The sequence below is a fragment of the Streptomyces sp. NPDC034049 genome (assembly GCF_055575575.1).
Genome location: NZ_JBVISJ010000002.1, coordinates 1 through 57132, shown reverse-complemented (window position 1 = coordinate 57132; position 57132 = coordinate 1). Strand labels below are relative to the sequence as shown.

The window sequence follows — 57132 nt, the reverse complement described above, 5'->3', positions numbered from 1 at the left end:
CCTCCTCGCGGGCGTGCGCCATGAGCCGGTCGGCCTCCGCCTCCGCCTCGGCCCGCGCGCGCTCGGCGTCGGCCCGGACCCGCTCGGCGTGCTGCTGCGCGGACCCCACCGTCTCGGCGGCCTCGGCCCGCAGCCGCTCGGCCTCGTCGGTGGCCTCGCCGATCAGCCGGTCGGCCTTGGCGACGGACTCGGCCCGGACCCGCTCGGCCTCCTCGTTGGTCTCCCGGGTCAGCCGCTCCGCCTCGGCCGTCACCTCGGTGATCAGGGTGTCGGCCTGGGTCGCCGCGTCCGAACGCATGCGGTTGGCGTCCTCGCGGGCCTCCGCACGGGTGCGCGAGGCGTCCTGGTCGGCCCGCGCGACGGTGTCCGAGGCCTCCGTACGGACCCGCTGGGCGTGCTCGGAGGCGTCGGAACGCACCCGCTCCGCCTCGGCGATGGCCTCGGCGACCGTGCGCTCGGCGAGCGACTTGGCGGCCTCGGACTCCTCCCGGGCCTCGCGGCGCACCCGGCTGGCGTCCTCGGCGGCCCGCTCCCGCTCCGCGTAGGCGTCGGCGCGGACCCGGTCCGACTCCTCCTCGGCCTCCCGGCGCATCCGGTCCGCCACGTGCTCGGCCGTGTTGCGCAGCCCGGCGATCTCCTCCTGGGCCTGCTCGTGCAGCCCGGCGACGGAGTCCCGCACCTGCTGGGCGTGCTGTTCGGCGGCCGACACCATCTCCATGGCGCGCCGCTCGGCCTCCTCGACCAGCCGTACGGCCTCGGCCTGGGCCTCCTCCACGCGCTTGCGCGCCGAGGCCAGCAGTTCCTCGCTCTGCTCGCGGGCCCGCAGCCGCTCCTGGTCGGCCTCCTGCCGGGCCGCGCCGAGGAGCTCCTCGGCCTCGCGGCGGCGCCGGGCGGCCTCCTCCTGCGCGGCGGCCAGCGCCTGAGAGGCCTCTGTGGCGAGCCGCTCGGCCGCGGCCTGTGCCTCCGCCCGTACCCGGTCGGCGGTCTCCTGGGCCTCCGACTTCAGCCGCTCGGCCTCGGACGCGGCCTCCGACCGCAGGCGTACGGCGATGGCCTCGCCCTCGGCGCGGGACGCGGACGCGTCGGACGCGGCCTCGTCGCGCAGCCGCTCGGCCTCGGCCTCGGCCTGCGCCTGGAGCGTGCGGATGCGCTCGGCGGCCTCGGAGCGCAGCCGGTCGCTCTCCTCGCCGGCCTCGCGGCGGATCCGCTCGGCCTCGGCGCGGGCGTCGGCGAGCGCCTCCTCGGCGGAGGCCAGCCGGGCCTCGGCCTCGCCCTGCAGCCGGGTCAGCTCCTCGGCCGCCTCCGCCTTGCGGGCCTCGACGCCGCGCTCGGTCTCCTCGCGCAGCTCACGGGCGGCGCGCTCGGCCTCGGCCTTCAGCTCCTCGGACTGCTCCTCGGCCTCGGCGCGGTGCCGCTCGGCCTCCTTGCGGGTGCGCTCCAGCGTCTCCTCGGCCTGGCGGCGCAGCGTGGACGCGCGTTCGATGGCCTCCGTGCGGACCTTCTCGCTGTCCGCGGTGGCCGTCTGCCGCAGCTCGTCGGCGTCCGTCCGGGCCTTGGCGAGCAGCTCCTCGGCGGTCTTGGCCGCCTCCTCGATCTGCTGGACGGCCTCGCGCCGGGCCTCGGAGCGGATCCGCTCGCCCTCGGCGACCGCGTCGGAGCGCAGCTGCTCGGCCTCGCCGCGCAGCCGGCGCGCCTCCTCCTGCAGCTCGACGGTCTTGGCGCGGTACTCCTTGGTGTCGTCCTTCGCCGTGCCCTTGAGCTGTTCGGCGAGGTCGTGGGCCTCGGCCCGCAGCCGGTCCGCCTCGGCCTCGGCCTCGGCGCGGATGCGCTCGGCCTCCTCGGCGGCGGCCTTGGTGGTCTTCCGGGCCTCCTCGGACGCCTTGTTCAGCACGTCCTCGGCGGTCTTGGCCGTCTTGGCGAGCTGGGAGGCGGACTCCTCCGCGGTGATCGAGCGGGCCTTCTCGGAGGCCTCGGCGACGATCTTCTCGGCCGCGGCCTTGGCGTCGGCGACGACCTCCTCGGCGGACGCCTTGGTCGCCTCGGCCTCCTTGGTGGCCTCCTCGACCAGCCGGGCGACCTGCTCCTTCGCCGTACGCGTGCGCTGTTCGTTGGTCGACTCGGCGCCGGCGATCGACTTGGCCGCGTTCTCCTTGGCCTCGGCGACCAGCTTCTCGGCCTCGGCGCGCGCCTCGCGCAGCGCCGCCTCCGCCTCCGCCATGCGCTGCTCGGCGGCCCGGCTCAGCTCGGATGCCTGGCGGCGGGCGGAGTCCGACTCGGTGGCGGTGGAGGTGCGCAGCTGCTCGGCGTGCTCGGTAGCCTCCTGGGCCTGGGTGGACGCCGCGTTCAGCAGCCGCTCGGCCTCGGCGCGGGCCCGGCGCAGGATCTGGTCGGCCTCGCTGCGGGCGGCCTCCGAGTCGCTCTGGAGCCGCTGGCGGGCCTCGGTGGCGAGCCGCTCGGCCTCGGCGCGGGCGGCGGCCAGCGCCTGCTCGGCCTCCGCGCGCGACTCGTCCACGAGCCGGCGGGCCTGGGACTCGCTGCGGGCGCGCAGCTGCTCGGCCCACGCCACGTTCTCGTTGACGTGCGACTCGACCGTCTGACGGCGCTCGGAGAGCTCCTGGTCGAGCTGCTGGCGGCGGGTGACCGCCTCCTGGTGCAGCTCCGCCTGGAGCCGCGCGGCCTGCTCGGCGTGCTCCTGGAGGATCCGCTGCGTCTGCGCCCGGGCCTGGCTCAGCTCGCGCTCGGCGTCCGCGCGCAGCTGGTCGGCCTGCATCTGGGCCTGGCGGAGCATCTGCTCGGCCTGGTAGCCGAGGTCGCCGCCGCTGTCGTAGGCGGGCCGGGACATGAGGGTGCGGCGCGCCTCGTGCAGCTTGGCGCGCAGCACCTCGACCTGGTAGCCGAGGTCCTCGGCGTGCTGGATCGCCTTTTCCCGCTCGGTCTTCAGCCGCTCCATCTCGGCCTCGAACCGAGAGAGGTGGTCGACGTCAGCCGCCGGCTCTCGCTCCTGGCGTTCGTAGCCCCGCACTGCGCGGTCCCATCCGTCCCCTGGTCGCAACCTCTGGCAAACGAGCTCCGTCCAACCGCCGAACGGGGCCCCCGGGGCATGGTGTCAGATCAACGGCGGAGCACGGGCTGCCGCCCTCACCCTCGTCCCCCGAAACCTGGACCCCGGCCCTAGGACAACCGCTGATGGATCTCCGCGGTGCCCTTGGATCCCGCTCCTCGGAAGGCGGCAGGACCCGGGCCGTCCCCCTCGAAGGCGACGGCCGACCCCAACCCTACCGGCCCATATGTACGGGGGTCAGTGCTCAGGTGACTCAACTGGCGCCGAAGTGACCAGTTCTGTCAGTACGCCATGACAATCCTTGGGGTGCAGGAACGTGATCCGTGACCCCATGGAACCGACTCGCGGCTCCTCGTACAGGACGCGTACGCCCTTGTCCTTGATCGCGGCCGCCTCGCCGTCGACATCCGCCGTACCGAAGGCGATGTGGTGGACCCCCTCACCGTTCTTGGCCAGCCACTTCGCGACCGTGGAGTCCTCGCGGGTCGGCTCCAGGAGCTGCAGGTAGGAGGCGCCGCCGTCGTCCGTGCTGTTGATCTTGAGCATGGCCTCGCGCACGCCCTGCTCCTCGTTGACCTCGGAGTGGAACACCTCGAAGCCGTACGTGGCCCGGTAGAACTCGACGGTGGTGTCGAGGTCGAAACAGGCGATTCCGATGTGGTCGATTCGCGTCAGCATGGTGTCAGTGCAGCGCTCCTCGGACGGTTACGCAACGTGCCAGCGATCACACCGACAGCCCGATGACGGCACGGAGTGCCACTCAGTACATTCGAAGTAAACCCTCGTTCACTCCTCGGCTGTGCAAGCTGGAAGGGGATCGCACCTCATGTCTGGTTCGAACGGCAACACATCGGTGATCGTCGCGGGCGCCCGTACGCCCATGGGACGGTTGCTCGGTTCGCTGAAGTCCTTCTCCGGAGCCGACCTCGGCGGCTTCGCGATCAAGGCCGCCCTCGACCGTGCGGGGATCGGCGGCGACCAGGTGCAGTACGTGATCATGGGCCAGGTGCTCCAGGCCGGGGCGGGGCAGATCCCGGCGCGCCAGGCCGCGGTCAAGGCGGGCATCCCCATGAACGTCCCCGCGCTCACGATCAACAAGGTCTGTCTGTCGGGCCTCGACGCCATCGCGCTCGCCGACCAGCTGATCCGCGCCGGCGAGTTCGACGTGATCGTCGCCGGCGGCCAGGAGTCCATGACCAACGCGCCCCATCTGCTCCCGAAGTCCCGTGAGGGCTACAAGTACGGGGCGATCCAGATGCTCGACGCGATGGCGCACGACGGGCTCACGGACTCCTTCGAGAACATCGCCATGGGCGAGTCCACCGAGAAGCACAACACCCGCCTCGGCATCCTGCGTCCCGAGCAGGACGAGATCGCCGCGCAGTCCCACCAGCGCGCCGCCGCCGCCCAGAAGAACGGCCTTTTCGACGCCGAGATCACGCCCGTGGAGATCCCGCAGCGCAAGGGCGAGCCGGTCGTCTTCAGCCAGGACGAGGGCATCCGGGGTGAGACGACCACCGAGTCGCTGGGCAAGCTGCGCCCGGCCTTCGCCAAGGACGGCACGATCACGGCCGGGTCCGCCTCGCAGATCTCCGACGGCGCCGCCGCCGTGGTCGTCATGAGCAAGGCCAAGGCGCAGGAGCTGGGCCTCACCTGGCTCGCCGAGATCGGCGCCCACGGCAACGTCGCCGGTCCGGACAACTCGCTCCAGTCCCAGCCGTCGAACGCGATCCGGCACGCCCTGAAGAAGGACGGCCTGGAGGTGGCGGACCTGGACCTCATCGAGATCAACGAGGCCTTCGCCGCGGTCTCCGTGCAGTCAATGAAGGACCTCGGCGTGTCCCCGGAAAAGGTGAACGTCAACGGTGGTGCGATCGCTCTCGGGCACCCCATCGGCATGTCCGGCGCCCGGCTCGTCCTCCACCTCGCCCTGGAGCTGAAGCGGCGTGGCGGCGGTGTCGGCGCGGCCGCCCTGTGCGGTGGCGGTGGTCAGGGTGACGCGCTGATCGTGCGGGTACCCAAGGCCTGAGGCCCGTCGGTTCCGGGCGTACGTGGCCCTCGTCTTCTTGGATCGGAGCTGTGATGCAGGACGTCCCCACGCTGGTGGCACAGGCCAGGGAAGGGCGGCCCCGGGCCGTCGCCCGGCTGATCTCCCTGGTGGAGGGGGCGTCCCCGCAGCTGCGTGAGGTCATGGCGTCACTGGCCCCGCTCACGGGCGGGGCGTACGTCGTGGGCCTCACCGGCTCGCCCGGCGTGGGCAAGTCCACGTCCACGTCGGCGCTGGTGACCGCGTACCGCAGGGCCGGCAGGCGGGTCGGGGTGCTGGCGGTGGATCCGTCCTCGCCGTTCAGCGGTGGCGCGCTGCTCGGTGACCGGGTGCGGATGTCGGACCACGCCTCCGACCCCGGTGTGTACATCCGTTCGATGGCGACCCGGGGTCATCTGGGCGGCCTCGCCTGGGCCGCCCCGCAGGCGATCCGGGTCCTGGACGCGGCGGGCTGCGACGTGGTCCTCGTCGAGACGGTCGGGGTCGGCCAGTCCGAGGTGGAGATCGCCTCCCAGGCGGACACGTCCGTGGTGCTGCTCGCCCCCGGCATGGGCGACGGCATCCAGGCGGCCAAGGCCGGGATCCTGGAGATCGGTGACGTCTACGTCGTCAACAAGGCCGACCGGGACGGCGCGGACGCGACCGCGCGCGAGCTGAACCACATGCTGGGGCTCGGCGAGTCCCGGGGGCCCGGCGACTGGCGGCCGCCGATCGTCAAGACGGTCGCGGCGCGGGCCGAGGGGATCGACGAGGTCGTGGAGGCGCTGGAGAAGCACCGGGCGTGGATGGAGGAACGGGGGGTCCTCGCGGAGCGGCGCCGGGCGCGGGCGGCGCGGGAGGTGGAGACCATCGCGGTGACCGCGCTGCGGGAGCGGATCGGGGACCTGCACGGCGACCGTCGCCTGGAGTCTCTGGCCGAACGGATCGTGGCGGGGGAACTGGATCCCTACCGGGCCGCCGACGAGTTGGTGGCGGGCCTGACGGAGGCCTGACCTCGGATCTTTCTCGCCCCCGCCGCCCCCACCCGTCCCATCTGAAGGGGCTGCGCGCCGCCTTCGACCCCCGCTCGAAGACTCGGGGCTCCGCCCCGGACCCCGTTCGCGCGGTTCCCCGCGCCCCTATGGAAAGGCCGCAGGCCTTTCCATAGGGGCGCGGGGAACTGCGCGAGAAGCCCCATTCACCCGCGGACGCCCACGCACCCGAACCCCCGCCCCCTGTCGCGAGCTGCTAGCTTGGCCGCGTGTTCACTCACCTTGCGTAGAGACGCCCCTCCCGCAGACGACGTGTCGACGTCGCGCGGGGCATCGGTGTCCCTTTCACGCCTCCCGGTGAGGAACCTTTCGCATGTCCGCGACCTCCCCGCGGCCGTCGTACACGGCGGTGCTCCGCCTCCCGTACGCCCGCCGCACCTTCGCCGCCGCACTCGTCGGCCGCCTCTCCTACGGCATGGTGCCGGTCGCCGTGCTGCTCGCCGTGACCCGGGCGACGGGCTCGTACGCCGTCGCCGGCACGGTCATGGCCCTGTTCGGTGCCACCAGTGTCCTCCTGTCGCCCGCGAGGGCGGCGCTCGTCGACCGGTACGGCCCGCGCCGGGCACTGCCGCCGATGGCCTCGCTGTACGCCGTGCTGCTCGGGCTGCTCGCGGTGGCGAGCCGGCTGCCGGACGCCTCGGCCCCGGTGCTGGGCGCGATCGCGGTCGCGGCGGGCGCCTGCACGCCGCCGCTAGGACCGACGATGCGCACGGTGTGGAGCGAACTCGCCGCCGACCGGGGGCTGTTGCCGCGCGCGTACAGCCTCGACGGGGTCGCGGAGGAACTGCTGTTCGTGTCGGGGCCGTTGGTGGTGGGCGCGGTGGTGCAGATCGCGCCTCCGGCCGCCGCCGTGGCCCTGGGCGCCGTGCTGGTGGCGGCGGGGACCTTCGCGTTCGCCGCCTCCCCGGCCGTCGCGCGCCTCCCGGGGCGGAGCGCGGTCCCGAAGGAGCCCGCGGGCCGACGGGGTTCGTGGGTCGTCTCCGGGATCGTGCCGCCCGTCGTCGCGGCCGGCGGCGTCGGACTGTCGCTCGGCGCGCTCGACCTGCTGGTGCTGGCCTTCGCCGAACAACGGGGCCACGGGGACGACGTGGTGGCCTGGATCTTCGCCGCGCTGTCCGCCGGCAGCGCCGTCGGCGGGCTGCTGTACGGCGCGGTCGGGTGGCGCTCCGGCGCGCGCGTACGGCTGTCGCTGCCGGCGGCCGGGCTGGGCCTCGCCCTCGCGGGTGCCGGGCTCGCCCCGAACCTGGCGGTCCTCACCGGCGCGGTCGTCTGTGCCGGGCTCTTCGTCGCCCCGGCCCTCACCACCGCGTACCTCGTCGCGGACGCCTCCGCCCCGCCCGGCGCCCGCACCCGGTCCGGGGCCTGGGTCAACACGGCCGTCAACGCGGGCGTCTCGGCGGGGGCGGCCGGCTCCGGGCTGCTGGTGGACCGGGTCTCGCCCGCCCTCGGCTTCGCCCTCGCGGGCGGCGCGGCCCTGCTCGCGGCGGCGGCCGTGGGCGTGGGGAGCCGGGGAGGCCGTGGAGCCTTGCCGGAGGCGGAGGCGGAAGCGGAGGGGCGCAGGACCGAGCGGGTCGGGAGCGCGGAGGCGGGGGTGACGGAATCGCCGTGAGATGAGCCGACCGCGCGAACGGCGGTAGGGGCACCCGGTGTCGGGTGCCCCTACCTGGGGTGAGGAAGGCCGCTCACCTCTGGGGGGCGAGGTGGCGAACTTCCCGGTGTGGAAGGAGGCACCGGGCTCCCGGAGTGTGGGGGAGAGCGCCGGTCCTCCTGGAGGGCGACGCCCGGCCGAGGGGGGTCGGCGGGGTCGGTCCTCCCGGTGGTTCGACGGGACCGCGTGGGTCAGTCCTCCGTGCGGTCGGCGGTCAGCTTGCCGGAGTCGAGGTTCACCCTCCAGTCGCTGCCGGTGCCGTCGGCGGCGGTGGTGTCGACCTCCCAGGCCTGGTCCGTGCTCTCCTCGTCGAGGTCCACGGAGGTCACGGTGCCCTTGTCCGCGGCGGCCTCGGCGGCCTCGGCGGCGGTCACGGAGCTGCCCTTCAGGGCGGCCCGGATCTGCGCGGTCTCGGCGGCGTCGTCACCGTCGTCGTCGCGGTCGGCGTGCGTGCCGAGGACCTTGCCGGTGCTCGGGTCGATCTGGACGCTGAACCACTTGTCACCGGCGGTCAGGACGTCGACGTCCCACACCAGGTTCGTGCCCTCGTCGTCGAGGTCGGCGGAGACGGCCGTACCGGCCTTGGACTTCAGCGCGGTGGCGATCGCGTCGGCGGCCGTGACCTGACCGGCCTTTGCCTCGGCCGCGTTCTCGGCCTTGTCGTCGGCGTCCTGGTCCGTGTCACGGGCGGCCCGGTCCTCGGCCTTGTCGTCCGCCCTGTCCTGGGCGGTGTCGTCGGAGTCGTCGTTCACGTCGTTGGCGTCGTCGCGGTCGTTGTCGTCGTTCGACACCGACACGGTCTTCTTCGCCGGCGCCTCGTCGTCACCCGAGACCGCGATGGCGGTCGCGGTGCCGCCGCCGATCAGGGCGACGGCCGTGACGGTGGCGATGACGATGTTGCGCTTCATGGGGTTCCTCCAGGATGCGACTGGCTGCGACCAGTTACGGATGATGTCGCGGTCGCAGCGGGGCTTTTCCGGGCTTGTCCGCCTCGTCTGCTTTCGACGTGGACCAATCTGGCCGACCGACGCTGAAGCGGACCTGAAGCCCCCTGAAGACCGCTTCAGGTTCGGTTTGCCAAGCTGAACGCATGCGCCTGTTGATCGTGGAAGATGAGAAGCGGCTCGCGGTGTCGCTGGCCAAGGGCCTGACGGCAGAGGGGTACGCCGTGGACGTCGTCCACGACGGGATCGACGGACTGCACCGGGCGAGCGAGGGGTCGTACGACCTCGTGATCCTCGACATCATGCTGCCCGGCATGAACGGCTACCGCGTCTGCGCCGCCCTGCGCGCCGCCGGCCACGACGTGCCGATCCTGATGCTCACGGCCAAGGACGGCGAGTACGACGAGGCCGAGGGCCTCGACACGGGCGCCGACGACTATCTGACCAAGCCGTTCTCGTACGTCGTCCTGGTCGCCCGGGTGAAGGCGCTGCTGCGGCGGCGCGGCCCCTCGGGCGGTGCCTCGCCCGTGCACGAGGTCGGCGATCTGAAGGTCGACACCGCCGCCCGGCGCGTGTTCCTCGCCGACGACGAGATCACCCTCACCACCAAGGAGTTCTCCGTCCTGGAGCAACTCGTCCTGAGAGCCGGTGAGGTCGTCTCCAAGGCCGACATCCTGGAGCACGTCTGGGACTTCGCCTACGACGGCGACCCGAACATCGTCGAGGTCTACATCAGCGCGCTGCGCCGCAAGCTCGGTTCCCCGCTCATCAAGACCGTGCGCGGGGCCGGATACAGACTGGAGGGCCGCTCGTGAAACGCCGTCTCGGCTCGGTACGGGCCCGTGCGACCCTCGCCGCGACCGTCGTCGTCGCGGTTGCCCTGGTCGCCGCCGGCGCCGCCGTCCTGCTCTCGCTGCGGTTCACCCTCACCGACAAGGCGGACGCGGAGGCCGACTCCGTGGCCCGCAACGCGGCCTCCGCGCTGGCGAACGGGTTCGCCTACGCCGAGTTGCGGCTGCCGGACGGCGACGAGAACCCGGTCGAGGTCCTGGACCGGGACGAGAAGCCCGTCGCCGTCGGCGAGGACGTCGAGAGCATGGACGTGACCGCCATCGACTCGGACCGCCTGAACTCCGAGACCAACGACGACGCCGACGACCGGGCGGAGGGCGACCGGGACGCCGAGGACGAGGGCAGCCTCAAGGCGGGTCAGGTCGCCGACGAGACCTGGTACGGCGAGGGCACCGCGACCGTCGAAGGGGCCACGGCGGACTACCGGTTCGCCGGGGTCGACGTGGTCACGCCGGCGGGGGTGCCGCTGACCGTCTACGCGGGTGCCCCGCTCTCCATCGAGGAGGAGGCCGTCGGCACCGCGCTCACCACGATGCTCATCGGGCTGCCGCTGCTGCTGCTGACCGTGAGCGGGGTGACGTACGTCGTCACCGGGCGGGCGCTGCGGCCCGTCGAGGGCATCCGTGCGGAGATGGCGGCGATCACGGCGTCCGAGGACCTCACCCGACGCGTCCCCGAGCCCGGCACGCACGACGAGGTCGCCCGGCTGGCGCGCACCACCAACGAGACGCTGGCCGCGCTGGAGGCCTCGGTGGAGCGGCAGCGCGCGTTCGTCGCGGACGCCTCGCACGAACTGCGCAGCCCCATCGCCTCGCTGCGCACGCAGCTGGAGGTGGGCGCCGCGCACCCGGAGCTGCTGGACCTGGACGGGGCGGTCGAGGACACCGTGCGGTTGCAGAGCCTCGCCGCCGACCTGCTGCTGCTCGCCCGTCTGGACGCGGGGGAGCGGCCGCCGCCGGACGCGCGGTTCGACCTGGCGCGGGTCGTACGGGAAGAGGTGGAGTCCCGTAAGGGCGTGTCGCTGGACGGCGTGGACGCGGTGGAACTGCGCGGCTCGCGCAACCAGATCTGCCGGGTCCTCGGCAACCTCCTGGACAACGCGGCCCGCCACGCCCGCAGCCGCGTCGCCGTCACCCTGCGCACCACGCCCGACCTGGCGGTCCTCCAGGTCACCGACGACGGCGCGGGTGTTCCGCCGGCCGACCGGGAGCGCATCTTCGAACGCTTCGTCCGCCTGGACGAGTCCCGGGCGAGGGACGACGGCGGCGCGGGCCTGGGGCTCGCGATCGCCAGGGACATCGCCACCCGCCACGGAGGCACCCTGACGATCGACGACGCCCCCGGCGGAGGCGCACTGTTCGAGCTACGGCTCCCGCGGTAGGCCCAGGGGCGCGGGGAACTGCGCGACCGGCCACGACGGACCCGCGGCCGACACTCGACCCGCAGTCCCCCCGGCGCTCAACCGGCCCCCGAGCGGAGCGCTACGGCTTACCCCGATGGCTCCGGAGGTGCTCCGCGATCGGCACCAGCGACTTGTGCAGCTCCTCCATCGCCTCCTCCGACAGCAGATCGATGAAGTGCCGCCGCACGGAGGCGACATGGTGCGGAGCCACCCGCTGCATCGTCGCCATGCCGTGCTCCGTGAGCACGGCGAACAGCCCGCGCCGGTCGGACTCGCAGTTCTCCCGGCGCACCAGGTCGGCGTTCTCCATCCGGGTGATCTGGTGCGAGAGGCGGCTCTTGGACTGGAGCGTGGCGGCGGCGAGGTCGCTCATCCGCATCCGCCGCCCCTCGGACTCGGACAGGTTCACCAGGATCTCGTAGTCGTTCATTGTCAGGCCGAACGGCTGCAGATCCCTTTCGAGCTGATGCGTCAGCAGCCTGTTGACGTCCAGATGGGTGCGCCAGGCGCACTGCTCCGCATCGGTCAGCCAGCGCGTGGCCGTTTCGGTCTCCATGAATGAAGTCTACCTAAAATGTTGAAATGCGAACTAGTGAGGGTCGGGTGTGTCTCTCGTGCGGACAGGTCGGGTCTTACGGGTTGGAGCATGACAACGCGCACACGTTCGATGTCACACTCCGCAGACTACCGCTCACAGCCCGAAGCGACGCTGGAGGTCCCCCAGCTGTCCGGGAAGGCGCGGTGCCCCCGCCGGCTGTCCGTGATGCCCGGGTACCCCACCGCCGCCGGGCACGCCCGGCTCGTGCGGGACCACGCCCGTGGCCTGCTCGGCCATGAGCGTCTCGGACGACTGGAGCAGCACCGTGCCCGCCCCGACGAACTCGAACTGGTGCTCCTCGCCGGACGCCCCGCCGATCCCCGTCATCGCACGTAGACCGCCCATGACCCCGGACATGTAGGTGTGGTCGTAGTGGTGGCACGGCGAGGGGCAGTCGGCCCACCCGACCAGGGCCTGCGGATCCACCCGGATGGGGGGTTCCATGAACACCACCGGGCCGTTGGAGGCGGCCACGAACTTGCCCGTGCCGATGAGGGTCAGGAAGCCCGGGACGATCGACTGCTTCAGCGCGAGACTTGGCTGAAAAGCGAGGAGGTTGCCCGAGCGAATGGTGAGATTGCCGTCCTCCAAGTCATACGAATTGACGTCGAAGGCCCGGTCGGCGAGGAGCATCTTGCCCGACCCCTCCGCCACGACCCAGTCGCTCGCGTGCAGAGGCGAATGGAACGACGTACGGACGAGACCGCCGAGACGGCCGTGTCCGATGCCGTTGAACTCCATCTGGCCGTAGTAGGCGATCATCTTGCCCTTCTGCAGGAACCACTGGCTCCCCTTGAGCTCCACGCAGAAGGTGTAGTTGTTGACGTTGTCGTCGGACGGCAGCGTCATCGGGTCGTGGACGGTCGGACCGGCGACCGGGGCCCCGTACATGCTCACAGCTTCTCCTCCGAGGCCTGGACGTACACCGCACCACTGCCGCTCAGCTCCAGCTGGAACGCCTCGCCGGAGCCCCGGCCCACCATGTCGCGCCAGCCGAGCGCGGTGGAGAGCTTGTTGCGTACGTCGCCGTGGTGCGCCACGTACGCCTGCGGGTCGACATGGACCGGGCGCTGGGGGGTGATCGGGACCTCGATCACCCCGCCGTGCGCCATGACCGCGACGGCGCCGTGCCCCTTCAGGGTCGTGGTGAACAGGCCCTGGCCCGTCACCTGGCCCCGGACCATGCCCATGACGCCGCCCTGCGAGCCCATGAACATCGTGCCCTGCTGGAGGGTGCCGTCGAAGGCCAGCAGCCGGTCGGCCTCGACGTAGAGGGTCTCGCCCGTCAGGTTGATCACCTGGATGTGGTGGCCGCCGTGACCGAACAGCACCGTGCCGCTGCCCTCGACGGTCATCAGCGGCGTCGCCTCGCCCGCCACCCGGCGGCCGATCATCGACGCGATACCGCCCTGCCCGCCCTGGATGTTGGGGGTGAAGGACACCTCGCCCTTGTAGGCGAGCATCGCGCCGCGCTGGCTGAACAGCCGCTGGCCCGGCAGCACGGTCGCCTCGATCATCTTCGAGTTGATCTCACGGAAGGCCATGTCAGACGTCCCCCGCCACCGTGTTGCGCTCGCTGGGCTGGACGTAGACGAGTCCGTCGCCCTCGAAGCGGATCTGGAAGGCCTCGCCGCCGCCCTCGCCCATGAACGTGCGGAACGTCACACCGGACTGGAAGGACTGCTGGAGGTTGCCCTGGTGGGCGATGTACGCCCCGGGATCCACCGTCAGCGGGTACTGATGGCTCACCCGGAGCACCACCGCCGGGCCGTCGGACATGATCGCCGCCTGGCCGTGGCCCTCGACGGTCGTGGTGAACAGGCCGTTGCCCTGCGAGGCGCCGCGCAGCCCCGTGAAGCTCGTGCCCGTACGCAGCCCGGAGTCCGTCGCGAGCAGATTGCTCGACTCCACGTACAGCTTGTCCCCCTGAAGATTCACGAGGTTGATCTCGGACGCCCGGTCCGCGAACCAGCAGGTCCCTTGCCCGGTCACCTCCATCAACGTCATCTGCTCACCTGTGAGTCGCCGCGTCACCATCCCGCGCAGGCCCTCACCGCCGCCGCTCAGTTTCTTGAACGACATCTGACCGTCGTAGGCGACCATCGAGCCGTTCTTCGCCTTCACGGCGTCCCCGGTCATGTCGACGGCCAGCACTTTGCTGCCTTGAAGTCGGAACATTGCCACGGGGTGACGTTAACCGGCCGATGGCCGGACAGGACAGGGCCCAGGGGTGGATCTCGACCCCGAAGGGACCCTAGGGACGCCGGGCGATCGGCGGATGCCAGAATGGGCCGAGCTTGTGCTTCCGTTCACAAACCGACCCCACCGAAGGTGACCCGTGGACACAAAGACCGTCTCCGCCCTCCGCCGCCTGCGCCTCGTCTCCGCCCCCGAGGCCGTCTCCTTCCTGCTCCTGCTCGTCTGCTCGGTGCTGAAGCGGACCACGGAGTTCAACGCGGTGCCCGTGATGGGCTGGGTCCACGCCGGCCTCTTCGTCCTGTACCTGATCTTCTGGGCCGACGCCTGGAACCGTACGAAGTGGTCGCTGAAGACCGCCGCGCTCTACTTCGTCCTCTCCGTCCTGCCCACCGGCGGCTTCTTCGCCGACCGCAGGCTGCGCCGCGAGACCGAGGACGCCGTGATCGCCACCCGCGCCCGCAAGGAAGGGATCGTGAACGCGTGATCGTCGCCTTCTCCGTGACCCCCCTCGGTGTCGGCGAGGACGTGGGGGACTACGTCGCCGACGCCGTCCGGGTCGTCCGCGCATCGGGTCTGCCGAACCGCACCGACGCCATGTTCACCTCGATCGAAGGTGACTGGGACGAGGTCATGGACGTCGTACGCCGCGCCGTCGCCGCCGTCGAGAAGCGCGCGCCCCGCGTCTCCCTCGTCCTCAAGGCCGACATCCGCCCCGGCGTCACGGACGGCCTCACGTCCAAGGTGGAGACGGTGGAGCGCCACCTGTCCGAGCCGTCGTAGCCCGCCGCGGGCGCTGCCGCGGCCGCCGGAACCCCGGTCCCCGAGGACCGGGGTTTTCCATGCCCTGCTGTTTGAGCGATCGCTCAAATCGGAGTACGGTCGTCCCCGACAGGTTGAGCAGTCGCTCAAAAAAGTCGTCGGCCTGGGGGAACGCGGATGGGGCTCTACATCGAGGCACGAGTACGGGCGGACCTGGAGGAGGTGTGGGCCCGCACCCAGGAGCCCGCCCTCCACCAGCGGTGGGACCTCCGGTTCACGGAGATCGGCCACCTCCCGCGGGCGGAGGGCGAGCCGCAGCGCTTCCGGTACGCCACCCGCGTGCTCCCCGGCCTGACGGTCGCCGGGACCGGCGTCTCGGCCGGGGAGAGGGAGCGGCCGGACGGCACCCGCACCTCAGCGCTGCGGTTCGCCTCGCCGCACCTGCTCTCCCTGATCGCCGAGGGCAGCGGCTACTGGCGCTACGTCCCGGACGGCGACGGCGTGCGCTTCCTCACCGGCTACGACTACCGCCCCCGCTGGGGCCGGCCGGGCGCCCTCGTCGACCGGATGCTGTTCCGCCCGCTCATGGGCTGGGCCACCGCCTGGTCCTTCGACCGACTCCGCCTGTGGCTGGAGCGGGACATCACCCCCGAGCGGGCCTTGCGGCACTGGCTCGCCGAGGCGGCCGTCCGCGTGCTGGCGGTCCTGGCCGCCTGCGCCGGCCTCGCGTACGGGGCGCTGGGGAACCCGGCGGGCGCCCTGGCGCCGCTCGCGCTGTTCGCGACCCCGGTCCTGGCCGTGTCGGCGGTCCTGGCCGCCCTGTTGGCGCCGCCCCTGCCCGGTACCCCGTCCGCCCGCCGCTGTGTGCGGACCGCACCCGCACGTGCGCGTGCGCCCCGACTGCTCGCGACCCTGAAGGGATGACCGGCGTGGACGCCACGACTCCGGGGACCACCCCGTCTCCCTCCGCCCCGCCGGCCTCCCCCGCTTCTCCGGTCTCCCCGGCCTCTCCGGCCTCGATCTTCCGTACGGTCATGGGCGCCGACTTCGAGCGGCTGCACCCCGAGCTGCGTCGCCGCTTCTCGGTCGGACTGGCGAGCGGACAGGCGTGCACGGGCCGGGGGGTGATGGACCGCGTCTGGCACGGGCGGGGCCTGGTGAAACCCTTCCTCGCGCTCGGAGGCACCCGGAACATCCTCGTCCCGCGCGAGGGGCGGCACGTTCCCTTCACCATCGAGAACGTGCCGTACACCGACGGTTTCGGCCGTGAGACGGTGACCTTCGTGCGTACCTTCGACCTGCCCGGCCGGTCCCGCCGGTTCGACGCCCAGATGGTGCTGAGCCCCAAGGGCGACCGCGTCCTCGACTACCTCGGCACCCACCAGCACCTCGCCAGCGACCTGTACTTCCGCGCGGAGCCCGACGGGTCGCTGCTGATCCGCTCCGGCGAGCACCGCTTCCGCGAGGGGCCCCTCGACGTCCGGGTCCCCGGGCTCATCGGCGCGGACGCCGAGGTGCGGGAGCGGTTCGACGAGCGGACGGGACGCTTCCGGATCCAGGTACGGGTGGTGAACCGGCACTTCGGGCCGCTCTTCGGCTACGAGGGCTCCTTCACCGCGACCTACCAGGACGTCCGGGTGTGCGGGGTCCGGGCCGGGCTGCGGCCGGTCCGTGAGGAGGCGCGGGCGTGAGCGGGGCGACCCGGACGAAGCTGCTGGAGGGCGCGCTGCGGACGCTCGTCGAGCAGGGGATCGCCAAGACGTCCGCCCGTACGATCGCCGCGACCGCCGGGGTGAACCAGGCGCTCGTCTTCTACCACTTCGGGTCGGTCGACGAACTCCTGGCGGCGGCCTGCCGGTACGGGGCGGAGCAGCGGGTCGCCCGCCACCGGGAGCGGATGGCGGCGATCGGCTCGCTCTCCGAACTGCTGGCCTTCGGGCGGGAGATGCACGTGGAGGAGCGGGCGGCGGGGCATGTGGCCGTGCTGGGGCAACTCCTCGCGGGGGCGCAGACCCACCCTCGGCTCGCACCGGCGACGGCCGCCGGGCTGGACCTGTGGATCGCGGAGGTCGAGGGGGTGCTGCGCAGGGTCCTCGCCGCCTCGCCGCTCGGGGAGTTCGCCGACGCGGGTGGGCTGGCGCGGGCCGTGGCGGCGTCGTTCGTGGGGCTGGAGCTGTACGAGGGGGTCGATCCGGAGGGGGCGGGGGAGGCGCTCGGGGCGCTGGAGCAGCTCGCGGGGCTTGTTGCCGCGCTCGATGGGCTCGGGCCGGTGGCGCAGCGGGCGGTGCGGCATCAGTTGCGGAGGGCCGCGGGGCGTTGAGGTGTGGGGTGCGGGGGCTGCCGGCCGTTGACGCGGGATTTTCTCGCCCCCGCCGCCCCTACCCGTCCCATCCTCCAGGGGCTGCGCGCCGCCTTCGACCCCCGTCAACGATTCGGGGCTCCGCCCCGGACCCCGTTCGCGCAGTTCCCCGCGCCCCTGGGGGCGGGCCCCGTTCGTGCAGTTCCCCGCGCCCCTGTGGGGCGACCGAAAGGCGAGACGGGGCTGACCGGCATGTGACCGGCCGGTAAGGTCGGTGCCGTGCCGAAGCCGCTCAGCCTCTCCTTCGACCCCATCTCGCGCGCCGACGAGCACTGGAAGCAGCGCTGGGGAAACGTCCCGTCCATGGCCGCGATCACGTCGATCATGCGTGCCCAGCAGATCCTGCTGGCGGAGGTCGACGCGGTGGTCAAACCGTACGGGCTGACGTTCGCGCGCTATGAGGCCCTCGTGCTGCTGACCTTCTCGCAGAAGGGCGAGCTGCCGATGTCCAAGATCGGTGAGCGGCTCATGGTGCACCCCACGTCCGTGACGAACACCGTCGACCGCCTGGTGAAGTCCGGTCTGGTCGACAAGCGCCCCAACCCCAACGACGGCCGCGGCACCCTCGCCTCCATCACCGACAAGGGCCGCGAGGTCTGCGACGCGGCCACCCGCGAGCTCATGGCCATGGACTTCGGCCTCGGCGCCTACGACGCCGAGGAGTGCGCGGAGATCTTCGCGATGCTCAGGCCGCTGCGGGTGGCGGCGGGGGACTTCGAGGAGGACTGACCGGAGGCGGTCAGGAGGCGGTCAGGCGGCGGCCGGGTTCGGGGCCGCCTCCTTGATGATCAGCGGCTCGACCTCGCGGCTGACCTTGCGCTCCACGAAGAAGGCGGCCGTCGGCACGGTCCCGGCGAGCAGCACCCAGGCGAGGCGGCCCAGCGGCATCTTGGCCTTGCTGCCGAGGTCGAAGGCGAAGACCAGGTAGAGCACGTACAGCCAGCCGTGGGCGAAGCCGACCACCGTGACGAAGCCGTCGAAGCCGTCCATGCCCAGCAGGCGCTTCCCGATCACGCCCACTGTCAGCAGGATCAGCAGGACGGCGGTGACGTAGGCCATCACCCGGTAGCGGGTCAAGACGCTCTTCTTCATGGCACCGAGCGTAACGGGTGCTGTTTCGCACCCCGCGCGCGCGTCCTGAGCTGCGTTGCTGTCGTTTAGTAGGACGTCCTAGTAAATTGGTTCCATGGACGCTGACGCCATCGAAGAGGGCCGCCGCCGCTGGCAGGACCGTTACGACTCCGCGCGGAAGCGGGAGGCCGACTTCACGACGCTCTCCGGGGACCCCGTGGAGCCCGTGTACGGGCCCCGGCCGGGCGATGTGTACGAGGGGTTCGAGCGGATCGGCTGGCCGGGGGAGTTCCCCTTCACGCGCGGGCTGTATCCGACCGGCTATCGGGGGCGGACCTGGACGATCCGCCAGTTCGCGGGGTTCGGGAACGCGGAGCAGACGAACGAGCGCTACAAGATGATCCTCGCCAACGGAGGCGGAGGGCTGTCCGTCGCGTTCGACATGCCGACCCTGATGGGCCGGGACTCGGACGATCCGCGCTCGCTCGGCGAGGTGGGCCACTGCGGCGTCGCCATCGACTCCGCCGCCGACATGGAGGTGCTGTTCGAGGGCATCCCGCTGGGCGACGTCACCACCTCCATGACGATCAGCGGGCCCGCCGTCCCCGTCTTCTGCATGTACCTCGTCGCCGCCGAGCGGCAGGGCGTCGACCCGGGCGTGCTCAACGGCACCCTCCAGACCGACATCTTCAAGGAGTACATCGCGCAGAAGGAGTGGCTCTTCCAGCCCGAGCCGCATCTGCGCCTCATCGGCGACCTCATGGAGCACTGCGCGGCGAAGATCCCCGCGTACAAGCCGCTCTCCGTCTCCGGCTACCACATCCGCGAGGCCGGGGCCACGGCCGCGCAGGAACTGGCGTACACCCTCGCGGACGGCTTCGGATACGTGGAACTGGGGCTCAGCCGGGGGCTGGACGTCGACGTGTTCGCGCCCGGGCTGTCCTTCTTCTTCGACGCGCACGTCGACTTCTTCGAGGAGATCGCCAAGTTCCGCGCGGCGCGCCGGATCTGGGCGCGGTGGATGCGGGACGTGTACGGGGCGCGCACGGAGAAGGCCCAGTGGCTGCGCTTCCACACGCAGACGGCCGGGGTCTCGCTGACCGCGCAGCAGCCGTACAACAACGTGGTGCGTACGGCGGTGGAGGCGCTGTCGGCGGTGCTCGGCGGGACCAACTCGCTGCACACCAACGCGCTGGACGAGACGCTGGCGCTGCCGTCCGAGCAGGCCGCGGAGATCGCGTTGCGGACGCAGCAGGTGCTGATGGAGGAGACCGGCGTGGCAGGCGTCGCCGATCCGCTGGGTGGTTCGTGGTACGTCGAGCAACTGACGGACCGTATCGAGGCCGACGCCGAGAAGATCTTCGACCAGATCAAGGAGCGGGGGCTGCGGGCGCGTCCGGACGGGGTGCATCCGATCGGGCCGATCACGTCCGGGATCCTGCGGGGGATCGAGGACGGGTGGTTCACCGGGGAGATCGCGGAGTCCGCCTTCCGGTACCAACAGGCGCTGGAGAAGGGGGAGAAGCGGGTCGTCGGCGTCAATGTCCACCATGGGTCCGTGACCGGGGACCTGGAGATCCTGCGGGTCAGCCACGAGGTGGAGCGGGAGCAGGTGCGGGTGCTCGCGGGGCGGAAGGCCGCGCGGGACGACGGGGCGGTGCGGTCCGCGCTCGACGCGATGCTCGCGGCGGCGCGCAGCGGGGCCAACATGATCGGGCCGATGCTCGACGCGGTGCGGGCCGAGGCGACGCTGGGGGAGATCTGCGGGGTGCTGCGGGAGGAGTGGGGGGTGTACACGGAGCCGGCGGGGTTCTAGGGCGCGGTCGCTCTGGCGGGGCGGGTTGGGGCCGTTGTCGAGTGCGGGGGCGTGGGGGCTTCTCGCGCAGTTCCCCTCGCGCCCCCTACGGGGTGCTTCCGCTCAGGCCGTGCAGCAGGAGGGTCGTGAAGCCCCTGGCCCAGTCCTCGTCCGCCGGTTCCGCGCTGACCAGGGTGCGGTGGACGACCGCGCCCGCGACCACGTCGAAGATGAGGTCGACGGTGCGGGAGGCGGTGGTGGGGTCGGATTCCGGGGGGAGTTCGCCGCGGGTCTGGGCACGGGTGCGGCCCTCCAGGACGAGGCGTTTCTGGCGGTCGACGATGGAGGCGCGGATGCGTTCGCGCAGGGCGTCGTCGTGGGTCGACTCGGCGACGACGGCCATGAGGCCGCTCTTGGCCTCCGGGCGGGCCAGGATCGCCGCGAACTGGAGCACGACGCCCTCGATGTCGGCGGCCAGGCTGCCCCGGTCGGGCAGGCGCAGTTCGTCGAAGAGTTCCGCCACCGCGTCCACGACGAGTTCGTTCTTGCCGGCCCAGCGGCGGTAGAGGGTCGTCTTCGCGACACCGGCCCGGGTCGCCACGTCGCCCAGGGTCAGCTTCGACCAGCCCAGGTCGACCAGCGCCGCACGGGTCGCGGCCAGGATCGCGGCGTCCGCGGCGGCACTGCGCGGACGGCCGCCCGTGGCACGTGAGGCGGGGGTGCGGCTCTGCATCCGCCGACCATATCCGGCCGTTGTCGAAATCCTCCCCGTCGTCGTGAGGCAGATCACTGCGGAGTGGGTAGTGAGGGGTGCAGGAGGGTCGGCGGGGCGGTTACGCTACGAGTCGTAGCGAAAGCCGGGTGGGCGCTCGGCTCCAGGACGCTTTTCACCTGCGTGCTCGGAAGGGGGAGGATGTACTCATGCAGCCACGGAACATGTCCATGAGCGGAGTCGTCGACCTCGCCGCGGTGAAGGCGGCCCAGGAGGCCAAGGCGAAGGCGGAGCAGGCGCGCGCCGAAGCGGCCCGGCAGGGCGGGGGAGGGGCGGTCTCCCCGGCCGACCTGGTCATCGACGTCGATGAGGCCGGGTTCGAGAGCGAGGTCCTTCAGCGGTCCACCGAAGTCCCCGTCGTCATCGACTTCTGGGCCGAGTGGTGCCAGCCCTGCAAGCAGCTCAGCCCGGTGCTGGAGCGCCTCGCCGTCGAGTACAACGGCAAGTTCGTCCTCGCGAAGATCGATGTCGACGCCAACCAGATGTTGATGCAGCAGTTCGGGATCCAGGGGATCCCGGCCGTGTTCGCCGTCGTCGCCGGTCAGGCCCTCCCCCTCTTCCAGGGCGCCGCCCCCGAGCAGCAGATCCGCGCGACCCTCGACCAGCTCGTGCAGGTCGCCGAGGAGCGCTTCGGGCTCACCGGCCTGGTGGTGGACCCGGACGCCGAGTCCGGCGCCCCCGTCGAGGCGGCCCCGCAGATCCCGGCCGGCCCGTACGACCACCTGCTCGAAGCCGCCGTACGAGCCCTGGACGCGGGCGACTTCGGTGGCGCGGTGCAGGCGTACAAGAACGTGCTGAGCGACGACCCGGGTAACACGGAGGCCAAACTGGGCCTCGCCCAGGCCGAGTTGCTCCAGCGTGTGCAGGGCGTCGACCCGCAGGACGTGCGCAAGGCGGCCGCCGAGAACCCGGGCGACGCGCAGGCGCAGATCGCGGCGGCGGACCTCGACCTCGTCGGCGGACATGTGGAGGACGCGTTCGGACGACTCATCGACACAGTGCGGCGCACGGCCGGTGACGACCGGGACGCCGTACGGCTGCGGCTGCTGGAGCTCTTCGAGGTGGTCGGCGGTGACGATCCGCGGGTGGCCGCGGCGCGTCGCTCGCTGGCGCGGGCCCTGTTCTGACCTGTCCGTGGGCCTGTTCCCCGGCCGTGTGCCGACGGTGACGGGCCGAGGCGCGGGGGCTCTCGACCGTCCGGTCCCGGAGTACCGGGGCGCGTGATGCGTGAGTGAGAGATTTGGCGACACAGCGACACAGCGGCCGCGTTTTACCAAATCTTGGTAATCGCGGCCGCTGTTACTGGCAGTAAGAGAATCCCGTCGATCTGTCGGACTCTGTCCGACTGTCCACCCATGTGTCGCCTCACTGGGCGCCACCCAGGGTCGCTGGCCGATGCCGATGGGTCGTTGTTCGGTTATCCGTCCGTTACTAGCCAGTAACGACCCCCCTTGCGGGGGCGGCGAGAATGCACCACGATCGGCGACGCTCGGTCCTGTCCCGTACCCCGCCAGCCAGTCGGGTCAACGGGTTTTCTGGGTCCCCACCGAGTAGAGCGGGCGACAGTGGCGCCGGCTCTTGGGCAGGGGGGTCTCCGCTCAACCGCGGAGCCTGTCCAGCAGGTTGTGCGTGATGCGTGTCAGGCGCGACCAGTGGTTGTCGCTCGGGGGTGATCGCCGGTGATTCGGGCGCTTTTCGCGCCACCGAGCGCAGGCGCTCTCCTTCCCGAGGACGTAGCACTTCTCCCATCCCTGTCCGGCCGAGCCGCCGCCAAGGGGCGAGCCGGTGTCAGGAGATGTACGTCCGAGAAGGAGGAAATATGGAGTCCCAGGTGCGTGGCGGGACCAGATGGAAGCGGTTCGCTGTGGTCATGGTGCCCAGCGTCGCCGCCACGGCAGCGATAGGTGTCGCCCTCGCGCAGGGTGCTCTCGCCGCGTCGTTCAGTGTGTCGGGCCAGTCGTTCAAGGTGACGGCGGGCCAGCTCGACGGCACGGGCTTCTCGCAGTACGGAGCGCTCGACGAGGGTTACACCCTCAAGGGCGAGAAGACGGTTCACCCCGTCGCCGTCTCGGGGTTCAAGTCCGCGACCATCACCAACATGTGTCAGTCGGTCGTCACCCCCGGTGTCCCGATCCTCGGTAGCGTCAGCCTCAAGCTGACCGCCGGCACCGGTGGCAAGAAGGTCGAGGCCGAGAACCTCTACATCGACGTCGAGGAGCTCTCCGGAGACGCCACCTTCCGTGGCATCGACATCGGTGTGGCGGCCAAGGACGCCAACAAGGGTCCGGGCATGAAGGGCGGCTCGGAGCAGGCCAACCCCTACGGGTTCGCCCAGCAGGCCGACTCGGCCTCGCTGAGCGACGTGAAGCAGACGGCGTGGGCGACCACTGCAGGAACCTTCAAGCTGAGCAACTTGAAGATGTCGCTCCACAAGGGCGTCGTGGAGTGCTACTAGGCACTCCCTGGGCGGGTGAGGGGGCGTCCGCTTCTTCGCCCGCCCGTCCCTCCCGTCGTGCGCTCCACCGCGCACGCGACCTCCGTACCTGAATTCCGTACGCCCGCTTCGTACGTGTCGTACGTGAATTTCTCACAGCAACACTGTTCCAGGGAGCTGTTGTCCATGAGCGCCGAGTCAACGGGGCAGAACGAAGACTATCTCCGCGCCTTTCGGCGGCGCTTTAGTGACTGGAGGGGCTCTCGTCCCTTCTGGGCGGGGCTGTTGGTCCTGCTCGGCGGTTTCCCGATCATGTATCTGCCGTACGCGAACCTGCAGATCGGTCACCTGACGCTCGCCATGTCGACGACGGGCGGCGCGGGATCCCTCATCATCGGCGTGCTGCTGGTGGTGCTCGGGGTCAGCCTCTGGTTCCAGCGGCACGTACGCACCTTCGCCGGTACGGCGGCGATCCTCCTGGCGCTCGTGTCCATCCCGGTCTCCAACCTCGGTGGCTTCGGTGTCGGCTTCCTGCTCTCCCTGATCGGCGGTGCGCTGGCCATCGCCTGGGCCCCCGGTCACGAGGAGGAGGCGGTGCCGTCCACCTACAGGACCCCTTCGCGGACGCCGGTTCCGCAGGACACGGCTCCCGAGAACACGGCACAGCAAGGTGCGGTCCCCCTGCACAAGGGCGACGCCCCGGAGCCCGCGGGAGCGGGCTCGGTGAGCGGGGCGGCGAACGGCGAGGGCGACGACCTCACAGGTACCACCCCCACGAACGGGACGAACGGGAGGCACAGTGCCGGCTGACGAGGTGACCCACGGGACTTCGGTGGGAGAGTCCCGTGCGAGATCCGGACCGCGGCACGCGGCGCCCAAGAAGCCCCTTCTCACCCGGCTGAACATGCCGGCGGGCAAGGCGATAGCCCTGGCGGCGATGCCGACGGCGGTCCTCATGGGCATGGGCTTCACGCCCACACTGACGCTCGCCCGTGCCGACGACCCGACGAAGCTGTCTCTGACCGCCGACGAGTACAAGGACTGCGTGGAGGCCCTGGAGGCCGCCGAGGAGGGCACCGACGCCTCCGCCTCGCCGACCCCGACCCCGTCTGCCGAGGAGAGCACCGACTCCAAGGACGAGGACACGTCCACGGACGAGGACAAGGACACGTCCGCGGGCGACGACTCCGCCGACGACAGCAACTCCTCCGGAGACTCGGCCTCCGACGACACGACCACGGACGACTCCGCGTCGTCGGATTCAGGTTCCGACGACAAGGACGGCTCGGCCTCGGACGCGTCGTCGACGACCGGCTCCGACAAGGCCGCGACCGGCACGTCCGACTCCGGCGACACCTCGTCGGCGGACACCTCGGGCACCTCAGGCACCGACAGCGGCGGCAACGTGCTGGAGGACATCGGCACCGCCATCGAGGACCTGTTCACGCCGGACGACAAGGAGACGGAGACCGCTCCCTCCACGTCGACCAGCCCGTCCCCGTCGCCCTCCCCTTCGGAGGACGCCTCCGGCTCGAAGGAGGACGACGACGCGGGCTCGGACGCCGGCAAGGACGCGAAGGACACCGCGGGCGACGCCTCCGACAAGGTCGAGGACGCCGCCAAGGACGTCACCGACACCGCCGGGGACACCGAGGACCTCGAGAAGGCGGCCGAGGACGCCACCGACGACGCCACGGACGACGCCACCGCCACGCCGAGTCCCTCGCCGAGCGAGAGCGCGGACACCGAGGGCTGCCCGGTCGCCACGGACGACGAGAGCGGCGTCGAGAAGGGCATTCCGCCGCTGCCGAACGACCCCTGGTACCTGGACGCCAGCTCGCTGCTGCTGAAGGGCGCCGACTACAAGGGCGTCGTCAAGGTGAAGACCGCCGACGGCTCGGTCAAGGAGGTGCTGAAGTACGTCATCTCCGACGGCACCGACATCGGCGACCTCCACCAGACGGTCGAGGACAAGCAGGCCGGCGTGACCTACCACGTGCAGGCCGGCAAGGGCACCACGTCCACGATCCGCGAGGGCAAGACGGTCATGTACACCGAGAGCATCTCCGGCAACCTGCTCGGTCTGATCCCGGTGACCTTCGACCCGAAGCACCCGCCGCCGCTGAACATCCCGCTGATCTACTTCACCAAGGTGCAGGTCGTCCAGGCGGGCCAGTTCGGCGGAACGCTCACCGTTCCGGGCATGCACCAGTTCACGACCGACTGAGCAGCCGGTCACCCTGCGGCCCGGGAGACCGGGCCGCCCAGGACCCTTCCGGGAGCCGCACAGACCGAGGGCGCCCCCTGTTCCCAGGGGGCGCCCTCGGTGTCTCGTACGGCGATGACGGCCGCGTCAGTCGCGGGCGCCGCCGCCCAGGTGGTGCACCCGGACCATGTTGGTGGTGCCCGGGACACCGGGGGGCGAGCCGGCGGTGATGACCGCGATGTCGCCCTCATTGAAGCGGTTGAGCTTGACCATCTCGTGGTCGACCAGGTCGACCATCTCGTCGGTGCTGTTCACGAACGGCACGACGTGCGACTCGACACCCCAGCTGAGCGCCAGCTGGTTCCGGGTGGACTCGTCGGTGGTGTACGCGATGATCGGCTGCGACGCGCGATAGCGCGAGAGCCGGCGGGCGGTGTCACCGGACTGCGTGAACGCCACCAGGGCCCGGCCGCCGAGGAAGTCGGCGATCTCGCAGGCGGCACGGGCGATCGAACCACCCTGCGTGCGCGGCTTCTTGCCCGGCACCAGCGGCTGGAGGCCCTTGGAGAGCAGCTCCTCCTCGGCCGCCGTGACGATCTTCGACATCGTCCGGACGGTCTCCAGCGGGTACGCGCCCACGCTGGACTCCGCCGACAGCATGACCGCGTCCGCGCCGTCCAGGATCGCGTTGGCCACGTCGGAGGCCTCGGCGCGGGTGGGGCGGGAGTTGGTGATCATCGACTCCATCATCTGGGTCGCCACGATCACCGGCTTGGCGTTGCGGCGGCACAGCTCGATGAGGCGCTTCTGCACCATGGGGACCTTCTCGAGCGGGTACTCGACGGCCAGGTCGCCACGGGCGACCATCACACCGTCGAACGCCATCACGACGTCCTCCATGTTCTCCACCGCCTGCGGCTTCTCCACCTTGGCGATGACGGGGACCCGGCGGCCCACCTCGTCCATCACCTTGTGGACGTCCCGCACGTCGCTCGCGTCCCGCACGAAGGACAGCGCCACCAGGTCGCAGCCCATCCGCAGCGCGAACCGCAGGTCCTCGACGTCCTTCTCGGACAGCGCGGGCACGTTGACGGCCGCGCCGGGCAGGTTGATGCCCTTGTGGTCGGAGATGACACCGCCCTCGACGACCTCGGTCCGCACGCGCGGCCCGTCGACCTCGATGACCCTCAGCTCGACGTTGCCGTCGTTGATGAGGACCTGGTCACCGGGGGAGACGTCACCGGGCAGGCCCTTGTACGTCGTACCGCAGATCTGCTTGTCGCCCGGCACGTCCTCGGCGGTGATGGTGAACTCGTCACCGCGCACCAGCTCGACGGGACCCTCGGCGAAGGTCTCCAGGCGGATCTTGGGGCCCTGGAGGTCGGCGAGGACACCGATGGCCTTGCCGGTCTCGGCGGCGGCGGCCCGGACCCGGTCGTAGCGGCCCTGGTGCTCGGCGTGACTGCCGTGGCTGAAATTGAAACGGGCCACGTTCATGCCGGCCTCGATGAGGGCGACCAGTTGCTCGTGGGAGTCGACCGCGGGGCCGAGAGTACAGACGATTTTCGAACGGCGCATGGGACGATCCTATCGGTTTGTTTCGCTCCGGAATATTCCGTCTGGCGGAATGCTGCAATTCATATGGGCGGCTATGCGCTCAGGCGTGTTACCGGCGTGTATTGCCCGATGGTGCTCAGTTGTTCTTTTCGAAGCTCAGATGTTCTTTCCGACCAGGGTGTACGTCTGTGCCGCGATCTCCAGTTCCTCGTCCGTCGGGACCACCGCCACGGCGACCCGCGCACCGGCCGGCGAGATCAGCCGCGGCTCGTCGCCCCGTACGGCGTTGAGATCGCCGTCCACGGCGAGGCCCAGCCCGTCCAGGCCCGCGAGGGCGGCCTCCCGCACCGGCGCCGCGTTCTCGCCGACACCCGCCGTGAACGCGACCGCGTCCACCCGGCCGAGCACCGCGTAGTAAGCACCGATGTACTTCTTCAACCGGTGAATGTAGATGTCGAAGGCCAGCTTCGCCCGTTCGTCGCCCTCGTCGATTCGCCGGCGGATTTCCCGCATGTCGTTGTCGCCGCACAGCCCGATCAGACCGCTCTTCTTGTTGAGGAGAGTGTCGATCTCGTCCGTGGACATTCCGCCAACGCGCATCAAATGAAAGATGACGGCCGGGTCCATGTCTCCGGACCGGGTACCCATCACGAGCCCCTCCAAGGGCGTCAGCCCCATGGAGGTGTCCACGCACCGCCCGCCGCGGACCGCCGACGCGGACGCCCCGTTGCCGAGGTGCAGCACGATGACGTTCACCTCGGACGGGTCCTTGCCCAGCAGTTCGGCCGTCGCCCGGGACACGTACGCGTGCGAGGTGCCGTGGAAGCCGTAGCGGCGGATGCGGTGCGCGTCGGCTGTCTCGACGTCGATGGCGTAGCGGGCCGCCGACTCCGGCATGGTGGTGTGGAACGCCGTGTCGAACACCGCCACCTGCGGCAGGTCCGGGCGCAGCGCCCGCGCCGTGCGGATCCCGGTGAGGTTGGCCGGGTTGTGCAGCGGTGCCACCGGGATCAGCCGCTCGATCTCGGCGAGCACGGTGTCGTCGATCACGGTCGGCCGGGTGAAGCTCTGTCCGCCGTGCACCACGCGGTGACCGATGGCCGCCAGCTCGGGGGAGTCCAGGCCGAGGCTGTCCTTGGCCAGCTCCTCCGCCACAGCCTGGAGGGCGGCTTCGTGGTCGGCGATCGGCTCGGTGCGCTCGCGGGAGGCGCCCCCGTTCGTGAGCGGGGTGTGCTTCAGCCGGGAGGTCTCCTCGCCGATGCGCTCCACCAGGCCCATGGCCAGGCGGCTGCGGTCGCGCATGTCGAGGAGCTGGTACTTCACCGACGAGGAGCCGGAGTTGAGGACGAGGACGCGGGTGGCGGTCACGGGGGTGGGCTTTCTGTCGTCGGTGGGGGTCACTGGGCCGCGGGCGTGGGCGTCTGGGCCTGGATCGCCGTGATGGCGACCGTGGTCACGATGTCCTGGACCAGCGCGCCCCGGGACAGGTCGTTGACCGGCTTGCGCAGCCCCTGGAGGACCGGCCCGACCGCGAGCGCGCCCGCCGACCGCTGCACGGCCTTGTAGGTGTTGTTGCCGGTGTTGAGGTCCGGGAAGATCAACACCGTGGCCTGGCCCGCCACTTCGGAGTCCGGCAGCTTGGTCGCCGCAACACTCGGCTCCACGGCGGCGTCGTACTGGATCGGCCCCTCGATCAGCAGGTCGGGCCGCCGGGAGCGCACGATGTCGGTGGCCTCGCGCACCTTGTCGACATCGGCGCCCGACCCGGACGTCCCCGTGGAGTACGACAGCATCGCGATCCTCGGCTCGACCCCGAACTGCCGCGCGGTGGCGGCGGACTGGATCGCGATGTCGGCGAGCTGCTCGGCGTTCGGGTCCGGGTTCACCGCGCAGTCCCCGTACACCAGCACCTTGTCCGCGAGACACATGAAGAAGACCGACGAGACGATGCCGGCGTCCGGCCGGGTCTTGATGATCTCGAAGGCGGGCCGGATGGTGGCGGCGGTGGAGTGCACCGAACCCGAGACCATCCCGTCGGCCATCCCCTCCTGGACCATCAGCGTGCCGAAGTAGTTCACATCGGACACCACGTCGTACGCCAGCTCCATGCTGACGTTCTTGTGGGCGCGGAACTGGGCGTACTTCTCCGCGAAGGGGTCGCGCCACTCGGAGGTCGCCGGGTCCACCAGCATGCTGTCGCCGAGGTCGATGCCCAGGTCGGCGGCCTTCTTGCGGATCTGCTCGACGGGGCCGAGGAGGGTGAGGTCGCAGACGTCGCGGCGGAGGATGACCTCGGCCGCGTGCAGGACGCGCTCCTCCGTGCCCTCGGGGAGCACCACCCGGCGCCGCTCGGAGCGGGCCTGTTCGAGGAGGGTGTGCTCGAACATCATCGGCGTGACCCGGTCGCTGCTCGGCGCCGAGACCCGGCCCCGCAGCTCGGCGGTGTCCACGTGCCGCTCGAAGAGCCCGAGCGCCGTCTCCGCCTTGCGCGGGGTCACCGCGCTCAACTTGCCCTCCATGGAGAAGAGTTCGGAGGCGGTGAGGAAGGAGCCGGACTCGACGGCGACGACGGGCGTGCCGGGGGCGAGGCGGGCGGCGAGGGTGAGGATCTCCTCGCTGGGCCGCTCGTCGAGGGTGAGCAGCAGGCCCGCGATCGGCGGGGTGCCGGCGCTGTGCGCGGCGAGGGAGCCGATGACGAGGTCCGCGCGGTCGCCGGGGGTGACGACCAGACAGCCCGGGGTCAGGGCGTTGAGGAAGTTCGGCAGCATGGCCCCGCCGAAGACGAAGTTCAGCGCGTCGCGCGCGAGGCCCGAGTCGTCGCCGAGCAGGACCTTGCCGCCCAGCGCGTGGGTGATCTGGGCGACGGTGGGCGCGGAGAGCGCGGGCTCGTCGGGCAGCACGTAGCAGGGCACGGGGAGCGGCAGCCGGGAGTCACCGAGCCGCTCGGCCATCCCGTCGCGGTCGGCGGGCGCGACCCGGTTGACGACCATGGCGAGCACGTCGCAGCCGAGGCCCTCGTACGCGCGGTAGGCGTTGTGGGTCTCGGCCACCACCGACTCGGCGGTCTGCTTCCGCCCGCCGACCACCGGGATGACGGACGCGCCGAACTCGTTGGCGAGCCGGGCGTTGAGCGACAGCTCGTCCGGGAACTGGGTGTCGGCGAAGTCGGTCCCGAGGACGAGGACGACGTCGTAGTCCCGGGCGACGGCGTGGAACCGGTCGACGAGCGTGGAGACCAGCTCGTCCGTGCCGTGCTCGGCCTGGAGCGTGGACGCCTCGTGGTAGTCCATGCCGTACACGGTCGCCGGGTCCTGGGTGAGCCGGTAGCGGGCGCGCAGCAGGTCGAAGAGCCGGTCCGGTCCGTGGTGCAGCAGCGGCCGGAACACCCCCACCCGGTCGACCTGGCGGGTCAGGAGCTCCATCACCCCCAGTTCGACGACCTGGCGGCCGTCGCCGCGATCGATCCCGGTCACGTACACGCTGCGCGTCACGTGTGCTCTCCGTTTCATGCGGTTCATGTGGTTCGACTGATTCGGCAGGGGAGGGGTGGAAATCACCGTCACGGAGGACGGAAACCCTCTTGACAATACCCCTGACCATGGATAAGGCGCCCATCAGTGGGGAGGGGTCCCGGGTGGGGCCGGACGGGCGCGGCGACCCCCGGTCGGCCGTGAAACAATCGGACTGGCTCATCAGTACCACCACCGAGCCGGACACTCAGGACGCTCAGGACGATCAGGACGAGCAGGAGACACAGCACGATGCGTATCGGAGTTCTCACCGCAGGCGGCGACTGTCCGGGCCTGAACGCAGTGATCCGGTCGGTCGTGCACCGAGCGGTCGCCCAGTACGGCGACGAGGTCATCGGCTTCGAGGACGGCTACGCGGGCCTCCTCGACGGCCGCTACCGGACCCTCGACCTGGAGTCCGTCAGCGGCATCCTGGCCCGCGGCGGCACCATTCTCGGCTCCTCCCGCCTCCAGCGCGACCGCCTCCGCGAGGCCTGCGAGAACGCGCAGGACATGGCCCACCAGTTCGGCATCGACGTCCTGATCCCGATCGGCGGCGAGGGCACGCTCACGGCCGCGCGGATGCTCAGCGACGCCGGCCTGCCGGTGGTCGGCGTCCCGAAGACCATCGACAACGACATCTCGTCCACCGATCGCACGTTCGGCTTCGACACGGCCGTGGGTGTCGCCACGGAGGCGATGGACCGCCTGAAGACGACCGCCGAGTCCCATCAGCGGGTGATGGTCGTCGAGGTCATGGGCCGGCACGCCGGCTGGATCGCGCTGGAGTCCGGGATGGCGGCGGGCGCGCACGGCATCTGTCTGCCGGAGCGGGCCTTCGACCCCGCCCACCTGGTGAAGATGGTGGAGGAGCGCTTCTCGCGGGGCAAGAAGTTCGCGGTCATCTGCGTCGCCGAGGGTGCGCACCCGGCCGAGGGCTCCATGGACTACGGCCACGGTGAGATCGACCAGTTCGGCCACGAGCGCTTCCAGGGCATCGGCACGGCCCTGGCGTACGAGCTGGAGCGCCGCCTCGGCAAGGAGGCCAAGCCGGTCATTCTGGGCCATATCCAGCGGGGCGGCACCCCCACCGCGTACGACAGGGTGCTCGCCACGCGCTTCGGCTGGCACGCGGTCGAGGCCGCGCACCGGGCCGACTACGGCCGTATGACCGCCCTGCGCGGCACCGAGGTGGTGATGGTGCCGCTGGCGGAGGCGGTGACCGAGCTGAAGACGGTGCCGAAGGACCGGATGGACGAGGCGGAGTCGGTCTTCTAGCCCTTTGTGCCGGTGATCCGGGGAGGCCGGGTCAGTAGGCGGTTGTTCGTCGGACCAGTGACCAGAAGCGGTCGACGATCCCGTCCAGGTAGTCGCGGTCGGCGTCGCCCGAGTCGGTCGCGGCGGTGCCGTTGGCCCAGGTGAGGGTGGCGGCCATCGGGCCCTGGTAGTCGGCGTGCAGCTCCTGGAGGACGTCCTCCACGAGCTGCCGGTCGAGGGCGAGCAGTCTCGCGACCGGTCGTACCTGGGCCTGCCGGCGGGTGGTGACCGCGCTGTGGAGCAGTTCCCTGAGCCGTGTCTCGCGTCCCGTCACGGTGGTGAGTTCGGGCGGCGAGAGGTCGAGCACGGTGGCGAGGGCGGCCGCCTGACGGTCGGTGCCGCGCCACTCCCCGGTCTCCTCCGTCCGCAGGTACGCGGCGAGGTCGAGGCCGACCGCGCGGGCGACGTCCTCGGCGGCGATCCCCCGGGCCGCGCGGTGCTCGCGCAAGGTCCGGGGCGCGCTGATGAGTTCACCTACCGAGCACCACAACACCCCGGCGAGCGCGGTGAGTTCGGGTCCGACGGGTGAGGTGGTGCCGTCCTCCCAGGCGGCGACCAGATCAGGGGTGACGTAGGGGAGGCCGTAGGAGGACCGCATCCCGTAGGCGACGTGCTCGGGGCCCATCCCGAGCGCCACGCGCAGTTTCCTGGCGGCGGGGGCGTCGAAGGGCGGGGCCGGGGCGGCGGCCTGTGCGGCCGGGGCCGGGGACGAGGTCGTGTGGGGGTGCGTGAGTGGGTGTGGGTGCTGGGGCTGTCGTTCGTGGGCTGAGCGTCGGTGCACGCGCTCAACGTAGGGGCGCGGGGCTGCGGTGACTACGGGCTGTTCGGCCACAAACACGGATTGTAGGAAAATACGGGTGGCGAGAGGCCTGTGACTCCTGGGATCCGAGGGGCGTGCGGGCGGATGCCTGGACGGGCTGGGTAGGGATGACGCCATGACGAAGCTGGACGGGCACATACGGGAGCGTCTACTGGCGCCGAACTTCTGGCACTTGGCGACGGTGGGGCAGGACGGGGCGCCTGAGGTGTCACCCATGTGGGTGGACATCGAGGAGGCCGCCGGGGTCGAGTACGTCATGGTCAACACCTCGGTGGGCCGGGTGAAGGAGGAGAACCTGCGCCGCGACCCGCGCGTCTCCCTCTCCCACATCGACCCCGAGAACCCCTACGACCGGGCCGAGATCCGGGGCCGGGTCGTCCGCTTCGTGGAGGGGGAGGAGGCGGAGCGGGCGATGGACCGGCTGACCCGCAAGTACATCGGGGAGGAGCGCTATCCGTGGCTGCTCCCCGGGGAGCGGCGCCTGATGATCCTGATCGAGGCGGAACGGGTGCGACGGGTGGTGGGTGTGGAGCCGTTCCGGGCGGGGGTGTTGCCGGAAGGGTGAGCGGGGAGTCGGCTCAGTGAACTCCCGGCGGATCCGCGGCCGGTGCTCCGCGCTACCGTCCGTTCGACTTGCCGGTGACGGGCCCGTGGAAGGTGCCCCCTCGGAAGTCGATGTGGTCGCCGCCGTAGGCCACCGTCCCGTCCCCGTCGCCGCGCGAGGGTCCCTCCCGGGAGTCGGAGGGACCGCCGCCGCGCGGCCGGTGCTCGCGCAGGACGGCCACGGCCACGGCGGCGGCCTGCCGGGACGCCAGCTCCTGGGAACCCGAGGCGTCCGCCCGGTGCTTGTGGCGGTCGGCACGGTCGCTGATGCCCCGGACGACCAGGGCGTCCAACTGGCCGTTGAGATGGGCCGCGTGGGCCGCGCCCGAGCCCTCCATCTCGATCGCGCAGGCGTCGTTGTAGTGGTGGCGGATCTGCTCGGCGAGCGCGGACCTGTCGTCGGCCAGGACGACGTCGCCGCACGCGATCGGCTTCAGATGGCCGCGTACGTCCGGCAGTGCCCGCAGGGCGGAACGCGCCGCCGGCACCAGCCGCCCCGACCCGTGCCACACCTCGGGCCGGGCCTGGAAGCCCTGGTCGGTCACCTTGCCGCCGTGGATGCCGTACACCTTCGTACCGACCACCACGTCACCGATCTCGATGTCGTCCTTGAGCCCGCCGGCCACCCCCACGAAGAGCAGCACCTCGGGGCGCAGCCAGCCGACGATCTGCGTGGTGCGCGCGGCGGCGTGCAGCGCGCCCTCGCCCAGCTCGGAGATCGCCACGGTCCAGGACGTGCCCTCGATCCGGCCCACCTCGACGCGGGCGCCGTCGTCGTGGACGCGTTCGTCGGGCTCCAGATCCGTCAGGAGGGCGCGTACGGCGGCGTACTCGACCGGGAGCGCGGTGAGGACGACGGCGGACACGGGGGGTGCGTCAGGGGTGGGCACCTGTCCACGGTACTGCCAAGTCGAAGACGGGATCGCGCCGTTGAACCGCGTCGAACGGTCGGCCGACCCTCGCTCCAACGCCGTACCGTGGGCTCTCACGGTACGGAACGGGGAGCGGACGGACGGATGAAAGCGGCGTTGCTGACCGCCCTGGCGGAGGGCGCGTGCGGGGACGACGGGCGCCGGGCGGTGGAGGCGCTGGCGCGGGCGGTCGGGGCGGCGGCCGGGGCGTCGGTCGCGGAGGTCGCCGAGGCTGCGCGGGAAGCGGCAGGGGACCCGGCACGGCGGGATGCCGTACGGGAGTGGGGCGAGGGGCTGGCCGGCCTGCTGGCCGGGGATCCGGCGGTCGCGGGCGCGGTGGCGGCGGCCATGGAGCGGCACACGCCGGGCAGTGGGGCGGCCTGGTACGGCGGGGACCACTCCGACTTCCGGGGCGGGGTCTTCCTGCGTGAGGCGATCGGCATCCAGGTCGTGATCCACTTCGGCGGGGCGGCCGCCGCGCCGGAGGCCCTGGCCTCGCTTCCGCCGAGGCCCGGCGGGTTCACCGGGCGGGACGGGGAGACGGCCGAGCTGCTGCGGGCGCTCGACGGCTCGGCGGCGGTACTCGTCAGCGCCGTGTCCGGGCTCGGCGGCATCGGGAAGACCGCGCTCGCCGTGGAGACCGCGCATCTGGCGTGCGGGGAGGGGTGGTTCCCCGGCGGGGTGCTCTTCGTCGATCTGCACGGGTACGACGAGGAGCCGGTCACCGCCGACCAGGCGCTGCAGTCGTTGTTGCGGGCGCTCGGGGTCCCGCCGGAGCGGATTCCGGCCCGGGCCGACGACCGGGCCAGCCTCTATCGCTCGGTGCTCACGGAGCGGGGGAGCGAGCGAGGGGCCGTGCTGGTGCTGGCCGACAACGCCTCGTCGGTCGATCAGGTACGGCCGCTGCTGCCGGGCGACGGCCGGCATCGGATGCTGGTCACGTCGCGCGACCGTCTCACTCAACTCGGGGCACGGCTCGTACCGTTGGACCAGCTCACGCCGGAGGACGCGCGGGGGCTGCTCGACCTCGCACTGCGTACCGCCGAGCCGGGGGACAGCCGTGTCGCGGACGACGCCGGCGCGGCCGGGCGGCTCGCCGACCTCTGTGGACATCTGCCGCTCGCCCTCCAGATCGCCGCCGCCCTGCTGGTGGAGGATCCGGGCATGCCGGTCGCCGAACTCGTCGACGAGCTGGCGGCATCACGTGACCGGCTCGCGCAGCTCGACGACGGCGCGCGCAGCGTCCGCGCCGCCTTCGACCTGTCGTACCGGCGGCTGCCGCTCGAACAGGCCCGGTTGCTGCGGCTGCTGGCGCTCGCGCCGGGGCCTGAGGTGAGCGACGAGGTCGCCGCCGCGTTGGTGGGGGCGGAGGCCGCTCCGCTGGGCGAGCTGCGGGCGCTGGCTCGTGCGCATCTCGTCGAGCGGGGGAGTGGGCGCGGGTGGTGGCGGTTGCATGACTTGGTGCGGGTGTTCGGGGCGGGTGTGGTGGCGGGGGATGTCGAGTTGCGGGAGGAGGGGGAGGCGGCGCGGGGGCGGGTGCTTGACCTCTACTGTCACAGAGCGTATAGCGCGGATCAGCGACTGCGATGGTTGCGGGGGCAGACGGAGCCAGAGGGCTTCGCCACCCGTGAGGACGCGTTGGCATGGTGTGACGGTGAGAGAACGGGGCTCGTGGCGGCGGTGCTCTGGGCGTCGGAGGAGCGGTTCGCGGTCCCTGCGGTGCGGCTGGCAGAGTGCCTGGGCGAGTATCTGGCCTGGCGGCGGTACTTGGACGACGCGGTCACTGTGGCCGAGACCGCGCGGGAGGTCATGCTCCGTTCCGGGAATCACGTTCGTGAGGCCATAGCCTGCAACAACCTCGGCAGCGCCCTGCTCGACGCGGGCCGAGTGCACGACGCGGTTGCTGCCCTCACACGCTCTCGTGATCTGTACAGGGGCGCCGGAGACCGTCTGGGTGAGGCCAGCACGTGGAACAATCTTGGCATCGCTCTGAGAGAAGCGGGCCGGGTCGAGGAGGCGGTCGATGCCCTTGTCCGGGCCCGTGACCTGTACCAGGTCAATGGGTGGCGTCACCGTGAGGCCATGACGTGGAACAACCTCGGCAGCGCCCTGAATGTGCTGGGGCGGGTCGGGGAGGCGATCGATGCTCTCACATGCTCCCGTAAGCTTCACCAGGCCTCAGGAGACCGCCATGGCGAGGCCGGGGCGTTGGGGAACCTTGGTGCCGCCTTTCTGGCGGCAGGCCAGGTGGAGAAGTCGATCGAGACCTATCGCATGGCTTTGGAGATTTTCCAGGAGTTCGAAGACTGGTACGGCACAGCCCAGACCTTTCACAGCCTGGCCCTCGCGCACGAGGCCGCCGACCGTCCGGTCCTAGCCCGCGGCCACTGGTTACAAGCCGCAGATCTATACGCCCGCGCGAACACCCTGGACCGATCCGCTCAGGCACGCCTCCGCGCTGAGTCTCTGCCCGCGCCCCCCGTCACCCCTTGACCGCCCCACCCAAAGCGAACCCCCCACCCAACCGCCTCGCCACCCCCACATAAAGCAAAATCACCGGCGTCGAATAGATGACCGAGAACGCGGCCAGCTGCCCGTAAACAACCGTTCCCCGATTTCCGAAGAACTCATTGATGCTCACCGCCGCCGGCATCTGTTCCGGCGTGAGGAGCAGCATGAACGGGACGAAGAAATTGCCCCACATCATCACGAACGAGAAAACGGTCACCACCGCGACGCCCGGGCCCATCAGCGGTAGTACGACCCGCAGCAGGGACTGGAGCGATGACGCGCCGTCCGTCCACGCCGCCTCCTCCAGCTCCTTCGGTACGCCGTCCATGAAGTTCTTCATCAGCCAGATGGCGAAGGGGAGTTGGGAAGCCGCGAAGAAGAAGATCGTGCCCTGCATGGTGTCGATCAGGTTCACCTGCACGAAGAGTGCGTAGACAGGGACCATGATCGCCGTGATCGGGAGGCTCGTCGCGAACAGGATCGTCAGGAGGAAGGGGCGGTTCAGGCGGGAGCGGAAGCGGGACAGCGGGTACGCCGCCAGGGCCGCGCACACCACCGTGAGCGCCGTCCCCCCGCCGCACAGCAGCAGGCTGTTCAGCAGCGGCGTGAAGGTGATCTCCGGGGTCAGGACCGCGTCGAAGTTGTCCAGGGTCACGCCGTCCGGGACTCTCACCGTCAGGTTCGCCTTCGGGTCCACCGACGAGAGGATCACCCAGGCCAGCGGGAGCACGAAGGCCGCGGCGATGACGAGCAGCCCCGCGTCGGCGGCGAGTCGTCGGGTGTTCGAGGAGGCCACGGCACTCACACCTCCGTCCGCAGCAGCCGCAGATAGACCACCGAGAACAGCGAACCCACCACCAGCAACAACAGCGCCACCGCCGTGCCGTAACCGATCATGCTCTTCTGGAACGCCTCCTCGTACATGAAGAGGGGGAGGGTCTGGCTCTTGCCGCCCGGGCCGCCTCGCGTCATCACCCAGATCAGGCCGAAGACCGACAGGGTCTGGAGGGTGATCAGCATGAGGTTCGTGCCGATCGAGCGGCGGATCATCGGGAGCGTGATGTGCCACATACGGCGCCAGCCGCCCGCGCCGTCCACCTCTGCCGCCTCCGTGATCTCCTTCGGGATCTCGTTCAGGGCCGCCGAGTAGACCAGCATGGAGAACGCCGTGCCCCGCCAGACGTTCGCGAAGGAGACCGCGAGGATCGGGAGCGTGTACAGCCAGTTCTGGGTGGGGAGATGGAGCCAGTCCAGGACGGCGTTCAGGGTTCCCTCGCGGCGGAAGAAGGCGTAGAGGAGGAACCCGGCCACGACCTCCGGGAGGACCCACGCCGTGACGACGATTCCCCCGACCAGCGTGCGAACCGGCTTCGACGCACGTTGCATCAGCGCCGCCAGCGCCAGTCCCAGCGTGTTCTGGCCCAGCAGCGCCGAGATCACCGTGAAGACCAGGGTCAGCCAGACCGCGTTCAGGAACGCCTCGTCCCCGAAGGCCGTGCGGAAGTTCTCGAAGCCGATGAAGGAGTCCTCGGCCTGGCCGGTGAGCTGGAGGTCGGTGAAGGCGATGTAGGCGCAGTAGGCGATCGGACCGGCGAGGAAGAGGAGCAGGAGGACGGTGGCGGGGGTGAGGGGGAGGGCTCGGGTGAACACCCGGAACGCGGGGTGAGGAGGTCCCGTCACTGGCCGTCCCGTGGCCGGCCCCTTCATGCGCGGGGGCTCATTCTTCCGTCCCCTCGACCACCTGGTCGTCCGTCGCCGTCCTCAGCTCCTCGTCGTAGTTCTTCGCCGCCTCCGCCACCGAGGCATCGCCCGTCGTCACGGATTCCATCGCCTCCTGGATGGCTGTGGAGACCTTCGGGTACGCCGGATACGCCGGCCGGTAGTGCGTGCTCGACACCAGGTCGGTGAAGAACTTGATGCCGGGCTGCGCCTTCACATAGGCCGGGTCGGCGGCCACGTCCTTGCGGACGGCGATTCCTGAATTGGCGATGTACCACTTCTGGGCGTTCGCCTTCGACTGCATCGTCTCGATGAACTCGAAGGCGAGGTCGGGGTTGCCGGCCTTGTCGGGAATGGCCCAGGTCCAGCCGCCGGACATGCTCACCTTGCCGGGGGACTGGCCGTGCTGGGTCGGCATGGCGGCGAGGCCCAGCTTCTCCGACCACTCCGGCCATTCGTGACCGCTGCCGGGCAGCCAGTCCTGCGGGAGCCAGGAGCCGTCGAGGTTGATGCCGAGTTTCCCCTCGGGGAGGAGTTCGCCGCGAACCCGGGTGGAGATGTTGGGGTCGAGGGCGTCGGAGACCTCCGGGCCCAGTTTCTCCCGGTAGACCGTCTCCACGAAGGCGAGGGCGTCCTTGAAGCCCTGGGTGCCCGCCTTCCATTTCTTCGACTTCTCGTCGTACAACGGGTCGGTCGCGCCGGCCGCCGTCGCGCCCTCCGTGCCGTAGAGCAGCATTTCGAAGCCCTGCATGGTCGCGGCCTCGCCCGCCGGTTTGCCCGTGTAGACGTTCAGCGGAATGACGTCCGGGACTTCTTCCTTGATGGTGCGGGCGGCGTCGAGCACGTCCTCCCATGTCTTCGGCTGCCAGTCGGCCGGCAGGCCCGCCTTCGCGAAGATCGCCTTGTCGAACCACAGGCCGCGTGTGTCCGTGCCGTCGGGAATTCCGTACGTCTTCCCGTCCTCGGCCTTCGCCGCGGTCTTGGCCGTGTCGATGAACTGGTCCCAGTCCTTCCAGTCGGCCAAGTAGTCGTCCAGGGGCTTCAGATAGCCGCTGGTGATGTCCGAGTTGATGAGGAACGTGTCCTCGTAGACGAGGTCCGGTGCCGTCTTCGGCGAGCGCAGCATCTGCTGCACCTTGGTGTAGTACTCCGAGTCCGGGGCCTTGATCGGGACGAGTTTCACCTTCTTGCCCGGATGCGCCTTCTCGAACTGCTTCTTGACGTCGGCGAGGAAGGTGTCCATCACCCGGACCTGGTTGTCCGTGGACTGTTTGTAGGAGACCTCCACCGTGTCCGGGTCACTGCCGGATCCGTTGCCGCAGGCGGCGAGCGCGCCCGGCGCGGTGACCGCCAGGGCGGCGGTGAGGAGGAGGCGGAGGGGGGATCGGCGGGCACTGGGTGCGGTGGGGCGCACGGGCACGACCTCCTGCTGGCTACGTCGCTGTGGCCTTGGGTGGTGCCCGGTGACGGTAAGGGGAGTGGTCTAGTCAGGTCAATGCGTCTGCACCGGATCCCCTTAAGGTGCTTGAGCAGAGGCTTGGTTGGCGCCGGGACAGGGGGGCAGGGGTGTCGGAACGGGACGACGTCACCGTCGGGCAGTTGTTGGTCGTCGAGTATCAGACCGTCAAGGACGAGCAGAAGACGCGGATCGGGTTTCGGGACAATCTGCTCTATGTCACCCTCACCGTGCTCGCCGCCGTCATCGCCGCCTCGGCGCAGGCCAAGCAGCCGGCCATGCTGCTCGCGCTGCCGCCCGTCTGTGTCGTGCTCGGGTGGACCTACCTCGTCAACGACGAGAAGATCTCCGCGATCGGGGCGTACGTGCGGGGCGATCTCGGGCCGCGGCTGGCCCAGCTCGCCGGGGCGGAGAAAGTTTTCGACTGGGAAGTCGCGCACCGGGCCGATGCGCGCAGGCGCTTCCGCAAGGTCATCCAGTGCGGGATCGACCTGCTGGCCTTCTGTGTCGTCCCGTTCGCCGGGCTGCTGGTGTACTGGGTGAGCGGGCGGACCAGCACCGGACTCGTCGTGCTCTCCGCCGCCGAGGCCCTCACGATCCTCGGGCTCGGGGTGCAGGTCGTCGCCTACGCCGCGCCCTTTCGCGCGTCGGGTGCCTCCGGTTGACTCCGGGCCTTCCGCGCGTCGGGTGCCTCCGGTTGACTCCGGGCCTTTCGCGCGTCGGGCGCCCCCGGCTGACTCCCGGCCGCTCCGCGCGCCCGGCGCCCCCGCCGGCCCCGGCCCCTACTACCCCTTCACCCACCGGTACTGCAGCTCCGGCCGCCCCACCTGCCCGTACTGCGGGCTCCGTGCCGCCCGGCCCGCGTCCACCAGGTGCTCCAGATAGCGGCGGGCCGTGATCCGTGAGATGCCGACCGCCTCCGCCACCCCGGCCGCCGTCAGGCCCTCGCCCGAGTCCCGCAGGGCCACCGTCACCCGCTCCAGCGTCGGGGCGCTCAGCCCCTTCGGCAGCGCCGCCGGGCCGGGGGCCCGCAGGGTCGCCAGTGCCCGGTCCACCTCGTCCTGGCCGCTGGCCTCGCCCGCCGCCGCGTGGAACTCGGCGTAGCGGACGAGACGGTCGCGGAGGGTTGCGAACGTGAAGGGTTTGAGGACGTACTGGACCACGCCCAGGGAGACGCCCTCCCGGACCACCGTCAGGTCCCGCGCCGACGTCACCGCTATCACGTCCGCGTGGTGGCCGGCCGCGCGGAGGGAACGGGCCAGTTGCAGGCCGTGCACGTCCGGCAGGTGGAGGTCCAGCAGCAGCAGGTCCACCGGCATGCGGTCCAGCGCGCGCCGCGCCTCCGCGCCCGTGTGCGCCTTGCCGACCGCGGTGAAGCCGGGGACGCGGCCGACGTACATCATGTGCGCGTCGGCGGCCACGGGGTCGTCCTCGACGACCAGGACTCTGATGGGGTCGGACCCGGCCTGCGTCATACGTCGTCGCCTCCAGCCACAGTGGCCCGGGGGGCCTGGACAACCTGTGCGGTCGGTGCGGCCGGTACGGCCTGCCCCGTCCGGTGCGTACCGCTGGTGCCCAGCGGCAGCCGTACCTCGAACTGGGCTCCGCCCCCGGGCGCCTGCGACACCGTCAGCGTGCCCCCGTGCCGGCGCGCCGTCTGCCGTACGAGGGCCAGCCCGAGGCCGCGGCCACCGGGGCCGGAGGGTTTCGTCGAGAAGCCGCGTTCGAAGACGGCCTCCGCGAGGGCAGGGTCCACACCGGCGCCGGTGTCGGCGACGCGCAGCACCAGGACGGAGGTGTCCGAGCCGCCGCCCGCCACCTCGGCGGTCGCACCTGCCCCGCCCGCCTCGCCCGTCCGGTCCGTCTCGGCGGGCTCGCCCGCTTCATCCGTGTACGCCGTCACCGTCACCCTCGCCCCCATCGAGCCCTGCGCCGCGTCCACCGCGTTGTCGATCAGGTTGCCCAGGACCGTGACCAGGTCACGGGCCGGGAGGGACTCCGGGAGGAGGCCGTCGTCGATGCGGCTGTCCTCGGAGACCACCAGCTCGACGCCCCGCTCGTTCGCCTGTGCGGCCTTGCCCAGCAGCAGCGCGGCGAGCACCGGTTCACTGACCGCCGCCACGACCTGGTCCGTCAGCGCCTGCGCCAGCTCCAGCTCCGCCGTCGCGAAGTCGATCGCCTCGTCCGAGCGGCCCAGCTCAATGAGCGAGACGACCGTGTGGAGGCGGTTGGCGGCCTCGTGCGCCTGGGAACGCAGCGCCTGGGTGAAGCCCCGCTCGGAGTCCAGCTCGCCCGTGAGGGACTGCAGCTCGGTCACGTCGCGCAGGGTGACCACCGCGCCCCGGCGCTGGCCGCCCGAGACCGGAGAGGTGTTCACCACCAGCACCCGTTCGGCGGTGAGGAGCACCTCGTCCACCCGGGGCTCGGAGGAGAGCAGGGCACCCGTCAGCGGCGCCGGCAACCCCAGCTCCGCCACGGAGCGGCCGACCACCTCGTCCGTCACCCCCAGCAGCTCCCGCGCCCCGTCGTTGATGAGGGCCACCCGGTACTGGCCGTCGAGCATCAGCAGGCCCTCGCGCACTGCGTGCAGGGCGGCCTGGTGGTAGTCGTGCATGTTGCTGAGCTCGGCCGCGTTCATGTTGTGGGTGTGGCGGCGCAGACGGGCGTTGACGATGTAGGTGCCGATGCCGCCGAGGGCGAGGGCGCCTGCGGCCACGCCGACCAGGGCCGTGAGCTGGTCCTGGACGCGGTCGCTGATCGCCTGGACCCGGATGCCGGCGCTGACGAGGCCGATGACCTCGCCGTTCTCCACGATCGGGGTGACCGCGCGGACCGACGGGCCGAGAGTGCCGGTGTAGGTCTCGGTGAACGACTCGCCGTTCTGCGCCTTCTCGATGTGACCGAGGAAGTGCTCGCCTATCCGGTCGGGGTCGGGGTGCGTCCAGCGGATGCCGTCGCGGGTCATGATCGTGACGAAGTCGACCCCGGCGTGCTGCTGCACCGCCGTGGCGTACGGCTGGAGCCGCTCGGTCGGATCGGAGGTGTGGATCGCCGCCCGCACCGACGGGGCGTCGGCCACCGTGGCCGCCACGGCGAGGGCCTGACGGCCCCCCGCCTCATCCGCCTGGGAGCGGTCGCTGACGTAGGTGAACAGCGCATATCCGGCCACGACGGCCGCGATCAGCACCGCCTGCACGGCGAAGAGCTGACCGGCCAGACTGCGGGGACGGAGGCGGGGCGGGACGCGCATGGCAACAGTCTGCATCGACGTGTAGGCGTGAACTAAATGAACGGAAGGGTGACCGCCCTCACAGGGAGGGACATAGTCACTGCATCGACTCGTCCAGCACGGACACCGACAGGGAGTACGACTCCCGCCCCCGGGACCCCACAACCCGAGCCGCCGGGAGCCCGACTCCCACCCCGGGAAGCAGCACTCCCCCATCGGGAGCCTGCCTCCCCGGACCGGGAGCCCCCCAGCTCCTACCGGAGGCCCCGGCCTCCGGCCCCGGAAGCCCGCGGGCTTCCACCGCCGGGAGCCCCGGCTCCCCCACCCCGAGGGAGCCCCCCGCTCCCACCGCCGGCAGTCCCCCAGCTACCGGCTCCGGGAACCCGCCGGTTCCCACCCCGGGAGCCGGTCTCCCACCCGGGAACCCGCCGGTTCCCACCCCAGGGAGACCGACTCCCGCATTCCCCCGGACGTGAGCCGCACGCCGGAACAGCGAGCCGACGACGTCGTCGACGAGGAGGGCAGCCGTGGCCAGCACCGCCCATACGGCACCTACCGCACCCGCCAAGCGGGACCGCACCCACTACCTGTACATCGCCGTGATCGTGGCCGTGGCCCTCGGCATCGCCGTGGGTCTCATCGCCCCCGACTTCGCCGTCGAGCTGAAGCCCATCGGCACCGGCTTCGTGAACCTGATCAAGATGATGATCTCGCCGATCATCTTCTGCACGATCGTGCTGGGCATCGGCTCCGTACGGAAGGCCGCGAAGGTCGGCGCCGTGGGCGGTATCGCCCTGGTCTACTTCCTGATCATGTCGCTGGTGGCCCTGGCCATCGGTCTGGTCGTCGGCAACATCGTCGAGCCCGGCACGGGTCTCGCGGTCACCGACGCGATCAAGGAGACCGGTCAGGCGCAGGTCTCGGCCGAGGCCAAGGACACCACCGAGTTCCTGCTCGGCATCATCCCCACCACGATCGTCTCCGCCTTCACCGGCGGCGAGGTCCTCCAGACCCTGCTCGTCGCGCTCCTCGCCGGCTTCGCGCTCCAGGCCATGGGCGAGACCGGCCAGCCGATCCTGCGCGGTATCGAGCACATCCAGCGCCTGGTCTTCCGCATCCTCGCGATGGTGATGTGGGCCGCCCCGATCGGTGCCTTCGGCGCCATCGCGGCCGTGACCGGTTCCGCGGGCCTCGACGCCCTCAAGAGCCTCGCCGTGCTGATGATCGGGTTCTACATCACCTGCTTCCTCTTCGTCTTCATCGTCCTCGGCGCACTGCTGAAGATCGTCGCGGGGCTGAACATCTTCACGCTCTTCAAGTACCTGGGCCGTGAGTTCCTGCTGATCCTGTCGACCTCCTCCTCCGAGTCCGCCCTGCCGCGGCTCATCGCGAAGATGGAGCACCTGGGTGTCAGCAAGCCCGTCGTCGGTATCACCGTCCCGACCGGCTACTCCTTCAACCTCGACGGCACCATGATCTACATGACCATGGCGTCCCTGTTCATCGCCGACGCGATGGGCACGCCGATGGCGATCGGCGAGCAGATCGCGCTGCTGCTCTTCCTCCTGGTCGCCTCCAAGGGCGCGGCGGGTGTCACCGGTGCCGGTCTGGCGACCCTCGCGGGTGGTCTGCAGTCGCACAAGCCGGCCCTGGTGGACGGCATCGGCCTCATCGTCGGCATCGACCGCTTCATGAGCGAGGCCCGCGCCCTGACGAACTTCGCGGGCAACGCGGTCGCCACGGTCCTCATCGGTACCTGGACCAAGGAGATCGACAAGGAGCGGGTGAACCAGGTCCTCGCCGGGCAGGCGCCGTTCGACGAGGCGACGCTGCTGGACGACGGCCACGGGTCGGCTGCGCCGGCTGCGGCCGCCGAGCCGGAGGGTGAGAAGGAACTCGCCAAGGCGTGAGCGCTCCGCTCGGTGCGCCGGGGGGCTGCGGGTCGTCCTTCGGCCGCCGGTCGAGCGTGGCTGGTCGCGCAGTTCCCCGCGCCCCTGGAGGGCCTGCGGTTCTCCCCCCAAGACTCCGTACGGCCGGGTCCTCCCCCCGTAGACCCGGCCGTACGGACACCAGGCGGAACAACTGAACAACTCCACGAACCCCGAGTGGCCAGGTCCTCCCCCTATAGACCTGGTCACTCGGTTTTCCGCTGCGAGAAACCCCGTCCGCGCCCGCCGACGGGGTTTCTCGCGCGTTCCCCACGTCCCTGACGGGGCGCTTTGCCTTGACGTCGGCGTCAAGGAATACCGTCCTCGTATGCGCATCGGGGAGCTGGCGGAACGGGCCGGGACGACGACACGGGCGTTGCGGTACTACGAGGCGCGGGGGCTGTTGCCCGCGCGGCGGGCCGGGAACGGCTACCGGACGTACGACGAGGCGGATCTGAAGCTGCTGCGGCAGATCCGGACCTTGCAGGACTTCGGGTTCGACCTGGAGGAGACCCGGCCCTTCGTGGAGTGTCTGCGCGCCGGGCACCCGGAGGGCGACTCGTGCCCGGCGTCGCTGGCGGTCTACCGGCGGAAGCTCGACGAACTCGACGCGCTGATCGGCGAGCTGGCGGCGGTGCGGGCGTCGGTCGGCGAGCAGTTGGCGCGGGCCGAGCGGGCGCGGGAGCGGCTGGCGGCCGAGGCGGAGGCTCCGGGGGGTCCGGAGCCCGTGTGTGAACTGGGAGGCGGGGAGCTGTGATCAGGGCGGCGGGTGTGGCAGAGGTGACGGACGCGGACTTCGAGGCGGAGGTGATCGGGGCCGAGCTGCCGGTGCTGGTGGAGTTCACGGCCGACTGGTGCCCGCCGTGCCGGCAGATGGGGCCGGTGCTCAGCGCGCTCGCGGCGGAGGAGGGGGAGCGGCTGAAGGTGGTGCAGCTGGACGTGGACACCAACCCGGAGACCACCAACGCGTACCAGGTGCTCTCGATGCCGACGTTCATGGTGTTCAAGGGCGGTGAGCCGCTGAAGGCCATGGTCGGCGCGCGGCCGAAGCGGCGGCTGCTGGCGGAACTGGACGACGTGCTCTGACCTCTCCGCCATCAGGGACGAGAAAACCCCCGAGCAATTGCGCTCGGGGGTTTTTTCTGCGTATATTCAATGGTTCGCGACTTCGAGAAACGTGTCGCAGAGAAGTTCAGTGAGCACAGTATATCCGGGCGGGAGTGGAATTGTCAAACACCGGCTTTTCGCACGATGAACAGCATGCGGAACACAGCGAATTGCGGCGTGAGCAGGAATTCGTCGACGGGGTGTACGCCCGCGTGGACGCCCTGCGCGGTGAGACCGAGGGATCCGTCGCGGACGCGCTCGCCCGGGGCAACACGCCCATGCAGGCCCGCCTGGAGCGGGACATCCTGGTCGCCGAGCGCTCGGGGCTGCTGGCCGCGCTGAACGCCGTCGACGGTTCGCTCTGCTTCGGCCGGCTCGACCTCGCCGACGGCGCGGTCCACCACATCGGCCGTATCGGGCTGCGCGAGGACGACACCGAGCGCACCCCGATCCTGATCGACTGGCGCGCCGACGTCGCCCGGCCCTTCTACCTCGCCACCGGCCACACCCCGATGGGGCTGCGCCGCCGCCGGCACCTCACCACCGAGGGCCGCCGCGTCACCGCCCTGCACGACGAGATCCTCGACCTCGGCGACGAGACCCGCACCGGGTACGAGGACCCGACCGGCGACGCCGTCCTGCTGGCCGCCCTCGACTCCGCCCGCACCGGCCGCATGGGCGACATCGTGCAGACCATCCAGGCCGAACAGGACCGCGTCATCCGCGCCCCGCACCAGGGCGTGATGGTCGTGGAGGGCGGCCCCGGCACCGGCAAGACCGCCGTCGCCCTGCACCGGGCCGCCTACCTCCTCTACGAGCAGCGCGAACTCCTCGCCAAACGCGCCGTCCTCGTCGTCGGACCCAACCCCGCCTTCCTCGGCTACATCGGAGAGGTGCTGCCGGCGCTGGGCGAGACGGGCGTGCTGCTGGCCACGGTCGGCGATCTGTTCCCCGGCGTACGGGCCACCGCCACCGACACCCCGGCCGCCGCCCGGGTGAAGGGGAGCGCCGCCATGGCCGACGTCCTCGCGGCCGTCGTACGGGACCGGCAGGCGCTGCCCGACCCGGTGATCGCCATCGAGCACGACCGGGAGATCCTCATGCTCGACGACGACCTCGCACGGGTCGCCCGCGAGCGCACCCGCGAGGCGAAGCTCCCGCATAACGTGGCCCGTGAGCACTTCGAGGGCTACATCCTCAACACCCTCACCGAGATGGTCGCCGAGCGCATCGGCACCGACCCGTACGACGGATCCAACCTCCTCGACGCCAGTGACATCACCCAGATCCGCGACGAACTGGCCGAGAACCCCGAGGTCTGGTCCGCCATCGACCGGCTCTGGCCCCGGATCACCCCGCGCCGGCTGATCGCCGACTTCCTGGCCGAGCCGGACGCGTATCTGCCCAAGGAGGACGCCGACGCCGTACGCCGCCCGGTCACGCGCGCGTGGACCGTCGCCGACGTACCGCTGCTCGACGAGGCCGCCGAACTGCTGGGCGAGGACGACCGGCCGGCGCGGGCCCGCGCCGAGCGGGAGCGGGAGACCCAGATCGCGTACGCGCAGGGCGTGCTGGAGGTGTCCTACGCGTCCCGGACGTACGAGTTCGAGGACAAGGAGGACAGCGACCCCGACGCCTCGGAGGTGCTCTCCGCGCACGACATCATCGACGCCGAGCGGTTCGCCGAGCGGCACGAGGAGGACGACCACCGCAGCGCGGCCGAGCGGGCGGCGGCCGACCGGACCTGGGCGTTCGGGCACATCATCGTCGACGAGGCGCAGGAACTGTCGCCGATGGCCTGGCGGCTGCTGATGCGCCGCTCGCCGACCCGCTCGATGACCCTGGTCGGCGACCCGGCGCAGACCGCCGAGGCCGCGGGCGTCGGCTCCTGGGCCGACATCCTCGCCCCGTACGTCCAGGACCGCTGGGAGCACACCCGGCTCGGCGTCAACTACCGCACCCCCGCCGAGATCATGGCGGTCGCGGCCGGTGTCGTCCGCGCCGAGCGGCCGGACTTCGAACCGCCCAGCTCCGTACGGTCCACCGGCGTACGGCCCTGGGCGCGCCGTGCGGCGGCACGGGAGCTGCCCGCCGAGGTGGCCGAGGCGGTCGCCGACCTCACCCCCGCCGAGGGGCGCCTCGCGGTGATCGCGCCGCGCGAGCTGCACCGGGCGCTGGCCGCCCGGCTGGACAACGTCACGGCGGGCGCGGAGCCCGACCTGACCCGCACCGTCGTCCTCCTCGACCCCCGGCAGGCCAAGGGCCTGGAGTTCGACTCCGTCCTCGTCGTCGAGCCGGGGCGCTTCGGCACGAGCGATCTGTACGTGGCCCTGACCCGGGCCACACAGGCGCTCGGCGTCGTGCACGCGGAGGAACTGCCGAAGGCGCTGGAGGAGTTGCCGGCCCCGGCCTGAAGTGGGCAGGGGGTGCGGCCTGCCGGGTACCCGCAAGGCCGCGCCCCCCACCACCGTCACCACAGGTGCATCAGGGATCACCAACCCGTAACGGTTACGGTCATGGTCACTGCTCGTGCACGATTCATGCGGTATGCGTGTCGGCATGGAAACACATCCGTTCGCGGACGCCACGGCCGGTGGCCCCGGCCTGGAATCGCTGCCCGTGGAGCCGTTGCTGACCTCGGAGTTCGACGGGGATCCGGGCAGCGTCTACGAGCGATTGCGGAGCACGTACGGTCCGGTGGCACCGGTGGGGCTGATGGGGGTGCCGGCCTGGCTGGTCCTCGACTACCGCGAGGTGCTGGAGGTCCTGCGCAACGAGAGCGTGTGGCGGCGCGACGTCCGGCACTGGCGGGCACGGGCGGAGGGGCGGCTGCCGCGGGACTGGCCGCTGCTCGCCGGGTACGAGGTCCGGCAGACCATGTTCTTCGACGACGAGGAGCACCGGCACGCGCGGCTGAGCTACCACTCGGCGATGCGGCCCTTCCAGGACGGTCACTCGCCCGAGGGCTGGGAGCTGCGGGCGGCCGTCGCGCGCTACGCCGACGAACTGATCGACGTGCTCGCCGCCGAGTCCGGCACCACCGGGTTCGCCGACCTCGCGGCGCAGTACACCCGGCCGCTGCTGCTGATGGTGACGACCAAGCTGTTCGGGTGCCCCGTCGAACTCGGCGACGAGATGGTCATGGACCTGTGGCGGATGCTGGACGGCGGGCCCGACGCGGGGGCGGCGACCGGGCGGGCGCTGGGGACGATGACCCGGCTCGCCGCGCACCGGCGGTCCCGGCCCGGGGAGGACCTGACCTCCTACCTGCTGCTGTCCGACCCGTCGCTCAGCGACGAGCAGTTGGGCCGCGAGCTGTTCATGAACGCGGTCTACCTCAACGACATCACCGGCAACATGGTCTGCAACACGCTGCTGGAGGTGCTGCGGGGGAACACCACCGTGCGGCGGAGCCTGTCGAACGGGCAGCTCGGGGAGACCGTGAACCGGGCCGCGCTGGTGAATCCGCCGACGGCCAATCTGTGCTTCCGGTTCGCGGCGCGTGATGTGCGGCTCGGGAACTTCCTGATCCGGGCCGGGGACATCGTGTCGCCGTCCGTCGCCGCGGCGCACCGGGACCTGCTGAAGATCGGGTCCTCGCACCTCGTCGACTCCGCGGTCAGTACGCGGGCGCATCTGGCGTGGGGGGCCGGGCAGCATCAGTGTCCCAGTGCCGCGCGGGAGTTGGCGGGGACGATCGTGGCGACCGCGGTGGGGCGGATCTTCGAACACTTCGGCCGGGCGGAGCTGACGCTGCCGCCGGATCAGTTGCCGTGGCGGTCGGGGCCTGTGGTGCGGGGGTTGAAGTTGTTGCCGGTGCGTTATGAGTTGGCGGGGCACGGTTCGGTGCGGGCGGTGGAGGAGCGGCGGGTGGACGCGGCGGTGGCGCCTGCGGAGGCGGCTGTGGAGCCGGGGGTGGATCGAGCTGGGAGCCGGAGGCTGTTGGGGGCGTTGCGGCGGATGATGCCCGGCAGGAGGAGTGGCTGACCCCTCTCGGCTGTGTGTCTCGCCACCGCCGCCCCTACCGCATCGGAGCAACTGCCCGTTCAGGACCCGGGGGCAGGAGCTGGACCGGGCCCACCCGGTTCCGGCTGGACGAAGACCACCACCGACCAACGGCTCTGCGCAGCCATCGTCGACCGGCTCACCTTCGGGGCAACACTGTCGAGCCCGGAACCGACTCCTACCGGCTCGCCCGGACCCGAGCACAGCAGTAAGCCACCACCTGAACCCCCGATCCGGACCCGCACGGCAGAATTCGTGACCAACAATGGAGCAGTCGATCCGCACGCTGACCACGGATCACGACCGCCGAGCTGAAGGAGGAACCGATTTTGGCCGCCCCCTGGGATGCTCTGATGTCCACGAGCGTCGGTGCCGTCGCCACCATCCTCGGCATCGTGGTGGGCGGCTTCGTCGGCCGCCGCAGCCAGAACCAGCAATGGTTGCGCAACACCCAGACAGCGACCTACGGAGACTTCCTCCGGGAGTTCACGGCAATAGAGATCGAACTGCGTGAGGCATACCTCGACGACCGCCCCAACAACGCCAACTGGCCACCCTTCAACGCCGCGTTGACCTCACTCAGTCTGGTCGCGGACCGCGACGTCGCGAACGCCGCCGGTGACCTGGCCGACGCCATCGGCCGGTTCGCGCTGCTGGTCGCCGACCGCGGCCCGAAGAACCGCGACGACCTCCAGCGGATCATGACAGAGCTCGCATCCGGACAGCTTGCCTTCGTCAACGCGGCCCGCCGCTGCCTCGACAGCTCCCAGCAGACCATCGGCCGGCAGCTGGGAGGCCCGCCACCGTGGCACGAGATCGAGCCCTACGCCCCCGCACCGCGTTCCAGCGACTGAGAGGTCGACGAGGGCCAGTGGTCTTCCGCCCACTCCGGCCAACCAGGCCGGTCCGTCGGCGGGGTAGGGATCTCGCCCCCGGCGAGTTCGCCGGCGTCAGGCACCTGGAACTGCTCCCGCCATCGGTCTACGTCGGTCTCGCTCATGGGAAACGTCTGATGCGGTGTCGTCGCCTGGCGGTGCGCGATGCGGGCGAGCTGGACGTCCTTGTCCACGGGCACGTAGACCACCTGGCATGCTGCCCCGGCCGAGCGTGCCAGCCAGCGCAGTGCCGACCGTTCATCGCGGCCCCAGAGCCCGTAGTCGAGCACGACACTGGTCCCCAGCCGCAGCGCCTGGAGGGCGACCGAGATGAGCCGCCCTTCGAGCACCCAGCGCTTACCGTCGGCCATCGAATCGCCGAACAGCGGGATCATCCAGTCGTCTGGGGTCAGCCGCAGTGCCCGGTGCGTCGCGGCGAGCTCTTTGGCCCGGGTGGTTTTCCCGGCTCCGGGGAGCCCGACCATCAGGAACAGGGTGGCGACAGGTTGATCCTCCGCGACGGCGGAGCTGGCTCCATGCGGGCAAGGGGACGGGATTTCGTGCTGTGAATCGAAGCGCTGCGACGGAGACATGACTTCCCTGATCAGGCAGGATGACCCGGCAGCACAGCGATGAGCGAGTGGCTGCCGGCAGGACACTGATCCGGCGGTACGTCGTGGCACTGGCCCCGGCCGGGGCCAGCAACGAGGCCGCGGTGATGGGCAACCGCGGATACCGCCGCTAATCGGCGGTACGGGTGGTCATGGCAGCGCAGCAACACATGCCTTCACCATATAGCCGACAGCGTCGGTGGACCTTTCGTGGGTGCGCCGCCCCTGCCCCTGGGTCGGGACGGGCAGGGGCGGCGGGGGCGAAAGGTCAGGCCGGGCGGAGCCAGAGGGTGGTCAGGGGTGGGAGTGTGACGCGGATGCTGGCGGGGTGGGCGTGCCAGGGGTGGGGCTCCGGCTTCACCGGGTCGGCCATCGTCACCCCCGTCCCCCCGTACTCCTCCGCATCCGTGTTCAACACCTCCCGCCACGCCGGAACATCCTCGGGAACCCCCAGCCGGTAGTCCTGCCGCACCACCGGCGAGAAGTTGGAGACCGCCAGCAACGGACTGCCGTCCTCCGCGAACCGCAGGAACGCCAGGACGTTGTCCTCCGCCGAGTCCCCCGTGATCCAGGAGAAGCCCGCCGGCCGCGTGTCCTGCTCCCAGAGCGCCGGGGTGCGGCGGTACACCGCGTTGAGGTCACGGACGAGATCCCGCACCCCCCGGTGGTCCGCCTCCGCGCCGTACGCCGGATCGAGCAGCCACCAGTCCGGCCCGTGCGCCTCCGACCACTCCGCGCCCTGGGCGAACTCCTGTCCCATGAAGAGGAGTTGCTTGCCGGGATGGGCCCACATGAAGCCCAGGTAGGCGCGGTGGTTGGCGCGCTGCTGCCACCAGTCGCCCGGCATCTTCGACACCAGCGAGCCCTTGCCGTGCACGACCTCGTCGTGCGAGATGGGCAGGACGTAGTTCTCGCTGTACGCGTACACCATCGAGAAGGTCATCTCGTGGTGGTGGTGCTTGCGGTGGACGGGGTCCTTGGCCATGTAGCCCAGGGAGTCGTGCATCCAGCCCATGTTCCACTTCAGGCCGAAGCCGAGGCCGCCGAAGCCGCCCGGCCCGGTGTGATGGGTGGCCCGCGTGACACCGTCCCAGGCCGTGGACTCCTCCGCGATCGTCACGACGCCCGGCACCCGCCGGTACACGGTGGCGTTCATCTCCTGGAGGAAGGCGACGGCGTCCAGGTTCTCCCGGCCGCCGTGCTCGTTCGGCGTCCACTGGCCTGGCTCGCGCGAGTAGTCCAGGTACAGCATCGACGCGACGGCATCCACCCGCAGCCCGTCGATGTGGTACTCCTCGCACCAGTGGACGGCGTTGGCCACCAGGAAGTTGCGCACCTCGCGGCGCCCGTAGTCGAACTCCAGCGTCCCCCAGTCGGGGTGCGCCGCCCGCGCCGGGTCCTGGTGCTCGTACAGCGGACGCCCGTCGAACTCCGCCAACGCCCAGTCGTCACGTGGGAAATGGGCCGGCACCCAGTCCATCAGCACCCCGATCCCGGCCCGGTGCAGGGCGTCGATCAGGTACTTGAAGTCGTCCGGGGTGCCGAGCCGGGCCGTCGGGGCGTAGAACCCGGTGACCTGGTACCCCCAGGAACCACCGAAGGGATGCTCGGCGACCGGCAGCAGCTCGACGTGCGTGAAGCCGAGGTCCGAGATGTACGCCGGCAGCTGCTCGGCGAGCTGACGGTACGTCAGCCCCGGCCGCCAGGACGGCAGATGGACCTCGTAGACCGAGAACGGCGCCTCGTGCGCGGGGGTCTCGGCGCGCTTGGCCAGCCATTCCTCGTCGCCCCACTCGTAGTGCGAGGTGTGCACGACGGACGACGTGGCGGGCGGAACCTCCGTGCGACGGGCCATCGGGTCGGCCCGGAACGTCCGCGACCCGTCCGGCCGGGTGATCTCGAACTTGTACAGCTCACCCTCGCCGATCCCGGGCACGAACAGCTCCCACACGCCCGAGGAGCCCAGCGACCGCATCGGGAAGCCCGTGCCGTCCCAGAAGTTGAAGGTCCCGGCCACGCGTACGCCCCGCGCGTTCGGCGCCCACACCGTGAAGCGGGTGCCGGTGACCCCCTGGTGGGTCATCGGCTCGGCGCCCAGCGCGCGCCACAGCTGCTCGTGCCGCCCCTCGCCGATGAGGTACAGGTCCAGCTCACCGATCGCGGGCAGGAACCGGTACGCGTCCTCCGTCTCCTGCTCCGTCCCCTCGTACGACACCAGCAGCCGGTACGCCTCCGGGACCTCCCGCAGCGGCAGCAGCCCCGAGAAGAAGCCGCCCCCGTCGTCGTGCAGCTCCGCGCGCAGCGACCCCGCCCGCACGCTCACCCCGAGCGCGTACGGCCGGAACGCCCGGAACACCACACCGCCGCCGGGGGCGGGATGGGCACCGAGCACCGCGTGCGGCTCGTGATGCGTACCGGCCACCAACCGCTCCCGGTCACCGCCGTCCATCGCGGGGGAGAACGCGGGTTCGGTGGCCTGGGGGGAGACGACCGGCGTGGCAGCCGGGGGTTCGTCGGGCAGCGGTTCGGTCGTGGACTGCCGGGGGACCACCGGGTCGGGGCCGGACGGCTCCGCGGTGGCCTGATGGGGGACGGTCGGCTCGGGAGGCGTGGACGAACCCGCCAGCACCGACACGGCGGCGGCCGGCTCGGCCCCGGCCGACTCGGACCCCGCCACGGCCTTCCGCGCACTCGCTTTCCCGGCGGAGCCCTTCTTGGCTGCGGCCGTCTCCGCGCCGACCGTCTTGGCGACGGCCTTCTTGGCGACGGCCTTCTTGGCGACGGCCTTCTTCGCGACGGTCTTCTTCGCGACGGTCTTCTTCGCGACGGTCTTCTTCGCGACGGTCTTCTTCGTGACGGCTTTCTTGGCGGCGGCCGTCTCGGCGACACCTTCGACGGTCGCGATTCGCGCGTTGCCCGCTTCGGCGGTCGCGGATTCCGCCGTGACGGGTTCGGCGGCCACGGCTTGCCCGGCCGTGGCCTTCTTGGCCGTGGTCTTCCGGGGCGCGGTCTTCCTGGCCGCCGCCTTCCGCCCGACCGCCGCCTTCTCTCCGGCCGAATTCTCTCCGGCCGCGGTCTTGGCGACGGCCTTCTTCGCGACGGCCTTCTCCGCGACGCTCTTCGCCGTGACGGCCTTCTTGGCCACGGCCTTCTTCGCCGTCGCCTTCTTCACCGCGGCTTTCTTCGCCACGGTCTTCGCCGCCGGTGCCCCCGTCGCCGCCTCGGCCACGACCGCCCCGGTCGTGCTCTTCGCCGCCGTCTTCCTGGTCGCCGACTTCTTCGCCGTCGCCTTCTTCGCGACGGTCTCCTTCGTGGCCGTCGTCTTCTTCGCGGCCGTCTTCCTCGTCGCGGTCTTCTTCGCGGCGGTCTTCTTCACCGGGGCCGGTGCCTCGGCCCCGGTGTCGGGGTGCTGCGTGCTGTCGTCGGACGGCGGGCGGGGAGTCACAGGGACGGTCTCCTCGGGAGGGGTGGTGTCAGGGGGTGGTGTCGGTGCAGGGGTCCGTGGCCAGCCGGCGGACGGCGGCCAGGGGTACCGGGAGCCAGTCGGGGCGGTGCCGGGCCTCGTAGAGGACCTCGTACACGGCCTTGTCGGTCTCGTACGCGCGCAGCAGCACGGGATCGGTCCGCGGATCGACCCCCGCCACGTCCGCGTACCCGGAGCAGTACGCGGCCCGGCACACGGTCGCCCAGTCGGCGGCCGGGGGCTGCAGGGAGTGCGCGGCGTAGTCGAAGGAGCGGAGCATGCCGGCGATGTCGCGGGCGACGGGCTGCGGCATCCGGCGCTCGGCCAGCGGCTTCGACGGCTCGCCCTCGAAATCTATGAGCGACCACTCGCCGGAGGGCGAGCGCAGACACTGCCCGAGGTGCAGGTCGCCATGGATGCGCTGGGCCGTCCAGGTGCGCCCCTCGGTCGCCAGGTCGGCCAGCGCCTCGAAGGCGGTGTGCAGGCCGGGCGCGTACGGCCGCAGCGCGGGTACGGCCTGCGCGGCGGCCTCCAGGCGCTCGGTCATCCCCGCGACCATCGCCTCCAGCTGGGGCCGGCCCAGGGTGACCGTGGGCAGGGCGCGGGTCAGCGCGGTGTGCACCTCGGCGGTCGCCCGCCCCAGCGCCCGCGCCTCGGCGGTGAAGTCCTCGCCCTTGGCCAGCATGCTCAGCGCCAGTTCCCAGCCGTCCGCCGCGCCGTGCAGGAACGGTTGCAGGACGCCCAGCACGTGATGGCCGTCGGGGTCGCCGGCGCGGCCCAGGTCCGCCACCATCCACGCCACCGGCGCCGGAACCCGGGGGCAGCCCTCACGGGACAGGGTGAGCGGCAGTTCGAGATCGGGGTTGTCCCCGGGCACGACCCGGCGGAACAGCTTCAGGATGAACGTATCGCCATAGACGAGCGAGGAGTTGGACTGCTCGGCGGTGGCGAGACGCGGCACCAGGCCCTCGGGGATGTCATGGCGCATGTCGCGTCCGCAGCGCAGCTCACCGACGCGGGCTTGGGTCCGCAGCGCCTCCAGGAGGACATCGGCGAGCCGTGGGTCGTGCAGCCCCTCGTACACCGTCCGCCCGGCGAGCGGTCCCTGCTCCACGTGCCCGATCAGCGCGGGAGCCAGCCGGGGCGGCAGGGTCCGGCGTACGCCGAGCAGCAGCTGGTAGCAGTCGCCGGGAGGTGCCGGAGCGCCCTGGGACGGCACCATCGGCTGGTGCGCGCGGACGAGAAGGTGCAGCAGCCCGGCCTTGGACTCGCCGGCCCCCGGCGACCCGCTCGCCGTGGCAGGGCCCACCGGCAGCAGTTCCGTCGCCGACACGAGGCTGAAACCGGTGACCGGCCGCCCTTTCCCCGCGAACCAGCGCTGCCGTGGCAGCCACTCGCGCAGCAGCGGCTCCAGCGAGGTGAGCAGCCCGGCCGGCGGTTCGGCGGCAGGTGGTGGTGCAGGACTTGTCGCGGTGGAGTGCGAAGCGGCTTCCGACATGGAATCGCGTCCTTTCCCCGGGGGGCGGGGTGTTCCTGTCTGCGTGCCCCGGGCGGGCCGGGGGAAACCGGCCCGCCCGGAGTTCCGGTCGGGCTTACACGGCGTCCTTGCGTAGGCGGAACCAGTAGAAGCCGTGGCCCGCGAGGGTGAGGAGGTAGGGCAGTTCGCCGATCGCGGGGAAGCGCACTCCGCCGATGAGTTCGACGGGGTGGCGTCCCTCGTAGGCGCGCAGATCGAGTTCCGTGGGCTGGGCGAAACGCGAGAAGTTGTTCACGCACAGCACCAGGTCGTCCTTGTGTTCGCGCAGGTAGGCGAGGACGGAGGGGTTGGACGAGGGCAGTTCGGTGTAGGTGCCGAGGCCGAACGCCGGGTTCTGCTTGCGGATCTCGATCATCCGGCGGGTCCAGTGCAGCAGCGACGACGGCGACGACATGGACGCCTCGACGTTGGTGACCTGGTAGCCGTAGACCGGATCCATGATCGTCGGCAGTGACAGCCGCCCCGGATCGCAGGAGGAGAAGCCGGCGTTGCGGTCGGGGGTCCACTGCATGGGGGTGCGGACGGCGTCGCGGTCGCCGAGCCAGATGTTGTCGCCCATGCCGATCTCGTCGCCGTAGTAGAGGATCGGCGAGCCGGGGAGGGAGAGCAGCAGGGCGGTGAAGAGTTCGATCTGGTTGCGGTCGTTGTCCAGGAGCGGGGCGAGGCGCCGGCGGATGCCGATGTTGGCGCGCATACGCGGATCCTTGGCGTACTCCGCGTACATGTAGTCGCGTTCCTCGTCGGTGACCATTTCGAGGGTCAGCTCGTCGTGGTTCCGCAGGAAGATGCCCCACTG

49 protein-coding genes and 1 pseudogene (1 of these 50 only partly in view) are annotated in these 57132 nt (G+C 71.1%); 27 read left to right on the top strand and 23 right to left on the bottom strand.

Annotated features, from left to right (window positions below):
* Together scy and mce are read right to left on the bottom strand one after the other, a co-directional pair.
* Positions 1-3022 carry the 5' portion of a polarized growth protein Scy gene (scy, locus tag ACZ52C_RS05035; protein WP_469073470.1) on the bottom strand. It extends 830 nt beyond the left edge of the window, so the window shows 3022 of its 3852 coding nt (coding positions 1-3022); its start codon is at positions 3020-3022; its stop codon lies beyond the left edge, outside the window.
* 276 nt (positions 3023-3298) lie between these two features.
* A complete protein-coding gene (mce, locus tag ACZ52C_RS05030; protein ID WP_045558907.1) occupies positions 3299-3739 on the bottom strand; it encodes a methylmalonyl-CoA epimerase in 441 nt (146 codons plus the stop codon).
* A 148-nt stretch (positions 3740-3887) separates the two neighbouring features.
* Here mce and ACZ52C_RS05025 point away from each other — a divergent pair, with 148 nt between their 5' ends.
* The 3 genes from ACZ52C_RS05025 to ACZ52C_RS05015 all read left to right on the top strand — a co-directional run bounded on the left by ACZ52C_RS05025 (position 3888) and on the right by ACZ52C_RS05015 (position 7748).
* Positions 3888-5090, top strand: coding sequence for an acetyl-CoA C-acetyltransferase (locus tag ACZ52C_RS05025; protein WP_469073469.1), 1203 nt, complete (start codon positions 3888-3890; stop codon positions 5088-5090).
* 53 nt (positions 5091-5143) lie between these two features.
* Complete coding sequence (gene meaB, locus ACZ52C_RS05020; RefSeq protein WP_469073468.1) at positions 5144-6100, top strand: methylmalonyl Co-A mutase-associated GTPase MeaB; 957 nt, start codon at positions 5144-5146, stop codon at positions 6098-6100.
* Positions 6101-6452: 352 nt separating this feature from the next.
* Positions 6453-7748 (top strand): MFS transporter, encoded by a 1296-nt coding sequence (locus ACZ52C_RS05015; protein ID WP_469073467.1) that lies wholly within the window; start codon positions 6453-6455, stop codon positions 7746-7748.
* A gap of 230 nt (positions 7749-7978) precedes the next feature.
* On the opposite strand, the gene ACZ52C_RS05010 is transcribed toward ACZ52C_RS05015, so the two are convergent.
* Complete coding sequence (locus ACZ52C_RS05010; protein ID WP_469073466.1) at positions 7979-8695, bottom strand: PepSY domain-containing protein; 717 nt, start codon at positions 8693-8695, stop codon at positions 7979-7981.
* Between the two features lie 182 nt (positions 8696-8877).
* Here ACZ52C_RS05010 and ACZ52C_RS05005 point away from each other — a divergent pair, with 182 nt between their 5' ends.
* Entirely contained in the window at positions 8878-9546 is a 669-nt protein-coding gene (locus tag ACZ52C_RS05005; protein WP_045558904.1) for a response regulator transcription factor, read from the top strand.
* Positions 9543-10964 carry a sensor histidine kinase gene (locus tag ACZ52C_RS05000; RefSeq protein WP_469073465.1) on the top strand — a complete coding sequence of 474 codons (1422 nt, stop codon included), beginning with the start codon at positions 9543-9545 and terminating at the stop codon, positions 10962-10964. The genes ACZ52C_RS05005 and ACZ52C_RS05000 overlap by 4 nt, the downstream gene beginning before the upstream one ends.
* Positions 10965-11064: 100 nt before the next feature.
* On the opposite strand, the gene ACZ52C_RS04995 is transcribed toward ACZ52C_RS05000, so the two are convergent.
* The 4 genes from ACZ52C_RS04995 to ACZ52C_RS04980 form a co-directional block, all read right to left on the bottom strand.
* Positions 11065-11541 (bottom strand): MarR family winged helix-turn-helix transcriptional regulator, encoded by a 477-nt coding sequence (locus ACZ52C_RS04995; protein WP_045558902.1) that lies wholly within the window; start codon positions 11539-11541, stop codon positions 11065-11067.
* A gap of 135 nt (positions 11542-11676) precedes the next feature.
* Positions 11677-12474, bottom strand: a complete 798-nt coding sequence (locus ACZ52C_RS04990; protein ID WP_045558901.1) for an AIM24 family protein — start codon at positions 12472-12474, stop codon at positions 11677-11679.
* A gap of 2 nt (positions 12475-12476) precedes the next feature.
* The gene (locus ACZ52C_RS04985) at positions 12477-13127 is read right to left on the bottom strand and encodes an AIM24 family protein (RefSeq protein WP_230220440.1); all 651 of its coding nucleotides are present in this window, start codon (positions 13125-13127) and stop codon (positions 12477-12479) included.
* A 1-nt stretch (position 13128) separates the two neighbouring features.
* The gene (locus ACZ52C_RS04980; RefSeq protein ID WP_184903697.1) at positions 13129-13761 is read right to left on the bottom strand and encodes an AIM24 family protein; all 633 of its coding nucleotides are present in this window, start codon (positions 13759-13761) and stop codon (positions 13129-13131) included.
* Between the two features lie 160 nt (positions 13762-13921).
* Between ACZ52C_RS04980 and ACZ52C_RS04975 the strand changes: the two genes are divergently transcribed.
* From ACZ52C_RS04975 to ACZ52C_RS04950, 6 genes are all read left to right on the top strand, one after another.
* A complete protein-coding gene (locus ACZ52C_RS04975; RefSeq protein ID WP_469073464.1) occupies positions 13922-14266 on the top strand; it encodes a DUF3817 domain-containing protein in 345 nt (114 codons plus the stop codon).
* Positions 14263-14562 carry an MTH1187 family thiamine-binding protein gene (locus ACZ52C_RS04970; protein WP_469073463.1) on the top strand — a complete coding sequence of 100 codons (300 nt, stop codon included), beginning with the start codon at positions 14263-14265 and terminating at the stop codon, positions 14560-14562. The genes ACZ52C_RS04975 and ACZ52C_RS04970 overlap by 4 nt, the downstream gene beginning before the upstream one ends.
* Before the next feature lie 156 nt (positions 14563-14718).
* The gene (locus ACZ52C_RS04965) at positions 14719-15465 is read left to right on the top strand and encodes a hypothetical protein (protein ID WP_469073462.1); all 747 of its coding nucleotides are present in this window, start codon (positions 14719-14721) and stop codon (positions 15463-15465) included.
* 110 nt (positions 15466-15575) lie between these two features.
* Complete coding sequence (locus tag ACZ52C_RS04960; protein WP_469074143.1) at positions 15576-16232, top strand: DUF4166 domain-containing protein; 657 nt, start codon at positions 15576-15578, stop codon at positions 16230-16232.
* Positions 16229-16861 carry a TetR/AcrR family transcriptional regulator gene (locus ACZ52C_RS04955; protein ID WP_469073461.1) on the top strand — a complete coding sequence of 211 codons (633 nt, stop codon included), beginning with the start codon at positions 16229-16231 and terminating at the stop codon, positions 16859-16861. The genes ACZ52C_RS04960 and ACZ52C_RS04955 overlap by 4 nt, the downstream gene beginning before the upstream one ends.
* 258 nt (positions 16862-17119) lie before the next feature.
* Positions 17120-17629 (top strand): MarR family winged helix-turn-helix transcriptional regulator, encoded by a 510-nt coding sequence (locus ACZ52C_RS04950; protein ID WP_469073460.1) that lies wholly within the window; start codon positions 17120-17122, stop codon positions 17627-17629.
* Positions 17630-17650: 21 nt separating this feature from the next.
* On the opposite strand, the gene ACZ52C_RS04945 is transcribed toward ACZ52C_RS04950, so the two are convergent.
* The gene (locus tag ACZ52C_RS04945; RefSeq protein ID WP_319107770.1) at positions 17651-17992 is read right to left on the bottom strand and encodes a DUF3817 domain-containing protein; all 342 of its coding nucleotides are present in this window, start codon (positions 17990-17992) and stop codon (positions 17651-17653) included.
* Between the two features lie 94 nt (positions 17993-18086).
* Between ACZ52C_RS04945 and ACZ52C_RS04940 the strand changes: the two genes are divergently transcribed.
* Positions 18087-19787, top strand: coding sequence for an acyl-CoA mutase large subunit family protein (locus ACZ52C_RS04940; RefSeq protein ID WP_469073459.1), 1701 nt, complete (start codon positions 18087-18089; stop codon positions 19785-19787).
* A gap of 85 nt (positions 19788-19872) precedes the next feature.
* On the opposite strand, the gene ACZ52C_RS04935 is transcribed toward ACZ52C_RS04940, so the two are convergent.
* Positions 19873-20499, bottom strand: coding sequence for a TetR/AcrR family transcriptional regulator (locus ACZ52C_RS04935; protein ID WP_469073458.1), 627 nt, complete (start codon positions 20497-20499; stop codon positions 19873-19875).
* 188 nt (positions 20500-20687) lie between these two features.
* On the opposite strand from ACZ52C_RS04935, the gene ACZ52C_RS04930 reads away from it, so the two are divergent.
* From ACZ52C_RS04930 to ACZ52C_RS04915, 4 genes are all read left to right on the top strand, one after another.
* Positions 20688-21665 (top strand): tetratricopeptide repeat protein, encoded by a 978-nt coding sequence (locus ACZ52C_RS04930; RefSeq protein ID WP_319107774.1) that lies wholly within the window; start codon positions 20688-20690, stop codon positions 21663-21665.
* 692 nt (positions 21666-22357) lie between these two features.
* Entirely contained in the window at positions 22358-22993 is a 636-nt protein-coding gene (locus tag ACZ52C_RS04925; protein ID WP_469073457.1) for a DUF6230 family protein, read from the top strand.
* A 165-nt stretch (positions 22994-23158) separates the two neighbouring features.
* Entirely contained in the window at positions 23159-23782 is a 624-nt protein-coding gene (locus ACZ52C_RS04920; protein ID WP_469073456.1) for a DUF6114 domain-containing protein, read from the top strand.
* A complete protein-coding gene (locus ACZ52C_RS04915; protein WP_469073455.1) occupies positions 23772-25199 on the top strand; it encodes a hypothetical protein in 1428 nt (475 codons plus the stop codon). Before ACZ52C_RS04920 ends, ACZ52C_RS04915 begins: the two co-directional genes overlap by 11 nt.
* A gap of 126 nt (positions 25200-25325) precedes the next feature.
* On the opposite strand, the gene pyk is transcribed toward ACZ52C_RS04915, so the two are convergent.
* The 3 genes from pyk to pta form a co-directional block, all read right to left on the bottom strand.
* Positions 25326-26756 carry a pyruvate kinase gene (gene pyk, locus ACZ52C_RS04910; protein WP_192335428.1) on the bottom strand — a complete coding sequence of 477 codons (1431 nt, stop codon included), beginning with the start codon at positions 26754-26756 and terminating at the stop codon, positions 25326-25328.
* A 135-nt stretch (positions 26757-26891) separates the two neighbouring features.
* The gene (locus tag ACZ52C_RS04905; protein WP_469073454.1) at positions 26892-28103 is read right to left on the bottom strand and encodes an acetate kinase; all 1212 of its coding nucleotides are present in this window, start codon (positions 28101-28103) and stop codon (positions 26892-26894) included.
* Between the two features lie 29 nt (positions 28104-28132).
* Positions 28133-30226, bottom strand: coding sequence for a phosphate acetyltransferase (gene pta, locus ACZ52C_RS04900; RefSeq protein WP_469073453.1), 2094 nt, complete (start codon positions 30224-30226; stop codon positions 28133-28135).
* Between the two features lie 270 nt (positions 30227-30496).
* Between pta and ACZ52C_RS04895 the strand changes: the two genes are divergently transcribed.
* Positions 30497-31522, top strand: coding sequence for an ATP-dependent 6-phosphofructokinase (locus tag ACZ52C_RS04895; RefSeq protein ID WP_469073452.1), 1026 nt, complete (start codon positions 30497-30499; stop codon positions 31520-31522).
* Positions 31523-31553: 31 nt separating this feature from the next.
* On the opposite strand, the gene ACZ52C_RS04890 is transcribed toward ACZ52C_RS04895, so the two are convergent.
* The gene (locus ACZ52C_RS04890; protein ID WP_469073451.1) at positions 31554-32342 is read right to left on the bottom strand and encodes a helix-turn-helix domain-containing protein; all 789 of its coding nucleotides are present in this window, start codon (positions 32340-32342) and stop codon (positions 31554-31556) included.
* Positions 32343-32496: 154 nt separating this feature from the next.
* Here ACZ52C_RS04890 and ACZ52C_RS04885 point away from each other — a divergent pair, with 154 nt between their 5' ends.
* Positions 32497-32946, top strand: coding sequence for a PPOX class F420-dependent oxidoreductase (locus tag ACZ52C_RS04885; protein ID WP_469073450.1), 450 nt, complete (start codon positions 32497-32499; stop codon positions 32944-32946).
* A gap of 52 nt (positions 32947-32998) precedes the next feature.
* Here ACZ52C_RS04885 and ACZ52C_RS04880 read toward each other — a convergent pair whose 3' ends face one another.
* The gene (locus ACZ52C_RS04880; RefSeq protein ID WP_469073449.1) at positions 32999-33874 is read right to left on the bottom strand and encodes a 5'-methylthioadenosine/S-adenosylhomocysteine nucleosidase; all 876 of its coding nucleotides are present in this window, start codon (positions 33872-33874) and stop codon (positions 32999-33001) included.
* Positions 33875-34000: 126 nt separating this feature from the next.
* Between ACZ52C_RS04880 and ACZ52C_RS04875 the strand changes: the two genes are divergently transcribed.
* Positions 34001-36388 (top strand): tetratricopeptide repeat protein, encoded by a 2388-nt coding sequence (locus ACZ52C_RS04875; protein WP_469073448.1) that lies wholly within the window; start codon positions 34001-34003, stop codon positions 36386-36388.
* On the opposite strand, the gene ACZ52C_RS04870 is transcribed toward ACZ52C_RS04875, so the two are convergent.
* The 3 genes from ACZ52C_RS04870 to ACZ52C_RS04860 are packed head-to-tail and all read right to left on the bottom strand — an operon-like array spanning position 36378 to position 39545.
* Positions 36378-37202 (bottom strand): carbohydrate ABC transporter permease, encoded by an 825-nt coding sequence (locus ACZ52C_RS04870; protein ID WP_469073447.1) that lies wholly within the window; start codon positions 37200-37202, stop codon positions 36378-36380. The genes ACZ52C_RS04875 and ACZ52C_RS04870 overlap by 11 nt on opposite strands.
* A 5-nt stretch (positions 37203-37207) precedes the next feature.
* Positions 37208-38113 (bottom strand): carbohydrate ABC transporter permease, encoded by a 906-nt coding sequence (locus ACZ52C_RS04865; RefSeq protein ID WP_469073446.1) that lies wholly within the window; start codon positions 38111-38113, stop codon positions 37208-37210.
* A gap of 10 nt (positions 38114-38123) precedes the next feature.
* A complete protein-coding gene (locus ACZ52C_RS04860) occupies positions 38124-39545 on the bottom strand; it encodes an extracellular solute-binding protein (protein ID WP_469073445.1) in 1422 nt (473 codons plus the stop codon).
* Positions 39546-39691: 146 nt separating this feature from the next.
* On the opposite strand from ACZ52C_RS04860, the gene ACZ52C_RS04855 reads away from it, so the two are divergent.
* Complete coding sequence (locus tag ACZ52C_RS04855; RefSeq protein ID WP_469073444.1) at positions 39692-40246, top strand: hypothetical protein; 555 nt, start codon at positions 39692-39694, stop codon at positions 40244-40246.
* A 120-nt stretch (positions 40247-40366) separates the two neighbouring features.
* Here ACZ52C_RS04855 and ACZ52C_RS04850 read toward each other — a convergent pair whose 3' ends face one another.
* Positions 40367-41056 (bottom strand): response regulator, encoded by a 690-nt coding sequence (locus ACZ52C_RS04850; protein WP_319107794.1) that lies wholly within the window; start codon positions 41054-41056, stop codon positions 40367-40369.
* Entirely contained in the window at positions 41053-42831 is a 1779-nt protein-coding gene (locus ACZ52C_RS04845; RefSeq protein ID WP_469073443.1) for an ATP-binding protein, read from the bottom strand. Before ACZ52C_RS04845 ends, ACZ52C_RS04850 begins: the two co-directional genes overlap by 4 nt.
* Positions 42832-43337: 506 nt before the next feature.
* On the opposite strand from ACZ52C_RS04845, the gene ACZ52C_RS04840 reads away from it, so the two are divergent.
* From ACZ52C_RS04840 to ACZ52C_RS04810, 7 genes and pseudogenes are all read left to right on the top strand, one after another.
* Complete coding sequence (locus ACZ52C_RS04840) at positions 43338-44720, top strand: cation:dicarboxylate symporter family transporter (protein WP_469073442.1); 1383 nt, start codon at positions 43338-43340, stop codon at positions 44718-44720.
* A gap of 346 nt (positions 44721-45066) precedes the next feature.
* Positions 45067-45495, top strand: coding sequence for a MerR family transcriptional regulator (locus ACZ52C_RS04835; protein ID WP_469073441.1), 429 nt, complete (start codon positions 45067-45069; stop codon positions 45493-45495).
* A 14-nt stretch (positions 45496-45509) separates the two neighbouring features.
* Entirely contained in the window at positions 45510-45824 is a 315-nt protein-coding gene (locus ACZ52C_RS04830) for a thioredoxin family protein (RefSeq protein WP_179202179.1), read from the top strand.
* Between the two features lie 191 nt (positions 45825-46015).
* A complete protein-coding gene (locus ACZ52C_RS04825; RefSeq protein ID WP_469073440.1) occupies positions 46016-48259 on the top strand; it encodes a HelD family protein in 2244 nt (747 codons plus the stop codon).
* 145 nt (positions 48260-48404) lie between these two features.
* Positions 48405-49832 (top strand): cytochrome P450 family protein, encoded by a 1428-nt coding sequence (locus ACZ52C_RS04820; RefSeq protein WP_469073439.1) that lies wholly within the window; start codon positions 48405-48407, stop codon positions 49830-49832.
* A gap of 102 nt (positions 49833-49934) precedes the next feature.
* Positions 49935-50062 (top strand): annotated as a pseudogene (locus tag ACZ52C_RS04815) (IS21-like element helper ATPase IstB); the annotation flags it as partial.
* Between the two features lie 141 nt (positions 50063-50203).
* The gene (locus ACZ52C_RS04810; protein WP_469073438.1) at positions 50204-50704 is read left to right on the top strand and encodes a hypothetical protein; all 501 of its coding nucleotides are present in this window, start codon (positions 50204-50206) and stop codon (positions 50702-50704) included.
* Here ACZ52C_RS04810 and ACZ52C_RS04805 read toward each other — a convergent pair.
* From ACZ52C_RS04805 to ACZ52C_RS04790, 4 genes are all read right to left on the bottom strand, one after another.
* Positions 50674-51210, bottom strand: a complete 537-nt coding sequence (locus tag ACZ52C_RS04805) for a P-loop nucleotide/nucleoside kinase family protein (RefSeq protein WP_469074142.1) — start codon at positions 51208-51210, stop codon at positions 50674-50676. The two genes, ACZ52C_RS04810 and ACZ52C_RS04805, sit on opposite strands and share 31 nt — an antisense overlap.
* 394 nt (positions 51211-51604) lie before the next feature.
* Positions 51605-54781 (bottom strand): 1,4-alpha-glucan branching enzyme, encoded by a 3177-nt coding sequence (gene glgB, locus ACZ52C_RS04800; RefSeq protein WP_469073437.1) that lies wholly within the window; start codon positions 54779-54781, stop codon positions 51605-51607.
* 28 nt (positions 54782-54809) lie between these two features.
* The gene (locus ACZ52C_RS04795; RefSeq protein WP_469073436.1) at positions 54810-56297 is read right to left on the bottom strand and encodes a maltokinase N-terminal cap-like domain-containing protein; all 1488 of its coding nucleotides are present in this window, start codon (positions 56295-56297) and stop codon (positions 54810-54812) included.
* Positions 56298-56391: 94 nt separating this feature from the next.
* A partial coding sequence (locus ACZ52C_RS04790; protein ID WP_469073435.1) for an alpha-glucosidase C-terminal domain-containing protein occupies positions 56392-57132 on the bottom strand: 741 nt, incomplete at its 5' end.

Coding starts and splice junctions, on each gene's coding strand:
- ACZ52C_RS04995 (WP_045558902.1), bottom strand. CDS start 11,541: ATGGAGACCGAAACGGCCACGCGCTGGCTGACCGATGCGGAGCAGTGC.
- ACZ52C_RS04985 (WP_230220440.1), bottom strand. CDS start 13,127: ATGGCCTTCCGTGAGATCAACTCGAAGATGATCGAGGCGACCGTGCTG.
- ACZ52C_RS04935 (WP_469073458.1), bottom strand. CDS start 20,499: ATGCAGAGCCGCACCCCCGCCTCACGTGCCACGGGCGGCCGTCCGCGC.
- mce (WP_045558907.1), bottom strand. CDS start 3,739: ATGCTGACGCGAATCGACCACATCGGAATCGCCTGTTTCGACCTCGAC.
- ACZ52C_RS04835 (WP_469073441.1), top strand. CDS start 45,067: ATGCGCATCGGGGAGCTGGCGGAACGGGCCGGGACGACGACACGGGCG.
- ACZ52C_RS04810 (WP_469073438.1), top strand. CDS start 50,204: ATGTCCACGAGCGTCGGTGCCGTCGCCACCATCCTCGGCATCGTGGTG.
- ACZ52C_RS04885 (WP_469073450.1), top strand. CDS start 32,497: ATGACGAAGCTGGACGGGCACATACGGGAGCGTCTACTGGCGCCGAAC.
- ACZ52C_RS04820 (WP_469073439.1), top strand. CDS start 48,405: ATGGAAACACATCCGTTCGCGGACGCCACGGCCGGTGGCCCCGGCCTG.
- ACZ52C_RS05025 (WP_469073469.1), top strand. CDS start 3,888: ATGTCTGGTTCGAACGGCAACACATCGGTGATCGTCGCGGGCGCCCGT.
- ACZ52C_RS04940 (WP_469073459.1), top strand. CDS start 18,087: ATGGACGCTGACGCCATCGAAGAGGGCCGCCGCCGCTGGCAGGACCGT.
- ACZ52C_RS04895 (WP_469073452.1), top strand. CDS start 30,497: ATGCGTATCGGAGTTCTCACCGCAGGCGGCGACTGTCCGGGCCTGAAC.
- ACZ52C_RS04920 (WP_469073456.1), top strand. CDS start 23,159: ATGAGCGCCGAGTCAACGGGGCAGAACGAAGACTATCTCCGCGCCTTT.
- ACZ52C_RS04795 (WP_469073436.1), bottom strand. CDS start 56,297: ATGTCGGAAGCCGCTTCGCACTCCACCGCGACAAGTCCTGCACCACCA.
- ACZ52C_RS04805 (WP_469074142.1), bottom strand. CDS start 51,210: ATGGTCGGGCTCCCCGGAGCCGGGAAAACCACCCGGGCCAAAGAGCTC.
- ACZ52C_RS04930 (WP_319107774.1), top strand. CDS start 20,688: ATGCAGCCACGGAACATGTCCATGAGCGGAGTCGTCGACCTCGCCGCG.
- meaB (WP_469073468.1), top strand. CDS start 5,144: ATGCAGGACGTCCCCACGCTGGTGGCACAGGCCAGGGAAGGGCGGCCC.
- ACZ52C_RS04965 (WP_469073462.1), top strand. CDS start 14,719: ATGGGGCTCTACATCGAGGCACGAGTACGGGCGGACCTGGAGGAGGTG.
- ACZ52C_RS04945 (WP_319107770.1), bottom strand. CDS start 17,992: ATGAAGAAGAGCGTCTTGACCCGCTACCGGGTGATGGCCTACGTCACC.
- ACZ52C_RS04990 (WP_045558901.1), bottom strand. CDS start 12,474: ATGTACGGGGCCCCGGTCGCCGGTCCGACCGTCCACGACCCGATGACG.
- ACZ52C_RS04850 (WP_319107794.1), bottom strand. CDS start 41,056: ATGACGCAGGCCGGGTCCGACCCCATCAGAGTCCTGGTCGTCGAGGAC.
- ACZ52C_RS04875 (WP_469073448.1), top strand. CDS start 34,001: ATGAAAGCGGCGTTGCTGACCGCCCTGGCGGAGGGCGCGTGCGGGGAC.
- pyk (WP_192335428.1), bottom strand. CDS start 26,756: ATGCGCCGTTCGAAAATCGTCTGTACTCTCGGCCCCGCGGTCGACTCC.
- ACZ52C_RS04960 (WP_469074143.1), top strand. CDS start 15,576: ATGGGCGCCGACTTCGAGCGGCTGCACCCCGAGCTGCGTCGCCGCTTC.
- ACZ52C_RS05005 (WP_045558904.1), top strand. CDS start 8,878: ATGCGCCTGTTGATCGTGGAAGATGAGAAGCGGCTCGCGGTGTCGCTG.
- ACZ52C_RS04980 (WP_184903697.1), bottom strand. CDS start 13,761: ATGTTCCGACTTCAAGGCAGCAAAGTGCTGGCCGTCGACATGACCGGG.
- ACZ52C_RS04865 (WP_469073446.1), bottom strand. CDS start 38,113: ATGAAGGGGCCGGCCACGGGACGGCCAGTGACGGGACCTCCTCACCCC.
- ACZ52C_RS05010 (WP_469073466.1), bottom strand. CDS start 8,695: ATGAAGCGCAACATCGTCATCGCCACCGTCACGGCCGTCGCCCTGATC.
- ACZ52C_RS04845 (WP_469073443.1), bottom strand. CDS start 42,831: ATGCGCGTCCCGCCCCGCCTCCGTCCCCGCAGTCTGGCCGGTCAGCTC.
- ACZ52C_RS04925 (WP_469073457.1), top strand. CDS start 22,358: ATGGAGTCCCAGGTGCGTGGCGGGACCAGATGGAAGCGGTTCGCTGTG.
- ACZ52C_RS05015 (WP_469073467.1), top strand. CDS start 6,453: ATGTCCGCGACCTCCCCGCGGCCGTCGTACACGGCGGTGCTCCGCCTC.